Genomic DNA, 57,202 nt, shown 5'->3' on the forward strand with positions numbered 1-57,202 from the left:
ACCGTTCCCGGCGAGTGGGCTTGCGATACTGTTCAAACGTAACCTCGGCAAATGTCGATTGCTGCATGGGCGCGCCTCCCGTTCAGTGCTGCGCTACCCTTAGCACATCATGAACGGAGAATAAATCAGACCTTCCCTAAATAATAAATCATGCCCGGTTATTGTAATGGATTTTGACATAGCTATCAAAAAGAGCCTAAAGCTGCTCTTGGAGGAATGCAGTAATGTTGATGCGGGGCTTAGAGTGCTGTCGAATGTTCTGCCCTGGGAAGAGATTACTGCCGGCTTCTCTATTTTTAACCCGACAGACAAGGCTAAGCTCTTTTTGAGTACAGTGTCAGGATATCTGCTGAATACTCTTAGACTAGATGTACAGCAGTGGTGGATAGATCAAAATGCATTGGAGTGTGCGGCTAGATTCTCTAAAAAGAACGGGTTCGTCCATAAGAACATTTTTAAAACTCTTCCTCAGTATGCTGTGATCCCAACTGGCTCGTACGATTCAAAAATCGCGCAGCTGAAAGCTGCAATATAAGGCGAGCTGTGTCTCACTTTGAATGGCGCAATATTCCCCCATGGTTAAAACGTGCGAGTTGAGCGTATTTTCCCCAAGAGTTGCTTTTGCTTGGAGCGGGCAGATCAATCCCCACCCCTGGGCCTCTCACAACCTGAAGGTGGTGCTAATGCTGGCGACCAAAGACGTGCTCGTATGGTCTCAAATGCCTGGCACATGACGGCACTTAGAACAATATAAAGTTCCTCCTATGCTTACGAACAGTGCTTACAGATTTGCAAATAATAGATGCGAAAATTTCCCTGTTCAATGGCTTACGGTTCTGCCCTTACAAGGAATTGCTCTCCTACTATTTCTCGTGGCTGGCTTCATATTGCCGTCACAGGGTGCCGCACAGGAGATGTTGAGGCCTGATCAGGTTATTTATTTTTCATCTGGATGGAGGGTGAATGAGCCCTCACCCCAAAATGTGCTTCAACTCGGGACCGTATTTCATTGTGGTGTGGATTGGTGCATGGAGTATGAGGAGTTTCTTGGGAAGGACAATTTGCCTCGTGCGCCGTTGACCTTTAGGCATGAAATGGACGCGCCATACGGGGCGCACCGCTGCACGAACGAACAGATTACAACCATCCACGGTATCATCCATAGCGGAGTGCCGGCTTTGGTAATAGATGAGGAACGTGGGCTTGTTATACGGGCAGGTATTTACGAGTACACTTGGGACCGGGACACATCACCAGCTGGTGGATTTGTTCTTGTTAAAGCGCGCGACACAGGTAGCGATGTGCCGTTTAAACAGCCCGTCGGATTCGCCTATGAATCTGAGGACCACACGGGGCGACAGATTCGCCCCGGCGATTTGAGCACCTACTTCGATGGTGAGGTTGCCCACAAGAATATGCTCATGGGCGTCATGGATGAATGGTCGCAAAAACAGTCGAGCCTAAATCTTCAGAAGTTTAAAACTGCGTCTATTAGTTCAGTAATGGCACTTGACCTGCCAGCTCTTCCAGGCGTCGCGCTCAAGTACAGAAAGCCGATGATGTGGGTGCATCATAGCGTGTTGACTCCCCAGGCGAACTCGGGACGGCTCAATTATATTCTTCATGAGTATGGTCATGATTTTAATGCCAATGGCTGCTTTGACGAATTCGGGCACAACAAATTGTTATTGCCAGTGCTTCGTGGTGGTGTGATATCTGCACTTGTGTATATCGAGTACAGCCCCGACACACGTGACGGCGTGCCGATGATATCGGTTGGTAGGTATTTTAGGAATCGGTAATGGCTAAAATCATAAAGGCAATGTGACTAGGTAAGCCGAGGAGTTGATCGGATGTATCAATGTGTTGGCCTATATTCCATCCGGGCAGTTATTAGTTTCGATCATGAGCTTAAATGGGGGGATCGCTTACATATGGGAATACCCCCCCCCCCACCCCTCATGAAGTCGATGCGGATTGTTATGCAGCGATTTAGCAGTTGTCAGATTAATCTTCGATAAAGGAGATAGTTACGACCATGGAAGAGACAGTGCCTACTAGTCATGCCAATTGCTCGATCCAAAAGGTCGTTCTCAGGCACGAGCCGGGCGATATGCTGGTGGCAACCGTGGTGTCCAACGCATCAGAGGCTGGACAGTTCGCATTTTATCTGTATCGAAATGGAGAGCGGATTCATACTCAGTGGTATTCTCCAAACCCTGTCTTTCGTTTTGGGATAAATGGGAAGGCAGGTCTGTACTCGGTTCTTTCGTACCTTCGCACTCCAGATAGCACTCCGATTACAAAATACTCCAACCCACTGTTTCTATATCCTGTCGACTATAGACTAGGGCACGCATTGAAGAAGCCTCGGGCAGAAGAATGTACACTCATTTTGCATGGCCAATATTGGAAATTTCCGTCTCTGTACTATGTAGGTCAAGAGCAGCAGCCGCTTTTCGTCATGTTGAGTAACAGGATCAACAGAAGCCAGCACAGTTTGCCGGCTTTTAGCCGCTGGACATGGGCTCAGCAGAAGAAGTTCCCTGGGCATGTGCTCTGCGTGGCAGACCCAACTCTTGAACTTCACAAAGATCTAGGATTGGGGTGGTACCTCGGTACTGCAGAACACGATGCCACTGATGATCTGGCGATGCTCATTCGTCGCTTTGCAGAAGGGCTGGGTATACCGGAAGGCAAGATTATCTTTTGGGGATCATCGGGGGGAGGCTTCAGTGCCCTTGCGCTGGCTAGCCGCATAGAGAATACCACCGCCGTTGCGATCAATGCTCAGACCGATATTTTCGCGTATGAGAGCGCGACAGATATCGAGAAAGTTAGAAGACACTGTTTTGGAGACAAACCAATAAAGGAGATTCAGGAGCAGTACGGTTCGCGCATCAACATGGTCCAGGCGTGGAGGAATAATCGAAGTTCACGCGCGATACTTCTGCAGAATACGCTTGATGCCCATCACTATGCGTGCCATTTTACGTCCTTCTGGGAGTCGCTTGGCGGGAGGAGTGAAGGAGGGGCAACCGCTGGCGGTCGCCAATACGCCTGGCTTTATAGTGACTCTCGTGGTCATGCGCCTGAACCGGAGCAGATGATTCCTGAGATCGTGAATTTGATCAATCAAGAATCATTCACGGCATCAACCGTGATGCCTAGGACTCGCGCAGTCAACGAGTGAGCCGCCCAACCCCTAGGCAGAACCAGAGGGAAGACACTCCACATTTTCCGGTGAACTTCTCAGCTCTAGGCTTCACGGTAGTTATACTGTTGGATTAAGGTGTTTGTTCAAGTCAGAAGAACTCTGGCGCCTATTGGAGGCAGGTTGGTTGATTCTTGTGGACAAGCTTAGGCGTCTTGGTCGCCTTGATCGGCTACGAGTCAACGAGGTGTTCTGGGATTCGCGAGCTGAAAAGGGAGGTAAATTCGAGCCGCACTTTTCAAACAGTCAAATCGATTCAGCCAACCAGTTCCTTAGCCGGATGTATCAACGTATCAGCGTCGATGTCCCACCCGAGAAGTTCTTAAGATTCGATCAGGGATTAATGACGGGATCGATCGCGCACAAATGGGGAATCAGCCCCTTTCATTATATCGATGCATATTATCATGCAGCGATTCAGCAGCTATGCGCATGGTCCTCGTTTAAGAGAGGGATCACGACTTCAAAAGAGACGGTGCCTATCTTTCGTGCCGAGTATTCGATCGAAAAAGTCATTCTTGAGCGTGAAGGCGATGTGCTTGTGGCAAGTGTGGTATGTGAGGCTCCACAGACAGGCCAGTTCGCGTTTTACGTATTTCGAAGCAAAGAACGGATCCATACCCAGTGGTATTCCCCCAACTCTACACTTCGGATTGACATAAAGGCGGAGCCGGGTCTGTATCGAGTGTTGGCGTTTCTTCGCGCCCCAGATGGCAAGACTATAAAGAAATACTCCAATCCCGTGTCTCTATAGTCTGTCGTCTAGGCCAAGCCCGTGGGTTAGGCGTGGGAGGAGCAGCGGGACCGGCACCGCCGCAGACGACGGAGCCGGTCCCTCTCCCGAATAGAAAGGGCCAGCCCCCTTGCGAGGACTGGCCAGGACTGTAGATGAATAGCCTGAACCCCTTCAGCCTACCGTCCTTAGCCTAAACACCTTTCCATTCCTCCCGAACGAGTCACGCGGCTTTCCGATGCGCTGCCTTGGTTCGAACGAGAAGCTCGATATCGCAATCCAGCACATGCAGTAAGGATAAGAGTTGATCGATTGACTTCCGGGAGTTGGTCTGATCGAGCAGACGATAGAACTGCGTAGCGGAGGTTTGCAATGGCCGGTTCACTGCTACGACGACCCTCCGGCCGGCTGGCTCGATGCTCAGTCGGTCTCGTACCCTCTCCTTCTTGTGAATACTGCGAGCTAAGTGTTGAGAAATAATGGAAGTTCCCGTGTGATCCAAATGCAAAATCGCTCGACACCCGTCACTATGCATGCCATTTTAAGCCTTACTGGGATGTTCTTGGCGGGACTGCTGAAGGAGGAGCCAGTGCTGACGGTCGCCATTATAGACTTCCAAACGGCCTGTAGATGAAGCACATGCTTGAGACACTCGGCGCGTCTTTTGGTTTCCACCGGGTCACGCCGAGGGGGCCATTCCACAATTTGAAGATAGGGCTGATTGCCGATGAACTCACCCGGTCCTGCCTCGCCTTCGAATCCCAAGTTCGCGATATTACGCCGCTCAATTACATGTATGTCTTAAAGGTTTGGAAGCCCGACCTGTTGTTCGTGGAGTCGGCTTGGCATGGGCTGGGCAATGCCTGGAAGTATAAGATCGCCTCATTTCCTGATCACCCGGAACGGAACAATCACGCGCTCAGCAAGGTGGTTGCCTATGCGCGCGAACTCGATATTCCCTGTCTATTTTGGAATAGGGAAGACGGCGTTCATTTCGAGAGGTTTTTCCCCAGCGCAAAACTGTTCGACTACATTTTTACAGTAGACGGGAACTCCGTCCCGAGGTACCGGGCTCTCATCGGGCAGGCTGTGACTGTGGCGCCGCTGATGTTTGCCGTCCAGCCGGCGATTCATTTTCCATCTCACAGGGGCTATGTGCACCGGCGGGCTTGCTTCCTGGGGAGTTATAGTTGGCATACTCACAATCGACGACGGTCGTGGCAAGAGATTCTGTTTGCCGCCTCGTCCGAGCTGGGCTTGACCGTGTTCGACCGCAATTCGGATCGACGTTCCCCGAACTATCGGTATCCAGACCTGCCCTGGCTGGAGGTCCGCCCTGGCGTGCACCATACAGAGACAGCCCAAATCTACCGAGATTATATGGTCTCTTTGAACGTGAACACGGTGGAGGGGTCAGGCACGATGTTCTCTCGCCGTCTGATTGAAATCCTTGCCTGCGGGGCTTTGGCGGTGACGACGCCCGGCATATCGGTCGATCGCTACTTCAGGGACTATTGCCATGTCGTCACCAGTGAGGAAGAGGCGCGGGATCTGATGTCTGGCTTGAAGAATGGTCTCACCCCCCGGGACCGTGACATGGTCGCAGCCGGCGCAGAATATGCGCTCAAACAACATTCGTGGGCCCATCGCCTGGAAGAGATGATGAAGGTCATTTCACATCGGAAAACCGGCACCGGATCTCGGATGGCGCTTGGAGAGGTTCGGAGTTTATCCGCGTAATCCTTCGATGCCCGGAGTTTCTGGTTGCACGTTTCGGGTTTCAAGTTGCCAAATCGATCCTCAACATGAAACTAGAAACAAGGAACTCGCAACTCCCACACGAGAAATGTAATCCCGGCGCGAACAATGGTTCTTTATGAATCGCTATGGTGTGTTCAATCACGGACTCCGCAAGCTATCGACGCTGGGAGAATTCCTGGGCGAGACCATCGAACCTGTCTATTTGGCCACTCCGGCAGGGCTGACAGCGACGCTGGGATGGGGCCGCCGGAAATATGCGCGCCGGGCCAGGCGCGTGGCAAAGTCACGAAAAATTCCGTTTGTCTGCCTCGAAGACGGGTTTTTGCGCTCAGTCGGCCTGGGAAAGACTGAGCCACCACTCTCCATCGTTGTCGATGATCTTGGCATCTATTACGATGCGTCCCATCCTTCACGCCTCGACTCTCAGATTGCCCGGCCGCTGACCGGTGAAGAAACGGCCCGCGCTCGGGCGATGATCGCAGCCTGGCGCAACGGGCGAGTCTCCAAATACAATTATGCGCCGGACTATGCAGGGGATCTCCCGGAGCGTTACGTGTTGGTTGTGGATCAGACTTGGGGTGATGCGTCGATCAGCTTTGGGATGGCGGATGAATCCAGCTTCCAGCGCATGCTTGATCGCGCTCTCCTAGAGCACCCTGCATGCACGGTGCTGTTGAAGGTGCACCCGGAGGTCTTGGCCGGTCGCAAACGCGGGCACTTCGATCTGGAGAGGGCCGCGCGCCGTCCAAACGTGCAGGTCATCGGGGATGATGTCCACCCCGTGAATCTAATTGAGCATGCCGAGGCTGTCTATGTAGTGACGTCGCAGATGGGATTTGAGGGTCTTCTGTGGGGAAAGCCCGTACGGACGTTTGGTATGCCGTTTTATGCAGGATGGGGTCTGACACAGGATGAGCTTCCCGCTCCCGAGCGGCGCAGACCGGTCCCGCTGGAGAATCTTATCCATGCAGCCTTGATCGAGTACCCTCGCTATGTTGATCCGGAAACCGGTCGGAGGTGCGAGGCAGAGCGGGTAGTCGAATGGATGGGATTGCAGCGGAGGATGCGCACACGCTTCCCCAACGATATCTTTGCGCTATCGTTCTCACCCTGGAAAAAGCCGATCGTGCGGAGGTTTTTCCAAGGCAACAGGGTGCATTTCGTGGATGCGATCGATCAGATCCCGGAAGAAGCCACGTTGGCGATATGGGGCCAAGGTCATCAAGACGAGAAACGCTTGGTGATTCGCCTGGAGGACGCCTTTTTACGATCGGTTGGGCTGGGCGCCGATCTCATACGGCCTCTCTCATGGGTGATGGATAGCCGGGGCATGTACTACGATGCCACGGCTCCATCGGAATTAGAGCATGCACTCCTGACCACGGAATTTTCCGCTGATTTGTCGGCGCGCGCGAAACGGTTGCGAGATCGTATCGTCGAGGGAGGCCTGACCAAGTACAACGTAGGGGCTGGAACCTGGAGCCGACCCAAAGACGCGCTTCGAGTCGTGTTGGTGCCTGGTCAGGTCGAGTCGGACGCATCTATTCGGTATGGTGGCTCGTCGATCCGATCGAACATGGGGCTGCTCCAAGCAGTACGTGAAGCGAATCCATCAACTCATGTCATTTATAAGCCGCACCCGGATGTATTGGCCGGTCTTCGAACGAAGGGCGCAGGCGAAGACGAGGCATTGCGCTGGTGCGATGAAGTCGTGACCGATGTCGCCATGGGAACGTTGCTGTCCGCCGTAGATGAAGTCCACGTCCTGACGTCCCTGGCCGGGTTCGAGGCCCTCCTGCGCGGGAAGAAGGTTACCTGTTACGGACAGCCCTTTTACGCCGGCTGGGGACTGACCGATGACATCATGCCGCCGGCGCGTCGCACCAGCCGGTTGACTCTCGATGAGCTGGTCGCCGGCTCCCTTATTCTCTATCCCACGTATGTGAGCCGGGTCACCGGAAAATTCACCACGGCAGAACGGGCCCTGGATGAATTGTTGGAATGGCGACAGCAGAAGCCGACCGGTATGCCCCTGTGGCGAAAGGCTCTGCGGCTTGTGCTCCGGCTCGGGAAAAAACCTGATTAGGGTACTTGGTCTGTCTGGTCTGTCTCGTTTATTTGGTTGACGGAAATTTCAACGAAACAAACCAAACAAACCAAATAAACCAAATCAACCAGTCTCACACCCCTCATTCATTGACAGGTGAAAGAACCGGTTCCTATAATCCGTGTAACTTGCAAATCCTGTTGATGACACCCCTTCCGTCATAGTCGCTTCTTAACCATGTCATCCACCCATTCACCCATCCATCGTATAGGAGTGATTGGAGCCGGTGCCTGGGGCACCGCCCTGGCGAAACATCTGGCAGAGAAGGGCCTTGAGGTTCGTCTCTGGGCCTATGAACGGGAGGTAGTGGCTGCGATCAATGGGCAACACGAGAATCCGGTCTTTCTGCCTGGCGTCGCGCTCCCTCCGTCGCTCGTCGCCACCGGATCCTTGACGAATCTTGCCGCGGAGAGCGAGGGGCTGCTGTTGGTCGTGCCGTCCCATGTCGCACGTCCAGTGTTGCGAGAGCTGGTCCGGTCCCTGTCCACTCCTATCCCCTTTATCAGCGCGACAAAGGGAGTTGAAGAAGATACGCTGAATTTGATGACCCAGGTCATGACCGATGTCCTTCCCCCTGCCGTGCAACGTGACTTCATGGTGTTGTCCGGCCCGAGCTTTGCGACCGAAGTCAGCGCAGGGAAACCGGCGGTGCTCTGTTTAGCCGGAAGTAACGAGGAACTGACCAGGACATTCCAAGCTGCGCTGATGACACCGGCCTTTCGTGTGTACGTCGACAGCGATGTATTGGGCGTCCAGCTCGGCGGCGCGCTCAAGAATGTGATGGCGCTCGCGGCCGGCGTCGTGGATGGATTGGATCTCGGTCATAATGTGCGGGCGGCATTGATCACGAGAGGCTTAGCGGAAATGGTACGGTTGGGCGTTGCGATGGGCGCGGATCCACGAACATTCTACGGACTGTCCGGCGTCGGCGACTTGGTGTTGACCTGTACGGGGGGACTGAGCCGGAACCATACGGTCGGCGTACGACTGGGGAAGGGCGAGCGGTTGGAATCGATCCTCGGGACTATGCAGGCAGTGGCTGAAGGTGTCAGGACGGCGAAGGCGGCGTTAGGATTGGCGCGACGTCATCGTGTCGACATGCCGATCGTGCAAGAAATCAACGCGGTCTTGTTCGAGGGCAAGTCCTGTCGCAAGGCGGTGACAGATCTGATGGAGCGGGACGCAAAACCAGAGAAAGGACAGGCATGAATCCTCAGGCACTTGAACGATTGCTCACGAAGGTGCGAGCCGGCTCTCTGTCTGTGGAGGCAGCAATCCAACAGCTCCGCACGCTGCCTTTTGAAGATCTCGGGTTTGCCTCGGTCGATCACCACCGGTCGTTGCGGCAGGGGTTTCCCGAGGTCATTTTCTGCGAAGGGAAGACGCCGGCCCAGGTCCGCGCCATTTCGAAGGCTCTGTTGAAACATCATCGCCCCCTGTTGGCGACGCGCGCGACTCGCCAGGTCGCCACGATTATCAAACGGCTCGACCGTCGAGCGGTTTATCATGACGAGGCGCGCGTGGTGTCGATCCGCGATCCCAAGAGGCAACTGCTGGGACACGTGTTGGTCATTACAGCCGGCACCGTGGATATTCCCGTTGCGGAAGAAGCACGAGTGACGGCGGAGGTGATGGGGAGCAGGGTTGAGACGATCTATGACGTGGGTGTGGCCGGCATTCATCGGTTACTGGAACGTCAGAGCAGACTGATGCAAGCCCGTGTGGTCGTGGTCGTTGCAGGGATGGATGGAGTCTTACCGAGCGTGGTCGGCGGGTTGGTTCCCTGTCCCGTTGTCGCCGTGCCGACGAGTCAAGGCTACGGTGCGAGTTTCGGCGGCCTGGCTGCCTTGTTGACGATGCTGAATTCCTGTGCGGCGGGGGTCGGTGTGATGAACATCGACAACGGGTTTGGGGCCGGCTGTCTGGCCCACCGGATTAATTCGTTAGGCGTGAAACGTGAGGCGTGAGGCGTTCGCTGTTTCTCCGTTTCAGGTCGCCTGACGCCTAACCCCTCACCCCTCACGGTCTGCTATTTCACTTCGATCGTGCCCCGTTTCGGCCAGGCCACCATCTGTGTCCTGGGACCCTTCTCATCATTGGCTAGCAACTTGGCCCGTACTTCGAATTGATAGACCCCTGCGCCAGATGGGGCTTTCTTCTGATCCAACCCGTCCCACGTCAGGTGGACAGAAATTTGTGGAGGGGCGGTGCCGTCGGTCGAGGCGATGCGCGGCTCCAGTGCGGTACGCGTCGTCAAAAAACGGAGCGAGTTTTTCGAAGGTGAGGTGATGAACGAGGAGACTTCGAGCAGAGTTGCACCGTTCAGCTCCTTGGGGAGCCTGACGAGGGCAGTAAACTGCAACGAACCGGATGAGATTGTGTAGGGGTTAGGGGAGACTTGCACGTCAAGAATCTTGAGCTCCGGTTCCGGGCGCGGGGCACGTGGGGGTTTCGATTTTGCCGAAGCGGCAAGCGGCGCCCAGAGTAGGAGCGAGGCACAGAGCACTGCCCAGACGATCCGACCACTCCACCAGCCAAACACCTTTGAGCGGGACGTGACTGAGGACCGGCAGATTGTCATAGAGTATGTGAGAACCGGATAGTCTTTCTTGTCTATCTGGTCTATTCGGTCTGTCCAGTCTGTCTAGTTGGCAGAATCGGAGAACTAAAGACACCAGACAGACCAGATAGACAAGAGAGACCAGATAGACCCGCAGAGTTTGTCCACAAGCCGTTCGGGTGAGTGCAGTGGGATAACACAGCGTCGGTAGGCTGTCAATGCATCCGGTAAAGCGCGCGACAGGCGAGAGAGGCGTGACGGGCGGGACTGGCAAGACCGGTTGATCTGGTTCATTTAGTTTGTTTGGTTTGTTTCGTTGAAATTTCCGCCAACTAAACAAACAAGACAAACCAAATAGACAAGACAGACCTCCTGAGTCACGGTCGTTGCCGTTCGCTTCTGCCTTGGGTAAGATGGCCAGGTTTTAAAGAGACGAGAAAGGATGTGCATGGACACTCATCTCCATTTCGATTGTTATTCAGGCATTAGCGGCGACATGATCCTCGGCGCGCTTGTAGACGTGGGAGTCCCGTTTCCCGACTTGGTGAGCGGTTTGAAGCAACTACGGCTTTCCGGCTTCACGTTACGGAAACGGCGGGTGCATCGAGGGGCGATCCATGCCACGAAAGTGGACGTCGTGATCACGTCTGGATTGCGCAAGCCTCTCTCGCTTCGTCGGATCCATGCCATCCTCTCCGCGAGTCGGATACCCGACAAGATCAAGCAGCAAAGCCGGTCGGTGTTTGATCGGTTGGCCGAAGCGGAAGGGCAGGCTCATCGCGTGGCCAAGGATCACGTCCATTTTCATGAAGTGGGAGTCCTGGATTCATTTGTCGATATCGTCGGTGGCCTGATCTGCTGCGATCTGTTGGGCGTCACGCGTGTGACGGCCTCCCCTGTCAATGTTGGAGCTGGGGCGCTGCAATCGGCTCATGGGATTCTTCCTGTACCTGGTCCGGCGGTTGCCATTCTGGCGAAAGGGATTCCGGTTTACAGTGCGGGCCCTTCCCGTGAACTCACCACGCCGACCGGTCTGGCGCTGTTGCGTGCGCTGACATCGGAGTTCGGCCCCATGCCGGTGATGACGCCGACGGCCATCGGCTATGGGGCGGGCGATGCGGATCCAGACGGCTGGCCGAATGCCTTGCGCGTATTGCTCGCGCGGCCCTCATCCCGGGGAGTGCGCGAACAGGATACGGTCCTACAGGTTGAAGCGAATCTCGACGATGTCCATCCACAAACGTACGAGTATGTGATGGAACAGTTATTCTCGCGTGGGGCCCTCGATGTGACGCTTGCACCGGTCATTATGAAACGGGGACGACCCGGCATCGTGCTGACCTGCCTCGCAGCTCCGGCGCAGCGGGATCAGATTCTCGACGTCTTGTTTCAGGAGACGACGGCGCTGGGGGTCCGGGTTTGTGAAGTGACGCGGCAGGTTCTCCCCCGGCGTTTTGTCCCGGTGAAGGTGCCCGGGGGAGTCGTCCGCATGAAGATCGCCAATGTGAGCAGGACGACGACCAAAGCGGCTCCGGAATATCTCGATTGCAAGCGGATTGCCGAACAAACGGGTCACCCCCTCAAAGATGTGATGGAAGAAGCGCGTGACGCCTATCGGTGCGCACAAAGCAAAAGCAAAAATAAAAAACAAACAACGTGACAAACACCATGTACGCTTTCTCATTTCTCATTTGTCATTTTCCACTTGCAGAACGCGCGTGACGGTCTTCCTCTACAGCCTCCTGTTCCTCGTTTCCGTCGCGGTGACATTGGGCGCCTGTACGCTCTTCACGAACGCCATTGAGTGGGTGGGCAAGCGGTTCAATCTGTCCGAAGGCGCGGTCGGCGGGGTGTTGGCTGCCATCGGTACGACACTCCCTGAAACGTCGATTCCCGTCATCGCGATTTTCTTCGGGGCGAGCCGCGCAGAGGCCGAGGTGGGGTTGGGCGCGATCCTCGGCGCCCCCTTCATGCTGACCACGCTGGTCATACCCATCCTGGCCATCCTCCTGATGGTCTATGCCGGACTTGGCAAGCGAACCGCTTCCTTCCGACTGAACTATCGCGATGTGAAGGGCGATCTCTGTTTTTTTGTGGGAGCCTACAGTGCCGCGTTGGCCTGTGTCTTCGTCCCCTCTCGAGTGGTCCATGCCGTGGCCGCTGTCGGGTTGATCAGCCTCTATCTCTATTACGTCAAGCTGAAGTTCAGTGAGGCGAATGAGGAAGGGGAAGTCGGCGGAGTTGAGCCATTGTTGTTTGCCAGAAAAACTGCCGTTCCGCCGTTTGGGCTCATCAGTCTTCAAGCAGTTCTCGGCTTGGCCGGGCTCGCGCTCGGCGCGCATCTCTTCGTGCTCGCCGCAGAAACGATTGCGGGAGCCCTCTCGATTTCCCCATTGATCCTGGCCCTGCTTATCGCCCCGCTGGCGACTGAATTGCCCGAGATGTCGAACAGTTTCCTCTGGCTCTACCGAAAGAAAGATCGTTTGGCTGTTGGGAATGTCACGGGCGCGATCGTGTTCCAAGGAACCATTCCGGTCTCGATCGGGCTCCTGGGTACGGATTGGGTGTTGGCACCGACGGCGTTGATGACGATGGTGCTCGCCGTGGCGGCGGCCACCTTCTTCTTGGTGCAGGCTCTGTGGGGGGAGTTCTGGCGACCCTGGTTGCTGAGTGGGAGTGCCATCCTTTATATAGGGTATGCGGTGTATCTCTATGGTTGGTGAGCAGGTAAGAATGTTTGTTTGGTTTATTTCGTTCATTTGGTTGGTTTGGTTTTAACGGAGAGGGAGTCAATGAAGTCCCAACTAAACAAACCAAAAAAACAAAATAAACCAGACAAACCTCTTCTCGGAATCACCATGGGCGATCCGGCGGGGATCGGCCCGGAGGTGATTGCGAAGGCTCTGGCAGGAAGAGCATTGCGGCGCCTCTGTCGCCCGCTTGTCATCGGCTCCTTTCCGGTGATGCAGCAGGCGGTCAAGAGTCTGAAACTCAAGTTGAACGTCATTTGTGTGGAGGATCACGAACCGGTGCTCCCACGGTCGAATCATCTCGCCGTGCTGGACCCGCTCGATCACCCTCTCGGGCGGTTCACACGCGGAGTGGCGGCGATTGAAACCGGGGCAGCCTCCGTGCGGTTCATCCGGAAAGCCGTGGAACTGGCGCAGCTTGGCTGCATCGACGGCATGGTCACTGCACCGATCAACAAAGAAGCGATCAACATGGCCGGCTGTCATTTTCCTGGCCATACGGAACTGCTGGCAGACCTGACCGGGGCGCAAGAATCCGGCATGATGATTATCGGTGGACCGCTTCGAATCATGTTCGTGACGACCCATGTCGCGATCAAAGACTTGCCGTCGCTCCTCACCCGGGCCAAGATTGAGAAAGCCATCAGACTGGCTCATCTGGCGTTGAGGGATCTGTTCGGAATTAAGAAGCCGAGGATCGGTGTCGCTGCGTTAAATCCTCATGCCGGAGAACATGGACTGTTCGGAGACGAAGAGGCGCAAGTCATTCTCCCTGCGGCTCGTGCGGCGCAGGCCCAGGGCATTCGAGCCAGTGATCCCTTACCGGCCGATACGTTGTTCGGCAAGGCGGCGAGGGGTGAGTATGACGCGGTGGTGGCCCTGTACCACGACCAGGGGCTCATTCCCCTCAAGCTTGTCGCCTTCGGCACCTGTGTGAATCTGACGGTGGGGTTGCCGATCATTCGCACTTCGGTCGATCATGGGACAGCGTTTGATATCGTGGGAAAGGGTATTGCAGATCCCGGCAGTCTGATCGAAGCGATCAAGCTGGCCGCCAGGCTAGCCAAAAAACGATAAGACGTTGGTGAAAGGTTTGTTTGGTTTGTCTTGTTTGTTTGGTTGACGGAAATTTCAACGAAACAAACCAAATAAACCAAATAAACAAAACAAACCAGATAAACAGGAGCTTTTCGATGACCAACCAATCGGGTGCGGCAAGTGACATACTTCAGAAGCAACTGAAAGAATTGGACCAGATTTTCCAGGACACCATGCAAACGCTGAACGTCGCTTCTGGAACCGAGCGAGTGGCGAAGTGGAAAGTCAGAACCGTCTCGCTCATCGCTGAGTGCTTGGGCCAGAAGGAAGGGCAGAAGTTTGCCGCCCTTCAGCCGGGGCCCTCTTTTACCAACGACCTGACCGAAGAGTTTACCGACCTTATCGATTATTTCAAAACTCCGCTTACCGATTTGGCGAAACGGATAGCGCAAACAGCTCCTCCTTCTTCCCGCGGGAATTAATCTGTGCCGATTGCTAATCTCCCTCCTCCGAACAAGCGGCTCGGCCAGAATTTTCTGATCGATCCGAACATCGTGCGCAAAATCGTATCGTTGGCGCAACTGGACCCCAACGACCATGTGTTGGAAATCGGCCCAGGTCGCGGTTTCCTGACGGAAGCGCTGTGCCAGGCCGCCGGCCGTATCACGGCGGTCGAAGTAGACCCGCGGCTGCATGCCTATCTCGAAACCAGGCGGGCGGAGCTTCCGAACGTGGAGCTGGTCTGTGAGGACGCGCTGACCTATCCGGTCGAGAGTTTGCCGACTGGTACGGTTGTCGTGGCGAATCTGCCCTACTACATATCGACGCCCCTGCTCTTCCGACTGCTCGATCAACGAGACCGGTTTCCGCGTATGGTCCTCATGCTTCAAAATGAAGTGGTAGATCGATTGGTGGCAAAGCCCGGCGGCTCCGACTATGGGGTGCTCTCGGTCATGGCGCAGTACGCAGCTGTGATGACGAAGGCCTTCCGAGTCTCAGCCCAATGCTTTCGCCCCAGGCCGGATGTCGGCTCGGCAGTGGTCTTGCTGCGCGCGAAAGACCGCACGAGGCTCAACCACGAGGAAGAAGCCGCGTTTCGCGCACTCGTGAAGGCAGCTTTCGCGCATCGGAGAAAGACGCTCGTCAATTCCCTGCGAGACGAAGGGTACGCACCTCATCCTCTTGACGAGACATTGCAGCGACTCGATATTGTCCAGACTCGCCGTGCAGAGACGTTGTCGGTCGAAGAGTTCATTCAGCTTGCCCTTGCACTTTCCCTCCACCGTCTTTAGGAGGTGGTCTGGATTGTCCCCCACTGCGCGCGTCCAACGAGGTTCTTCCCGATTCTTCATACTTCTTTTAAGGGGAGTGGCCAAGGCGGCCCTTCACTGCGCGCATCGAACGAGCACATTCTTATCGTGCGCGTTCTGCGAGCAAGAAGGGCACCTGGCTGCTCCCCTCTCCTCCGCTTCGTTTGAATTGATCAATCCCCTGTGCTAGCATCGCGGATCATGGCTGTCACCACTTCGGCCAAGCGGGGCGAGGCCCGCGGTGCCGCTTCCCCCCCATCACACATCAAACGGGAAGTGATCGGAGTCGTCCTGATCGCGTTGGCGCTCTTGACGCTTCTCAGCCTGCTGTCCTTTGTGTCGAGTGAGGTCAAGGCCGGGACATCTGCGACGCCTCCATCCAGGAACCTCATCGGGGCGGTCGGCGCATTTTTCGCGTCCACCATCTTCTGGACGATCGGCGCGGCAGGCTACATGTTTCCGATACTCCTCGGCCTCATGGGTGTCCGTTGTTTTACGCAGGACAACCTGTCGATCCGTTTGCGGAACGCTGCCGCTTCGCTGGCCGCGTTGCTGTTTCTCGCGGGCTTTCTCCATCTCGAAGTCACGGGGGTGCCGACCGTCTCAAGCGGCCTGATTTATCGAGGGATGGCGGGGGGCATCTTCGGGCGGGTGTTGGCTGAGAGCTTGCGCATTTATTTTGCGAGCACCGGCGCTCATATCTTGATCATGGCAGGACTCCTGGTGTCGCTCCTCTTCACGACGTCTATCTCACTGGCGAAAGTTGCTCAGCGGATTCCCGGTCTGGGTAATTGGATGTTCAACAGGGCTCGTGCCTTGATTCCCGACCGCCCGGAGGAAGAAGCCGCTTCTGAACCCCTACGGAAAGCCAAACAGAGGTCGTCGAAATCTATCCGTGAGGTCATTGAAGAAGCGCTTCCTGAGGCGGCTGGGGAGCCGGAATTGGATTGGCCGGTCATTCAGCCATCGCGACAACCGACTTCCGAACCGGTTGAGCCGGTGGAATCAGAGCCGGAGCCGCAGATCGTTGCCGCTCAAGCCAGGGCGGGAGACTATATCTTGCCGGATCCGGCCCTGCTCTTGAGCGAACCTTCAGGCCCGCTCGGGCGTGTGACGGAAGATGAAATCAAGGCGCAATCGGATGTGCTGACCCGCGCCCTGCTCAGTTTCGGCATTGCGGGGAAGGTCACAGAGGTTCGCCCTGGACCGGTCGTGACGATGTATGAGTTCGAGCCGGCGTCGGGGACCAAAGTTGCGCGCATTGTGAATTTGGCTGATGATCTGGCGTTGGCGCTGAAGGCGATCAGCCTTCGAATTGTTGCGCCGATTCCAGGAAAATCGGTCGTAGGGATCGAGGTGCCGAATCTCTATCGCGAGACAGTATCGATGAGAGAGGTCGTCACGAGCGAGGTGTTTTCACGTGCCAGATCGAAGCTCAGCTTAGCCTTGGGGAAGGATATCTTCGGAGCCCCCATGATCGCCGATCTGAAAACGATGCCTCACTTGCTGGTTGCCGGCGCCACAGGAGCAGGGAAAAGTGTCAGCCTCAATACGATGTTGCTGAGCCTGTTGTTTTCGGCTCGACCCAATGAGGTCAAGCTACTCCTGATCGACCCCAAGATGCTCGAATTTCAAACGTACGACGGCATTCCTCATCTGCTGCGTCCGGTCATTACCGATCCAAAGTCGGCGGCGCGCGGGCTCAGTTGGGTTGTCGCGGAAATGGAGCGACGCTACAAATTGCTTGCTGAGGCAGGGGTGCGAAATATCGATGCCTATAATCGAAAGGTTTCCGGAGGACAGGGGATATCCGAGGTAGACTCAGCGGCCAAGTTGGAGCAGCCGGAATTGCCCATCCAGTTTCTACCTGAAGAGGAGCGGCTCTCTGCCGGAGAAACTACGCTTCCGGATGGCAGCCCCGGATCGTTCTTGCCGCCGCCGACTCCGCCTGAGCCCCTGCCCTATATCGTGGTGATGATCGATGAGTTGGCGGATCTGATGATGGTGGCGCCGAAGGAAGTGGAAGACAAGATTGCGCGTTTAGCGCAGATGGCCCGTGCGTCAGGCATCCATCTCGTGCTGGCGACGCAGCGCCCGTCGGTCGATGTGCTGACCGGTTTGATCAAGGCGAACTTCCCGGCCCGCATCGCCTTTCAGGTGTCGTCGAAGACCGATTCGCGCACCATCCTGGATGCGAACGGCGCGGAAGCGCTCCTTGGCCGAGGGGACATGCTCTATCTGGCTTCTGGAACCGGGCGCCTTATGCGGGGGCACGGGTCGTTTGTCTCGGATGACGATGTCCGCCGCGTGGTCGAGTTTGTGAAGGATCAAGCCAGGCCTGCCTATAATCAGGAGTTGCAGACCGCCCTGAAACAGGAAGAGGCGAAAGAGGAAGAGGCGTTGGACGAGGTGTATGAACAGGCCAAGGAACTCGTCCTGACGACCGGACAGGCTTCTGCCTCGCTGATTCAGCGTCGGCTGCGGGTGGGTTACCCTCGGGCGGCTCGGATGATCGAGCAGATGGAGGCAGACGGCCTCGTGGGCGCAGCTGGTCGCGATGGACGGAGAGAGATCGTCGGGCGGCGAGGGCCGGTGGGGGCAGAGGAACAGGCATGAGGTGGTATGGGGTCACTAAGGCGCTCTCCTTGCTCGCGCAACGCGCGGTCGCGGACTCCCCTCGTTGGACGCGCGCAGTGGAGAGCACCTCAGCGACTCCATCTGGCCTAATCAAAGTGGGACTGGCATTTGTGTGCATGTGGGCTCTCGTACCAGTGCCGTTCCTGAGCGCTGAGGAGAACGATGAGAAAGCGTTGGGAGAGGTGCGGGAGGTGGTCAAGCAGCTTCAGGCGCGGTATGAGAAAACGAAAGATCTTCAGGCGGACTTTACGCAAAAGACGATGATCGAGGGGTTCGAGCGGCCCATCACGTCCTCGGGCAAGGTCTATATCAAAAAGCCGGGCCGGTTACGATGGAACTATCTCGACCCGTCGGTCGAGGACATCTATGTCAATCGGGATGACATCAAAGTGTATGTGCCGGAGCATAAGCAGGTATTGGTGGGGAAGCTCACGCAAATGGCGGCCTCTAAGGCTCCGTTAGAGCTCTTGCAGGGGGCAGCCACCTTGGAGGAGTCGTTCGACATTGAGCCGACACCGGGGAAGGGACGCGGCGTGGGAGGAATCCGGTTACTCACCCTCCTGCCGAAGTCGCGTGAAGGTGAGGCGGGGAGATCGTTACAACGGATCGTGGTGGAAGTGTTTCCCAAGACCTATTTCATCCGGACCATCTCTCTCTACGAAGTCAGCGGCAATGTCGCAAGTTTTGAATTTTCTTCGCTCCAGTACAACGTCGGCCTCGCCAACGCACTCTTCGACCTGAAGTTGCCGGCCGATGTGGTCGTCGTGAAGGCTCCCGTGCTCAGTACTCCGCAGTGAGTGTAGACAGGATGCGGGGAGGTTGATCTGGTTCATTTTGTTTATTTGGTTCATCTGGTTAGTTTCGTCTAACCAAAAAACCAGACAAACCGAATGAACAAGACAAGCTGAGGGGCTTTTTCAGCAGCCTGGTGGGTGAGTGGGAAATGGTGACGATATGAATCAGTCGATGGTTAGTTCCCTCGGTGAAGCGGTCGATGAAGCAGTGAAGCGATTGGATCTCGATCGACTCTCGCGTGAGTATTGGGATCAAAACGAATTCCTCTTCGTTCCACAGTTTCTTTCCCGGTCGGTGGTGGAAGAGTATCTTGTTCCTCAAGCGCAGGGGGTGAAAGGCGAGCTGAATCGTAACTATATTCCCGGCCATAAAAAAGGTGGGAGCGTCAGCTACTATACGGTGATGGAGAAGGCCCCACGCTTTCTCGATCTCTATCGATCTGAAGCATTCATCGAATTCTTAAGCCGTCTGGTACGGGCCAAGCTCAGTCGATGTCCTGAGAGCGATCCCCATTCCTGCGCGCTCTACTACTATACGGAACCAGGGGACCATATCGGGTTTCACTATGACACGTCCTACTATAAGGGGGCTCGCTATACCATTCTGATGGGGATTGTCGATCGGTCTACGCAATGCAAACTGGTCTGCGAACTGTTCAAGGACGATCCTGTGAAAACCCCTAAACATCTTGAACTGATTACACAACCAGGGGACCTCGTCATTTTCAATGGAGATAAACTCTGGCATGCGGTTACTCCGCTCGGCGAGGGGGAAGAACGGATTGCCCTCACGATGGAATATGTCACCGACCCTGACATGGGAGCTTTCAAACGGCTCTATTCCAACCTCAAAGACTCCATCGCCTACTTCGGCCTCCGCACGGTCTTCAAGCAGGCGATCACGGGTTCCAATCGCCCTCGCTCCTAGTTGGTCTTTCTGGTCTATCTCGTCTGTCTGGTGTCTTTAGTTATCTGATTCTGGCAACCTGATAGACCAGACGGACCGAATAGACGAAATAGACCTTCTCCGTCTCTCCCATTTCATATGGTCGTCGTTGCTTTCATAGTCACTGCCGTCTATAGTTTGATGCACTGTGAATCGCCTTTTCCAGCATAGTGTGATCGGTTTGTTGGTCCTGTGCCTCGTTGTCATTTCTCCTCAGGTATTGGTCTCGGCGGCGGCTGAGCAACCGGATGTCGCCAAGCGCGAGTACGAGCGAGGTATCGCGCTGTTGCGAACAGGTGATCTTGCTGCGGCATCTGAGGCTGCCCGAAAAGCTGTCGAGCTCAATCCCTCCTCGGCCGAGGTGCACCATCTGCTCGGCATGATCGCGTTCAAAGAAAGGAAACCGGATCAGGCGATCGAGTCGTTCATCCACGCGCTCAAGCTGAAGCCGGCTTATCCTGAAGCTCTGAACGATCTGGCCGAGATCTATCTGATTCAAGGAAAATCGGCCCAAGCGGAGCAGGCTCTCAAACGGGCGATCGAGATCGATCAAAAACATGCGGATTCATTCTTCGATTTAGCCAGGCTGTACGAGCAACGTCGCGATGTCGCTGCAGCCACCAGAACCTATCGATCCTTGTTAGCCGCCCATCCGAGCCACCGTGGCGCCCTCTACAATCTTGCATTGCTCTACGAAGCACAGGGAGACAATCGCGGCGCACAAGAGACGGTGAGCCGCCTCCTCAAACTCGATCCTAAGCATGCTGACGGCTGGTACCTTGCCGGGCGGATCGCGGAAAAGAACAACGACCTTGTGGAAGCCGCCCATGCCTATAGACAGGCCATCGTAGTGAAGCCCGCGTTAGTGGATGCGCACTATAACCTCGCGTTTATTTACCGGAGCCAAGGCAAGCCCGTGGAGGCAGAGCGGGAATATCTCGAAGTCTTGCGGTATCGCCCGGAGTATGCCGAAGCGCATATGAACCTGGGTGTGACCTATACAGGTCTAAACAGGCTTGAAGAGGCAGAACGTTCCTACGAGCGAGCCGTTGCGTTGAAGCCGGACTACGCTGAAGCGCATTACAATTTGGGTGTCTTCTATGAGTTGCATCGGAAAGATCTTCCGAAAGCGCTGGCTCACTATCACGCGTACCTGAACCTCGGTGGGCGCGACGATCGTGTTGAGCGAATCGTCGGCTCCGGAGGTCGATGACAATTGTGTGATCAGAGCAGGATGCTCAAAAAGTCCGTTCAGCAAGGCCGCAGCGAGTGAAGGCCTGAGGCGTACCCTTGCGGTACGTTGAGGGTCTGAACGATGCGAGAACGAAGCTGGTGGACTTTTTGAGCATCCTGCTACCAATAGGGCCAAGGTCGCCAATAGGGGCTCCAGTAAGGACCCCAATATGGACCTGGCCCCGAATAATAATAGGGGTGGACACGGGGGGCCACGTCTTCCGATTTGGTCCAGACGCGTAGTTGTTTGATATTGATGACGGGATAGGTGTAGTCGGTCTCATCCAGCGGTAACGTGACGGAACCGGAGATCTCGCCGGTCACGGTAACTCTGGTCCCTGGGGGGAGAGTTGCAGGATCGAGGAATTCTCGCTGGAAGGCGATGAAGCGGCCTTGTGATTGGGTCAAATCATATCCGGGACGCGTCGATCGATCGAGCGGCAACTGTAAGATCTCGATCCTGGTGCCATCTTTCAGACGTCGGCCTGTCAACACGTTGCCGCCAAAGACTACCGCTTGCCCCTTCAGGGAGTCCGGTGCTGCCTTGACCTGGAGAAAAGGAAGGGCCTGTGTGTCCGGGCCGTCTCCTGCCTTTTGCATCGAAGTACAACCTGTGAGCGTGACGAGTACGGCGACGATAAAGAAGATGGTACGTGCTTGCATACGCATAGTCTAACATAGTGAGTAAGGAGTAAGTTCACGGCACATTCGCTATAATGAGCGATCAGTGTTGATCCAGCAGACCGTGGGAAACCATCTTGACAGAGGGGAACTGCGACGGCTGCCAGGGTTGGAATCAGAGGAGAACACAAATCGCAGGATGCTCAAAAAGGTCGCCCAGCAAGGCCGCAGCGAGTGAAGACCCGAATCGTACCCCAAGGGGTACGTTGAGGGTCTGAGCGATGCAAGAACGAAGCTGGCGGGCTTTTTCAGCATCCTGCCAGAAAGGGAGTGGATATGATGCGAGAGCGCTGTGCGCAATGGGTCTCAGTCGTCTGTGCGGCTGTATGGGGCGTTGTCGTCTTGTGGAGCGCACCAGCTGCTGCCTTGCCCCTTGATTTAAAGGGCAAGTTCGAAATTCTGACTGGCGAGGTGTCCACTCATACGCCTGGCAAGGTGAAGCTGATGGAGTTCGCCGACTTCTATTGCCCACATTGTCACCACTTCGAAGAGACAGGGTTGCCGTTGCTTGTGAAAGAGTTCGGGAATAAGTTGGAGATCACGATGGTGGGGTTCCCTGTGATTCGTGGAAAACTCCCGACCGCATTCGATATGTATGAGCAGGCGAGGGCGATGGGTAAAGGCAACGAAATGAGGACGGTCTTGTTTCGCACGATCCACAAAGACAAAATTGATGGCGTGCTGGATCGCTCGATTCGGGAGATTCTGATTAAGGAAGTTGGTCTCGATCCGAAAGCGTTCGAAGAAGGAATGGCCAGCGGGAAACCGGCTAGGGCCGTTGAAGACGGGCGCAGGTGGGGAGAGCGGATTCAGGTGTCGTCAACTCCATCGATCTTGTTGGATGGCAATATCAAAGTCGATGGTGCGAATATGACTCCTGACAATGTCCTCACGATCATTCGGAGTATCCTGGATGCAGATGCAAAGAAGTAATGGGTCAGGCGCGAGACGAGCGAGACTAGCGGGACAGGCGAGAAATGGTCTGGAATATTTGCGGTGACATGCGTGCGATGTTCATTCGAGCCAACGTATCGTTGCGTCACTTGGCTTGCCCGGTGCGCTTCACGCTTCACGTCTCACGCTTCACGGTATTGTGATGGCGATCGATCCAATCTGCGGGATGACGGTTGATCCCGCTTCGGCAGCCGGAAGTCACGAGCATAAAGGCCAGCGCTATTATTTTTGCGGTCTGTCCTGCCTGGAGCGATTCAAGGCCGATCCGGAGCGGGTGTTGCAGCCTCAGTTGGTGAGTGTTGCCAAGCCGACCACAAGAAAACCCCTTCCCATGATGCAGCCTGCCCCGGTCATGATGGGGCCTGTGGCGGTCGATCCCGTGTGCGGGATGACGGTGCAGCAGGCCACGGCAGCCGGCTCCTATGAATATCAAGGGAAGACCTACTACTTCTGTGCGGCGAGTTGCCTGACCAAGTTTCGGGCTGAGCCGAACTACTATTTGACTCCCCCTGAACAGCGCGCCCCACGAGTGACGCCGGTTCCATCCGGTGGAGTGGTTGAGTACATCTGTCCGATGGACCCGGAGGTGCTGGAAACCAAACCGGGCGCCTGCCGGATTTGCGGGATGGCACTGGAGCCAAAAGTCGTCTCGCTCAACGATGAGCGGAACCCCGAACTTGAGGACATGACCAGGAGATTTTGGGTCTGCCTCGGGCCTTCAATCTTGGTGATGCTCTCGGCGATGGTCGACATGGTCCCCGGCTTCTCCTTTCCCGAGGCCCTCACCGGTTCGACAAGGAACTGGGCGCAATGGCTGCTGGCGACGCCGGTGGTGCTCTGGGGCGGCTGGCCATTTTTCCAGCGAGGGTGGATCTCGGTGGTGAACCGGGCTCCCAACATGTTTACGCTCATCGCCATGGGAACGGGGGCGGCCTATGGCTACAGTACTGTGGCGACCGTTGCGCCGGCGCTGCTTCCCAGCTCATTCAAATTACATGACGGCTCGGTCGCAGTCTATTTTGAAGCAGCGGCCATCATTACTGTGCTGGTCCTGCTCGGCCAGGTTCTAGAACTGAAGGCTCGCAGTCAGACGAGTTCCGCGATTCGTTCCCTGCTTCGCCTTGCCCCGAAGACCGCCAGGCTGATCAAGCCTGGCGGACAAGAAGAAGATGTTCCACTTGAGCACATTCAGGTAGGCAATCGGCTACGTGTCAGGCCGGGGGAGAGAGTGCCGGTCGATGGGATGGTTCAAGAAGGTACAACATCTGTAGATGAATCCATGATCACTGGCGAGTCTATTCCAGTCCAAAAGACAGTGGGGATGAGGGTGACCGGTGGAACCATCAACGGCTCAGGCGGGATGGTGATGGTCGCTGAACAAGTCGGGCGAGACACGATGTTGGCTCGGATTGTGCAGATGGTCGGTGAAGCGCAACGGAGTCGGGCGCCGATCCAGCGTCTCGCCGACGTGACCGCTGCGTACTTTGTCCCATTGGTGGTGGCGACCGCGCTGATCACTGCCGTGGCCTGGGCGATCTGGGGCCCTGAGCCGAAATTGGCCTATGCGCTGGTCAACGCCGTGGCGGTCTTGATCATTGCCTGTCCCTGTGCATTGGGATTGGCGACGCCGATGTCGATCATGGTTGGGACCGGTCGTGGAGCGACGGTGGGTGTCTTGGTGAAGAAAGCTGAAGCGTTGGAGGTGTTCGGCAAGGTGGATACGCTCGTGATCGATAAGACCGGCACCCTCACGGAGGGCAAACCGAAACTGCTGTCGGTGCTGGCTGTGCCGCCCTGGTCCGAGGCCGACCTGTTGCGCCACGCTGCGAGTCTTGAACGGAGCAGTGAACATCCGCTGGCTGTCGCGGTGGTGGCGGGAGCGGAGGCGCGAGGGGTTGCCCCTGCCCCGGTTGAGAAATTCAGTTCGGTTACGGGGAAGGGTGTGACAGGGACGGTCGCGGGCCGTCGCATCGCGATCGGGACTGCTGCATTCTTGCAAGTCGACGTTGGGGTGGCCAGCCAAAGCCTCGCGCAGTTGGATGAGAAAGCGGCCTCTCTTCGTCGCGAAGGGCAGACGATGCTGTTCGTCGCAATCGATGAGCAAGCCGCTGGTATTCTCGGCGTGGCAGATCCGATCAAGGTGTCTACGCGGGACGCAGTGAAGGAACTCATGGCCGAAGGCATTCGCGTCGTCATGGTAACGGGAGATCACCGCGATACGGCCGACGCTGTGGCTCGCCAACTTGGCATTGAGGAGGTCATGGCTGGTGTGTTGCCGGACCAAAAGGGACAGATCGTTGCGCGCCTCAAGTCCCAAGGCCGCGTGGTGGCGATGGCCGGAGACGGTATCAACGATGCCCCGGCCCTTGCATCGGCCGATGTTGGAATTGCCATGGGAACTGGAACGGACACGGCCATTGAGAGTGCGGGGATTACGCTGATCAAAGGGGACCTGCGCGGGCTGCTCCGTGCGCGGAGGCTGAGCCAAGCCACGATGCGGAACATTCGGCAAAATCTCCTATTCGCGTTTCTCTATAATGTGATCGGCGTGCCGATCGCGGCGGGTGTGCTCTATCCGGTCTGGGGGTTACTCCTGAGCCCTATGATTGCCAGCGCCGCCATGACATTCAGTTCCGTGTCTGTCATCTCCAACGCCCTCCGCCTGCGTCAGGTGGATTTGTGAGTGCGCCTTCGACGCACGCATGCTAGGCTAGCGCCTAGTTCATGGTTTGTTTCGTTGATTTGGTTGATTTGGTTTATCTGATTAATTCCGTTCAACCAAAAAACCAAATAGACCAAACAAACCAAAAGAACGGTCTTTTTATGCTGTTTCGACCCACTCTCATATCGCGAATCGTGATCGGCCTCTGTCTCGGAGGCTCGATCGTCGGTGGATCAGCCCTGGCCGTGAGTCCTGTGATTCCTGTGGCTGGCGGAGCTGAACTCCAGGCGCAAGTCAAGGCGACTGCGACAAAAGTTATTCCCGCTGTCGTCAGCATTGCCTCCACGGTCATGGTCCGCGATCAAGGGTTCAGCGACGAAGCGCTGCCGTTCGGATTATTCAGGGATGCCCCGCCGCGGCGGCAATATGGTCAGGGCTCCGGTGTCATTGTGTCGCCGGACGGGTACATTCTTACCAACAACCATGTCATTGCCGATGCATTCGATGTGGATGTGATTCTCGCCGATCGGCGGCAATACAAAGGGAAAGTGGTGGCCACTGATCCAAGAACCGATGTGGCTGTGGTGAAAATTCACGCGGCCAATTTGCCGACGGTGACGTGGGGGGATTCGAGCAGTCTCGCAGTCGGCGAATTTGTACTGGCGATCGGAAATCCGCTTGGGCTGAGCCGGAGCGTGACGTTCGGCATTGTCAGTGCTGTCGGTCGAGCCGACGTCGGCGTTGCCGACTTCGAAGATTTCATTCAAACCGACGCCCCCATCAATCCCGGCAGTTCCGGCGGGGCATTGGTGACCATCAATGGAGAATTGGTGGGGATCAATACCGCCATCGCCAGCCCCACAGGGGGGAGTGTCGGTGTGGGCTTCGCCATTCCGAGCAATATGGCTCGGGCCGCGATGCAGAGCCTCATCAAGACCGGTCGTGTCGTCCGGGGGTTCCTCGGCGCCTCGACGCAGGATGTCACGCCTCTGTTAGGGAAGGTTTTTCGTCTCCCCGATGTGAAAGGCGCGATCGTCACCGATGTGCAGGCAAAGGGATCTGCCGAGAGAGCTGGACTCAAACGTGGCGACGTGGTCGTGCGCTTCGACGGACGTGACGTGATGGACAGCGGACACCTTCGGAACCTCGTGGCTGCGTCGACGATCGGAAGTAAACACCGCCTCGATCTCATGCGCGACAGTAAACAATATCAGGCTGACCTGGTAGTGCAGGAGGCGCCGCGTGAAAGGGCCAAAAAGAGCCAGTCTGCATCTGCTTCTGCCGCCACGGCTCATCCCCTTGCCGGAGTCGTCTTCGACGATGTAACTGTGCCCTTGGCCCGGCAGATGGATCTGGCTGTCACCAGCGGGGTGGTGGTGACGGATATTGAAGAAGGCAGTCTGGCAGAGTCCTCCGGTCTCCAGCCCGGCGACGTCGTGCTCGAACTCAATCGACAGCCAATTCTCAACTTCGCCATGTTTCAGCGACTGGCCGATCCGATTAAGCCCACCGATCTTGCCCTCCTGCTGGTCAACCGGCAGGGGAATGCCCTCTACATTCCGATTCAAAACGAATAGAGCGGGGGCAGGGGTGGCCAGGTGCCCTTTTTGCTCGCAGAACGCGCACGATGAAACTGTGCTCGTCCGATGCGCGCAGTAAAGGGCAGCCTCGGTCACCCCTGCTAGGAAAGGTATAGAAAATTGAAGATTCTTGTTGGGCACGCGCAGTGAAGGGAAGCCTCGGGTACTCCCTTTGGAGCTAAAGGGTGACGTACGCAGGCTGCGTTAACTCCGGCCCCAACCTGTTGCAGCCATAGATTCCAGTTGAGGTGTTCCCTGCTCCAGTGGAGTAACGAAGTATTGATTTCGCCGATCTGGGAATGCTACGTTTATTAAATTCGTGCTACTACCAATACTATTATGAAGAAGCTTATTCGGTTCGGTGTGTCGTTGGACCATCATCTCCTCGATGATTTTGATCGGCACATCAAGAAGCGCAAGTATACGAATCGATCTGAAGCATTGAGAGATCTGATCCGGGACAACCTGGTTGGGCAGGAGTGGGACGACAACAAAGAAACGGTCGGCACGATCACGTTTGTGTATGACCATCATGTGCGCGACCTGACAAGAAAACTGACTCATATACAACATGACTTCCAAGGTCACATCATGGCGGGCATGCATGTCCATCTCGACCATGACCATTGTCTTGAGGTCTTAGTGGTAAAGGGAAAAGGGTCAGAGGTCCAGAAGGTGGCGGATGCTCTGGTCTCGGTCAAGGGTGTGAAACACGGAAAGCTGACCATGACGACGACCGGCAAGGGTTTGGTGTAGGTCGTGCGTGTCTGCGTGATCGACGGCCGGGGCGGAGGTCTCGGATCTCGGCTGGTCGCAGGGCTCCAGTCGGAACTCGGCTCGGCCCATCACATTGTGGCGTTGGGAACCAACAACGTTGCGGCGGCGGCGATGAAACAAGCAGGGGCTGTACAGGTGGGTGTAGGGTCTCGGGCGATTGCCGGCACGCTGCCCTCAGTGGACGTGATTGTCGCCTCGTTGAATCTGGTATTGCCGGGCGCGATGCCGGGAGAGGTCACACCGGAGATCGTTCAAGCCATTCTCGGCGCGCGGGCCACGAAGGTCCTGCTGCCGCTCAATCGGGTTCGCCTTGAAATTGTCGGTGCTGGGACCTGTACCCTTGAGGCATTGATTACGGAGTCTTTGTCCCGAGTCCGTTCCTTGGTCAATTCGGTCAGGCCTGCCTAGGCTGGTTCTTCCAAGTCATAGTTGTCGCCAGGCCACGAGGGTCTGCGCCAGCCGGTGAGACGGCTGTCGATAGATCATCGTGGGCGCCTCATCCGTCCATGCATGTGACCGTGACGAGGTCTGACGATGCGACGCTTTCTGCTATTCCTGGCGGCTGTAACATTTGGACTGACCTTTGTGGAGTCGGCACAGCCCCACGATCCCGACGATACCGAATTGGAAATCCCGGAGGTCACGGTTAAGGGAGCACGCCCGGTCGCAGCCTCTTCTCAACAGTTCATCACGGACAAGGAAATTCTTCTCCAGCCGCAGGGCCGTCCGGCGCAGATACTGCGTCTGATTCCGGGTTTCATCATTGCTGAACATTCTGGCGGCGCCGGGAAGGCAGATCAATATTTCTTGAGAGGATTCGATGCCGATCATGGAACAGACGTGGCGTTCTTTATCGACAACATGCCGATCAATTTACGCACGCACGGGCACGGCCAAGGCTACACTGACCTCAATTTCATCATTCCGGAAACGATTCAGGGCATCGACGTAGTGAAGGGGACCTATCACGCCGAATTCGGCGACTTCAATACGGCCGGCGCCGTCCGGTTCAAAACTCGCGACGTGTTGCAAGAGAACGTGGTGCAGGGATCCGGCGGGCAGTTCGACACGCAGCGGTATCTCTTGATGCTGTCGCCCACCAAGGATAAAGTGCGGACGTTGTTTGCCGCGGAGGGCTATTACACGAATGGACCGTTTGAGAATGACAATCGCTATTTTCGTTTCAATCTTTTAGGCAAGGCGACCATGAACCCGACGGTTCGCTCGGAGTTCAGCATCACAGCGAGCTATAACAAAGCGAACTGGAACGGCTCAGGAGAAATTCCCCTCCGTGCTGTCACGGACGGCACAATTGATCGCTTCGGCGCGATTGATCCCTCTGAAGGAGGCAGGACGGAGCGTGCGACCGGCCGACTGCAATACCACTATGACACGCCTTCTAATGGGCGATTCTTCGCCGATGCCTACTTGATGTACTACAAGTTTGACCTTTGGACCAATTTCACGTTTTTTCTGGATGACCCGGTGAACGGCGACGGCATCCATCAATATGATCAGCGGTACATGTATGGCGGGAATCTGGGGTATCAGCAGGCAGGAGAACTCTTGGGCATTCCCAGTGCTGCGACGGCGGGGTTCCAGGTCCGCGCTGATAGTATCTCCAATATCCGACTCGGGACACAAACGACGCGTGTTCCTACTGGGACCATTGTGCAGAGTGCGGTTGAGGAAGCGTCCTACTCGCCTTATGTGAAGCTGGAGCTGCAGCCGCTGCCCTGGATGCGGTTAGTAGGCGGTATCCGTGCCGACTACTTCACGTTCGATGTCACAAATCTCTGCGACACCTGCCCTCAACAGCCGGCCGGCAGCAAGGCCTCGGGCCAGGTCAGTCCGAAGGCCAACTTGATCCTGGGTCCATGGTTCAATACCGAACTCTTTGTCAACTATGGCACCGGGTTCCACAGTAACGATGCGCGGTCCACAGTCGCGGGTGCGAGCACGCCTCTCGCTAGGGCGCAAGGCACAGAGGTAGGTGTGCGGTCGAGACCCTGGGGTCCGGAGCGGCTGGAATTGCTCGCAACGTTCTGGTGGTTGAATATCAACTCCGAACTCGTGTTCGTGGGAGATGCAGGCACCACCGAGGCTCGTGGGCCCACTAGACGTTACGGGGTGGAAGTAGGGGCGCGTGGACAGGTCTACGGACCATTTTATGTGAACGGCAGCTTCACCTGGACCCATGCCGAATTCAAAGACGGACTCGCCATTCCGTTGGCGCCTGACTTAACCGCGTTCACGGCATTGATCATGCGATGGCCGGAGGGTCTCTCCTCGCAGATACAAATGACCTATCTCGGAGTGAGGAACTTGACCGAGGATCGTTCGGTCAAAGCGCCATCGTGGACCGTCTTTGATTTGACCGAACGGTATCAGTTGCCGATCAAGCTCTCCCATGGGCGTCTTGAAGCCTTTATGTTTGTCCAGAACCTTTTCGATTCCACCTGGGAGGGGGCTACGTATGCATTCGCATCCCGTCTGTCCGGCGAGCCGGCGGGCGGAGTGCAGGACGTCCACTTCGTGCCGGGCAATCCACGCTTTTTTATGGGCGGCGTCGCATGGTACTTCTAGTAGACCGCTGAAAACGACTTCCAACTGCGTTCTCGTCTCGAAAGCATCCTCAACGTACCCGAGAGGGTACGCCTCCGGTGCTTTCTTTGCCTGCGGCCTTGTTGGAAGATCGTTTTGAGCGGTCTATAGTGAAGCCATATGAAGACCAAGCCAAGAATTCTTCCGCGCATCTATTTCAATCGTCCGACGCTTATGGTCGCACGGTCGTTGATCGGCAAGTATCTCGTTCGGGCGATCGATGGCCGTACACTCGCGGGTAAAATTGTCGAAGTGGAGGCCTATGTGGGACAGGAGGACAAAGCCTGCCATGCGTCGAAAGGGAGAACGCAGCGAACGGATGTCATGTTTGGTCCAGGAGGGGTTGCCTACGTCTACCTCATCTATGGGATGTACCATTGTCTGAATGTTGTGACTGAGCGGGATAAATTCCCCGCAGCCGTCTTGATCAGAGCGGTTGAAATAAATGGAGCATTGATCGATGGACCGGGACGGCTCTGTCGGGCGATGCAGATCGATCGAGGCCTCAACCGTGCGGATCTTACGACCGGAGAATTGATCTGGTTCGAGGATCGAGGGGAACTAATGAAGAGAGGTGATGTGGGGATCCATCCTCGAATCGGTGTCGACTATGCAGGCGAGTGGGCCAAGAAACCCTGGCGATTCCGGTTGCGTACGATGACCGCTCTCGCTCGGACCGGGCACAGAAATAAACAGGGAGGGGCCGGATAGGTCCGACACCTCCCTGTTGCAGCCAGTTGAGGGCTTGACTATTCGATCTTCCGATCGCCGGAAATCTTTGTGGCCGAGGTTACCGGAGGAGCAATCTTGATCTGTGGCCCCTGCACGGTCGGCAGCTGACCTGCTCCCTGGCCTTTGGTAATCCGCTCATTGTCTGTTTTCATCAGATTCTGCTGGACGTGGGTGTCGTCGTGCGCGGCGGCCTTGAGCTCGGCTTTTTCACCACTGGCGTTAGTCTGGCCAGGATCGTTGGCAGTCGGCTGGCCTGTCACAGGACTCCCGCTGTTCTTCATCGGGTAGCCTTCATGTTTGGGGAGGAGCGATGGATTCGCCGAGGCCATTGATAGGGCAAAGAGGACACCGGAGACAGTGGCAACAGTGCCGATGATGAGCTTCATACGCCTACTCCTTTGAATAGTTAAATGGTAGCAGGAGGACATACATTTTCAACGTCAAGGTCGAATCAAGTGGGGAAGATCATAGCCAGGATGGGGTGTGTCTGTCAAAGGGAGAATGGAAGGGGAGTGGCCAGGTGCCCTTCTTGCTCGCAGAGCCCCCACGATGAAACAGTGGTCGCTCGATGCGCGCAGTAAAGGGCAACCTAGGCCGCTCCCCTTGGGGGCACAGTGGGGGGGGGATGAAAAGGGTTGGATGGGTGGTCTGTTGGCCTCCTTTGCTCGCGCCACGCGCACGATAAGGGGATGGAGGGACACCCCTGTTGGTCCTGTGCTCCCGGAACGCGCGCCCCCTGAGAAGGGCCTCGTTCGACGGCCGCACGTAAACCAACAGGGGTGTCCTTCCACGAGACAAAAAGAGGCAAGCGTTGCGCGCAATCGAGGGTCGACCAGGCGACCCTTGAAAATGTCATGGGGAATTGAAAGAACACATGCAGTGGAAGATTAATCAGCCCCCATCCCTGAAGAGACGACGAGCGAGCTTGGAGGGAGTATTTAGACAAGCTACCTCAAAAAATTCGTTCTGAAATTGGGTACAGGTCGATTTTCTGCGTGATATCAATTATTCTCTGGCCTGTTCAAACATGAACTGCCTTGGACAGTGCAGCAAGAAGGCGGAGAGATGAAGCCCCAGAAATCCAAATTCGATGGCCTGGCGCGGCTGCTTAAGCGCATAGGGGGGAGCAGGGTACTGCCCGCGGCCTTGGAAGAGCGGCTGGCGTCCGCCGGCAATGCAGATGATCACCTCGCGGCGGCCATGCTGTATCAGGAGAAGGCGCGAGAGCTGGAGGCCGAGGCTGTCGAATTCGAGACTGCCGTCTCAAAGATCGGCCCCTATGAAGACACCAAGGGATTCCGGAAGAGCGCATTAAAGACCGCAGCGCAACAAAAGCGGTATCGTGCGAAGCAGATGCAAGAGCTCCATGCCGCACATCTGGAGAAAGCGCGCTTCCTGCACGGGACAGCGCAATCTGAATAATCAGCATCGAAAGCAATGGTCGTTCATCCTGAATCCGACTGAGGCTTTCGCCCTCCAGATCTCCTTGTAGCAACCTGCACAACCATCAGAATTGGGAGCTTTGGCCACAGATACGGAGCTGGCGCGGGCTAGGTGATGGTTGGGAAGAACGGTGTTCTTACGCTATCGCCGGGCGGGCCGCCGGCGGCCGCGTCCTCGATAGGATGGGCCATGGCTGAGACCGGGGAGGCGGATGGTCACGGTGGTGCCTTCATCAGGCGCGCTGCCGATGGTAATGGAGCCGCCATGTTCTTCGACGATCTTCTTGACCGTGGCGAGACCCAGACCGATCCCGGTTCGCTTCGTGGTGAAAAACGGCTCGAAGACCTTATCGACGATTTCTGCTGGAATGGGCGCCCCGTCATTCTTGATGAGGATCACATCTTCGACGCCCCGCCCCGCGCGATGTTGGGTGACTTGAATATGGAGATGCCCGCCTGGGCTCATGGCTTCACTCGCGTTCCTGAAAATACTGAGGAAGACCTGCTGGAGCTTGGCTTCGTCGCCGCGGACGGGCGCGATGACGGTCGCATAGTCTTTGGTCACCTGTATCCTGGTGACTTCGAAGTCAGTCGCAACAACCGTTAGGGCACTTTCGATCACTTCAGGGATACGGAGGAGCCGTCGAGTCAGTTTGAGTGGTTTGGCAAAATCCAAAATCTCGTTCAAGATAGCTTCGATACGAATCAGATTGCGCATGGCGTTCTCGACGCGCGTCTGCGGGTCGAAATCGAGGATGCCTTCACCCGTGACTTCTTCCAATTGGGCGCGGATGGAGGCGAGTGGCTCACGCACTTCAGTAGCCAGAAACATGCTGAACTCCCCGATCGCGGCCTGCCGTTCCTGTTTTCTGATCATGGGTTCAGATGGACCTGGAGCTGTTGGGGCTCCGGAGGTTCCGGCCGGCCCAGTGACAGGGGCTTGGCTGGCCGGCGCCGGCGCTTGGAGAAGATCCGCGATCTTCATAATCGTCGGCTCAAGCGAGCGGGCATCGGTCTGTTGGTAGCGACCGGCTTCTTTCGAGGCCAAGGTGATCGTCCCGCCGACCTGTCCGCGGACGAAGAATGGGACAACGAGGGAAGAAAGAAATCGGTCCTTGAACAGATATTTGTGATCGAGAAATCTCCCCTGTGTAGAGGCCAAATCATGATCCACTCGTGGCTTACGATGGCGGACTGCCCAGCCGGACGCTGAGCTGTCGAGCGCGAGGCGGTGGCCCGGTTTCAGATCTTTTTTCCCATCTTTCTGTTCGCTCTTCAGATCGCCGGCCATTCCCAGCACTTCGACATTGCCGGCAAGGGGATCGTAGTGACAGGTCCAGATGCGATCGTAATCGACGTATTGGCGGGCATCCGTCAAGGCGGCAATGATGGTGCTTTGGAGTTCCGGTGTGAGTTGTGACAGTGGAACCGGGAACATGTCTGCGGGAGTGGATGCTGCAGGGACCGGTTCATGCGCGACAAATGGCCGACTGAGCAGGAGATTCATATCGAACAGGTTTTCGCGATCGAGGGCTTTCGTGACCTCCTCGCCGGCCTGCTCCATCAAGGTTTTTTCTTTTTTCACGAACGCGGCGCTTTCTTTTCGTCCAATGACGAGGAAGCCGTACGTCCGGTTACGATGCAGAAGGGGGGCTGCGAGCAACGACTTCGCGCCCGGCGTGATCAAGCGGAGGCGAATGGTGCGCCCGCTTTCTTGCTCACTCGCGGGAGTTGCTGACGCGACGGCAGGGGCTGAAAGCGCGCGGAGGATGGCTTGGATATCGCGGGGCGTGAAGCCTCGTGCGGCATGGCCGACGAGTGGACCCTGGTCGCAATGGAACAGGGCGGCGAGGGCTGCCTCGACCGGCAGGTCGTTGAGCACAGACGTTAAGGTCCGCTGGAGCGTCGTCTCGGGAATCGGCTTGCTGTGCGGAGCTGTGGACGTCATTCGTGAGTCATTAGAGCCAGGCTGGCATTGTAACAATGACAAATGAGCAATTCAATGAGAACTGGTGCCTTGGTTGGTTTGGTTTATTTTGTTTATTTGGTTCGTTCGGTTGATCTGCTTCAACCAAACAAACGAGACAAACCAAATAAACTAAATAACGATCTTATTTCATTCGTCTGGATTGATGATTTTGGGCGGGCGTTGAGGGAACGTCTGACGTTCTGTGTGACGACCGTCAGAGGTCCATGCATTGAGGATCATGGTAACCAGACTAATCACGACCGCACCACCTACGGCAGGCCAGAATCCCGCTACCGAGAATCCGGTGACAAGGTATGAAGTTAATTCCAGCAAGAGCGCGTTGACGACGATGAGAAAGAGCCCCAGCGAGAGGACGATCAAGGGAAGGATCAAGACAAAGAGAAGCGGCCGGACCAAGAGGTTCAGAAATGTGAGCACGAGGACCGCTGCGAGTCCCGCGCTGAACGAATGAACCTCAAGGCCCGGCACAATCATGACGGCCAGAAATACCGCGATGCCCGTAATCAGGACTCGAATGAACGCGGTGCGAATCCCGCCACTCAAAAAATGGTTCTTCACCTCACCTGTAAACTGAAACGGTGGCATCGGGCACCCTACTCAACCGGAACCGGCTCGATGGAAATCGGTACGCGTCTGGCCGTGGAAAAATGAATTTCAGTAGCGAGCAACAGCGGATCGCCTTTTTTGGCCCCCTTTTTCTCGTTCTTTGTGGCAACGATAATCACGCGATCGCCCACCTCAGGCATGGTGGTGCCTTTCGGATTGTGCTGGTCTTTGAATTTGGTCTGCTTGTTGACCTGCAGGTCCACCAGGCCCTTGGATGTTTTGATCTCAATGTGTTTTGCATCAATGGCCATCACGGTGCCGAGCACATGCTGGTCGGCGCCGTGGACGAAACTGGGCGTGGACATGAAGAGGCCGACAACCGCCACCATCAGATATAACCACATGGTAGGTTCTTTCTCCTTCGGTGGTCGACGTATTTGTGACGATGACCGGTGCCGGCTTGCGCAATCGCCGCGTCGTTCTTAAAGCCCGGTCCGCGGATGAACCCGAGTCATTTCGTTCGCCTTGATCCCGCTCTCCACTATACAAAGTCTGTTTTATGATTGCCACCGGGTCAGCCAGACCGAGAGGTACTGTGTGGTCTTGTGAGACGAAACAGCAGTAGTGCAAGGACGGGGAGGTGCATCAGCAAACCGCTTATTCCTATGAGCAATTCGCTGATCCAAAACGCCACACTGAGATTGAAGGCCAGGATGCCATGGTAGAGGCCGACGCCCAGTAGGAGGTGAGGAGTGACCGATGGAGGCGTCGAAAGTGCGGAGAGTCGTCGCTCGATCGGAAAATAGATGGCGAGAGAGATGAGTCCGACGACAATCCACCCCGCATAGTTGGTGAGCGGCACGCCAAAGTGAATGCCTGGATCAGCGTAATGATAAATCTTCCCTAAAAACCAGCGCTCGCCGCGGAGGGCCACGGGATCGATGACCATATCGATTAATGCAAACAAGCAGGCAGTGATCAACAGCACGGGCCAACTGGTTCGTGCTGCGATATCGAAACGCAGTGGCTTGAGCAGCGGTTGAGTGGAAGGCGAGGACTGGTCGATTGGGAGGACGAGACAGAGCGCAACGCAGTAGGCGGCGTACAGCAGAAAACTGAACGAGATCGAAGCCATGATGGGGACGTTGAAGAAGTAGAGTTCCTGGCCCATGGTCGAACCGTTGTAGATGTACCATCCGAAGGGAATGCCGGTACGCGTGGACGAGAATTCACAGATAAGGGCCGTGGCCCAACTGATCAGCCAGAATCGCCAGGTTCTCGGCCAACCGATCAGCTGGATCGCAGCAAACAGGAACGCGGCCAGGAAGAGGAAGACGTAGGGGCGAAAGAGGATGGTTTTCAGGAAGAGGGTGAAAAAGTCCATCGATGGGTAATGGTAAATGGTCAAGGTTGAATTTAAGAGATTCTGAGGAGTCCACCATTAAACATAAACCATTCACCATTCGCAGTTACGCATAGTGATGATCCCGGAACCAACGCACGGCCTTTTCCAGCGCAACCTCCGGTGGTGTCTGGGGGATGCCAAGTTCCCTGATCGCTTTACTGCAGTCGTAGTGCATCTTGTACTTGGCCATCTTCACCCCTTCGAGCGGAATCCGCGGGGGCTGGCCAGTCATGTTAGCGACCCATAGATTCAGATAGGCCAAGGGAAGAATCGCGAGTCGTGGCAGTTTGATCGTGGGCGCCTTCACGCCGCTCAGGCGGCTCAAGATCTCAAGCACCTCACGCAACATCAAGTTCTTGCCGCCCAAAATGTAGCGCTCACCGGTCCGGCCCTTTTCCATCGCGAGCAGATGGCCGGCGGCCACGTCATCGACGTCGACAATATTCAATCCGGTTTCAATATAGGCCGGCATGCGGCCTTTCATGAAATCGACGACGATCTGTCCTGTCGGGGTTGGTTTCACATCGGCTGCGCCGACCGGGGCGCTCGGATTCACGATGACCACCGGCAGCCCGGCCTTCGCGAGCTTCAAGACCTCTTGCTCTGCCAGGTACTTCGATCGTTTGTAATGTCCCGCCATCTGTTCGAGCGAGACGGGCGTCTCCTCCGTACCGAGTCCTCCGCTCGGGGGGAGGCCAATCGCCCCGATGGTGCTGCAGTAGACGATCCGTTCGGTGCCAACGTCCCGGGCCGCCTCCAATAGATTTTTTGTACCGAGGACGTTGACGTCGTAAAAGATCGAAGGATCTTTGGCCCAGAGCGCATAGTGGGCTGCCACGTGGTAGAGCTGGCTGCAACCGGTGAGGGCGCTTCGCAACGAGGCCTGATCACGCAGATCACCCGTGACCAGCTCATGAGGCAATCCCTGTAGATTCTGGAGATCGGATCCGCCGCGGGCAATGACTCGGACGTCGATGCCGCGTCTGACCAGCGCACGTGCGACTGCCCCGCCGACAAATCCGGTTGCGCCGGTGACGAGAGCCTTCATCTTGAGGACGTGAAGCGTGAAGCATGAAGCGTGAAACGTAAGGTGTAGAGAGTTGGTACTGGAGCAGCAAAGAGCTTTCGTTTCACGCCTGACGCCTCACGCCTGACGATCAGTTCTTCCGAGAGGTGATATATCGGGCCAGTTCGCGGAGCGGGTCGGCGGCCGGGCCGAACGGGGAGAGGCGTGTGATCGCACGGGCCACACAGTCGTCCGCCAATTTTCTCGCTCCCTCTGTCCCGTAGAACGTCGGATAGGTTTTCTTCCCTCTTTCCGCGTCGGTATTGGGGTTCTTGCCCAGTTCCTCGCGGGTTCCTGTCACGTTGAGCACATCATCCGCGATCTGGAACGCCAGTCCAACATCTTCGGCATAGCTCGTAAGGTCATCCAGCGGTCGATCCTCTGCGCCGGCGGCAATGGCGCCCATCCGCACCGCCGCGCGGATCAACATGCCGGTTTTATGCTTGTGGATGTTCTGGAGTGTCGGAAGATCGATGTCTTTATTTTCAGCCTGGATATCGAACACCTGACCACCCACCATCCCCACGTTTCCCGAGCCATGCGCCAATTCTTGAATCAACCGCACTTGGCGTGCCGGGTCGCAGCCCTTCATCAGATCCGGACGGCTGCAGAGATCGAATGCCATCGTCAGCAACGCATCGCCTGCCAATATCGCCATCGCGTCGCCGAACACTTTGTGGTTCGTCGGATTCCCACGGCGGAAGTCGTCGTTATCCATTGCGGGCAAGTCGTCGTGAATCAAAGAATAGGTGTGAATCAATTCCAACGAGCAGGCAATCGGCATCAATCCCGGCGCCGGCTGTCCTACCGCTTCTGCCGCGGCGATAGCCAGGATAGGGCGGACGCGCTTTCCTCCCGCCATGAGACTGTATCGCATGCTCTCATGCAGCGTTGTCGGTGGTGTGGTGGAGGTGGGACTGACGGAGTCCAGAAATCGATCGACCTCAACCCTCTTCTGTTCGAGGTAGTCCTTGATATTCATAGGGGTAAGGCTGGGCTCGTCACAACAGGCCCTGAATCCGCTCGGAGCGTAACAAAAGGCCTGGAGGCTGTCAAACAAGAGGGGGAGGGGAACAGCCAGACCATCCTTCTTGCTCGCAGAACGCGCACGATCAGAATGTGCTCGTCCGATGCGCGCAGTGAAGGACAGTCTGGCTGTTCCCCTCAAGGCCAAAGTGGGAAAATTGGAAGGCCTTCGCCCGAGCTAATGGCACGTTCCGGTGTGCCAGTGAGCGGGCGGGTGAGAAAGCTGCGCGCACAGTGGGAGCCCTATGAGACCCCTCTCCTTTGAAAAGAAACGAGCAATCTCAAAGGGCAATAAGGGAGTTTCGACTGGCTCTGTCAAAGCAGGGCGGTGGCTACCTCAGTTGATGTGGTCACAATTTGTGACCACGGCCAGGAGACGGCCGGTGAAAGAATCAATTCATCGAGTTCATCGCAATCTGCGATGAACTCGATGCAGAGCCATGACAGTGCGGTAAATGTCCGGAACCGGTCGCAAATTGCGACCAGTTCACACGGTGGAAGACGGCATTGCCCTTGGGCCTTCACCAAGCACGGTGCTATCATGGCCGCCAACATACTCCCAGGGCATTAAAGTTCGATGGCTGATTCTGATCGCCGGTGGGAATATAAATGTTCCTTCCAAGAGTCCCCAATCTCTCATACAGCTCTTAAGGGGAGTGGCCAAGGCTGCCCTTTACTGCGCGCGTCCAACGAGGGCCTTCCGAGGCCGCGCGTTGCGCGAGCACAGAAGATCATCAGGCCCCATCCCCTCCTCCTCCTTGTTTTCCCGCCGGCTGCTTCGCTATACTTAACTCCATGAGCATCAGAAATCTCGCTGGGACATGGGAGCCGATGCTGCTGGGGATTGAACCCAGGAACTGCAAGGTCTGCAATGAAGGGCTCTATCGCAACAAAACATTTTTCAGCGGCGGGTGGTCTCGCTGTGCCCAGTGCGAAGAGTTCGTCCACTACAGCTGCCTAGCCACCGGCAAAGTCTCTTTCCTGAAAGCCCGCCCGCGCCTGTGCAAGACCTGCCGCGCTGCCCAAGGGGATACTCCTTCTTCTTCGACGAAGGTCACGACCCCGGTGGCCGTCGGGTCGTGAATTCCAGCTCACAAGCAAGTCCGGTCGAAGCCCGCTCGGGCAGACCAGCCCTTTTCCCCAACCTAGTCCGGTTCGCCCTGGCGCCGTTGATTCTGGCCGCCAGCGGTTTTTTTACGGCGAATTTCCTCATCAGCGGCCAATACACCTGGTCGCGGACAATTCGTACGCTGGCGCTGATGCTGACAGTGGTGATCCTTTCCTATGAATTCGTCTACAAGGAACAGCTGGCGCGCGACGAGCCGCCGGCCCTTGCCCGGTTTGCACTGCTCTATTCTTGTGCGCTCCCCTATGTCATCGGCGTGGGGGTGATGATAGCGTTGTGGGCACTTTAGTTGGTTTGTTTGGTTTATTTAGTTTGTTTGGTTGAACGAAATTAACCAAATGAACCAAACAAACAAAATGAACCGAGTTGGCAATCTGTTTCGATGTGAGAAAGGTCGATGGCAGAGATTATCCGCAGCGGCGCCTTCCTCCAACAATGTTGGTCGGTGCATCCGCTCTGCCTGACGGTCAAACGCATCGAAGCAGATCGCATTGTGGTGCTGACCTGCAGTTCATGCCGCATGGTGCACCGTGTGACGGCCGTCATGATCACCAAAAAGGTATGGACGGGAGACTCTTCCCTGCCTGAATTGCATCCTGCGCAGACGGATGGGCTCGCGGTCTTGAAAACCTGTTTGGGCGCCCATGCCCCTGCCCTGTCTGTTCGGGAGATGGACGTCTTTCAGGATGCGCTGTGGGTCCGCTGTGCTGAATGCCGGGCGCAGTTCGACCTCACAGTCTCTCAATTCGAGACACATCAGAAATAGTCGGCACCCTTCGAGCCGGCGTTCGGCCGATCAATGACCATGCCATACCGATTCACAGATGAAGAAGCGGCCTTGATGGCCGATCAGCACTTCTTTTGCGCCAAGGCGCAGATCATGGCCAAGGTGCGAGACATGCTCGATGCCACCCATGCGGCGTTGAAAGAAGAGGTGGACGTGGCCTCGCTCGTGACCCCGCCGGATTTTGATCCTATCAGCTGCCAGTTTGTCAAAGGCGAGCATCTCGAATTGTTTCCCTATCAATATCTGGATTTTCCGAAACACTTTCACGATTCGAATGCGTTTACTTTCCGTACGCTGTTCTGGTGGGGCTACCATGTGGCCTGCGCGCTTCTGCTCGAAGGCGCGGGGATCAAACAATACAAAAAGCACATCGTGGATCGCTTCCACCAATTGGCAGGAAGGGATCTGGAATTGTCACTGGCTCCCACGCTCTGGGAGTGGAAGCGGGGCGAAGGCTATACGCTGCCGATCACCCATGATCGCAAGGCGCAGATTGCTGCTGTCCTGGCTGAGCGGTCTTTTGTGAAGATTGTCCGCTTCCTTCCGTGTACCGACCCGAGGATTCGATCTGGGGAAGTACCGGCATTCAGCCGCGAGACGTTTCGCGCACTTCTCCCCGTCGTGACCAGCTAGAAAGTGGCAGCATCGGAAGAAGGTTGAGGTCGAGGTTAAGGTTAAGTGTCGATCAGGACCCCCTTTGCTCAGCCTCAACCTTAGCCTTAACCTTCCAAAGCCCTGGCGGGCTTTTTCAGCGGCCTGCCCCTCGGTATTTGTCTCTGATCGGTGACTTGGGTACACTGGGCCTGTTTCGACGGCAAGGCGACCAATGGCAAGGAGGATGGCATCGTGAAACAGACAAGAGAACGACTGGGCCTCGGTATCGTGCTAGTGGCTGGTCTCTTGATGGGAGCGGGCTGCGGGGGTACCGGGAAGACCTTCTATCTCGATCTTCAGCAGAAACAAGCGGTGGCGCAATATCAGGAGCCGGAACCGGTAAGCGTCGTCATCGAACCATTTGAAGATCGTCGACTGGAGAACAATTGGCTTGGTGTGCGAACCCATGTGTGGGGCGGGGTCACCTACTTCAACGTGGTGGGAGAGAGGCCGGGGGGCGTGGTCGCCCAGGCTCTCGCGGATCGCCTGAAGACGCGCGGCTGGAAGGGCCGCCCTTGGATGGTGCGAATGGCTTCCGGCGGGGCTCCGTCGAGTCTGAACGATACGGATATCGTGATCAGCGGGCAGTTGCTCGAATTTTCAGCCGGCGCCAAGAGTCGATTCTTTTCGACGGTGGTGAACACGAGCAGCAAGATGGTGATCACTGCGAGGAATCTTGGAGATCAGAGCACGACGATCAGAACGGTTGAGGGGGCAGAGCGCGATACCGTGTTTTGGTTTAACGAAGCCGACGTGCAACAGTTACTGGCGTCAACTCTGAAAGACTGCATCGATCGGTATATTGACGATACCACGATCGATCAGAAAGCTCTTCGTCCGACACGTTGATGGTCGGAGGGAAGGAATGACCCGCCGTGCGTGAACGTCGTTGGGAAACGACGACCTCACTGACCTTCAGTCAGGTGCTTACCGTGGGCGAACGTCTGGCTGCCTTGGGATTGAAGCCGGCGGTGCCTGCAAGAGACGTGATCTGTTACGTCGAAGAGTGGACGGTCAAGTCTCCAGAGGATTTCGACCAGTTGGACGCCTGGTCCACCGAAGACGTGACCTTGATCCACGTCCGAGAGGGTTGGCGCGGCGACTTTTTTCTCCTGGTTGGCGCGTACCACACTGTCTACCAGCGCTATCAGGATGTGGGCACCTACTGCTCAATCAGCCATCCCTGGCATATTCGCGATCCGTTACGACTCCATGATCCCCGCAGCATGCTTTGGCTGGGATTCCGCCACGCCCATTCGTTTATCCGCATACGGCTCCACACGAAAGATGTCATCACTCCGGGCGAGACGCGCGGCGATGACGAGCGGGTACAGTGGTTGGAGGAACGGCGCACGGCCTTTCTCGAAGCCATCACGCTATTAGAGCTTCCGGTCGAGACTTTGGTGGAAAAACAGCAACTGGTGATGCGTCCGGTCGATCCTTCCGTACCCTTCTTTTGCTCCTGGCCCGACGCCTTTGGGCCCTGCCAGTTTGAGTACAACACGGCAGACGCCTATGAGTTCCTGGTGCCGGCCAGTAAGTTGGCCGCGACGTCTGTGCCGGAACCAGTAGGTGTCCGGGCCTATCTGACGGGCTTTTCAGAGGACGCGCTCGTCGACTTTCTGAAGATTGACCCCCCTGCCCGGTCTGTTTATCGCTGCTCCGTGCATTGCCCGCTCGACGATTTGCCCGAGATTCGATCTGTGATTGAGCCAGACGGCCGCCTCTACACCACGCTCTGTGAATTCCAAACTCAGGAACTGCTTCCCGACGGCAGAGATGCTTCGGCTATCATCGGCGTGGTGGGCTCACGTGCGGGCTTTGGCATCGAGGTTCGTTTAAACAAGGCGCCGCTGAGCGAAGAGATGATGATCGGTTGGCTGGAGCAGCTCATCGCTCATCCAGTGGTGTATGCGCCTCTCCCCCCCTTCGTGTGACGGACGGCTGAGAATGATCCCCGGTATTCAGCTCAGGTTAAGGTCAACGCTGAGGCTAAGTTGAAATCGCCGATGCTCTCGCTCAACGTTGACCTTGCTCTCTGCAGGGATTCAGCCTTCTCGTGAATCCAATTTTTCGTTGATGAATTCGGTCGAATTGCACAGAGTGGGAGCATGAGCCCACTGTCCAGAGTGCAATCGTTCCTCGCGAAGCCCTTCATGCCGGCGTTGTTCTTTTTTTCAGGTGTCGGCTATGACACTTTAACCCTGACCCGCATCGATAGGCTCCAAGACAATCTCTTGCTGCTGCTCTATCTGGTACTGTTGGGTCTGCTCATTGTGCTGACAGGGCGGTTGGGCATTGAGCCGTTGCCGGGTCGGGAACAGTTAACCTCGCTCACACCCTTTACCAGCTGGGTGCTGCGGATGAGGCCCTACTTTCCAATGGCCGTGCAATTCCTCTTGGGCGGCCTCTTCAGCGCCTATGCCGTGTTCTACTCCCGCAGCGCAACACTCACGAGCACGGGGATTTTCTTTGCCCTGCTAGTCGCGCTGTTGGTCGGCAATGAATTTCTGCGCGATCGGCTTTCCAGTCTGCGTCTTTTAGTGAGTCTCTACGCGGTAGTCTGCTTCGCCTTTTTCACATTCTTTCTGCCGGTTATGACCGGTTTCATGAATGTTGCGATCTTTCTGGTTGGGGCGGGGCTCAGCGTTGCCGTGACCCTTCGGGTTGTCCAACTGATTTACCGAAACAACCCGGACCGCTCAAAGCGCGAGGCAATCGGAGTGACGGCTCCTGCCTGCGCCCTTATCGGCCTCCTCGTCTGCTTCTATTTTCTCAACTGGATCCCACCTGTGCCGCTCGCGTTGAAATTCGGCGGTATTTATCATGAGGTGAAGAAGACCGGCGACCAGTTCGAACTGACGTTTGATAAGAAGTGGTATCAAATTTGGAAACGGTCTGACGATACCTTTCCGGCCAACGAGCCCATCTACTGCTTCACCGCGGTCTTTGCCCCTGTTGCTCTGAATACCACGGTCTACCATCACTGGTACTTTCGCCCCAATGATAATACGCCCTTCACACACGCAGACAAAATCCCACTCAAGATTTCCGGCGGGCGCGAAGGTGGCTATAGGGCCTATACGTTCAAGCAACGACTCGATCCCGGCGACTGGCGCGTGGACGTTGAAGCTGAAGACGGACGCATCATCGGGCGTGTCTCAGTCAAGGTTGAAGATCAAGGAGCGGCACAACCGGCGTTGAGGGCATTCTCGTACTGAGTCCATACATAACAGGCATCAGCCTGCAAGTGGTCTACCGGGATAAGGGTATTCCGGATTTGACCCTATCTGACGGGCATCGGCTGTCGAGATCTGGTTGCGAGGGCTTGTTTAAGAGCGTAAAGTCCACGGGCCATGAGCATACGGACCCTCGCCCCTTGCCCCGCCAGTCCTAACTGCGTCTCGACGCAAGCGCAGGACGAGGGCCATGCCATTCTGCCGATTCGTTACCGCAAGTCTCGGGTTGAGGCCAAGGAGGGGTTGAAGGAATTTATCCGGGCTTTGCCCCGTACCAGACTCGTCGAGGAAGACGAGTCCTACCTGCATTACGAGTTCACCAGCCTGCTGCTCCGGTTCGTGGACGATGTGGAGTTTGTCTTCGACGACGAAGCGAAGACAATTCACTTTCGTTCTGCTTCACGGACCGGCTATGGCGATTTGGGCGTCAATCGCGCCCGCATGGAACAGGTACGCGCCCTTGCGGGAGAAAAGCTGTAGTATCTTTCAGTATTTTTCTTTGGAGAGGGTTGGGCTGTTGGTATGATTCTCCGAAGTAGGAGGGGCGCATGGGGTTCAAGCGAAAAGCATCACGCGTCGAGACCGGCCGGGATGGCCGGCTGCAGCGAGGATCACTCTCAGCGCCCTGTAAGGTATTGGATGTCAGCGAGACTGGTGTCCGGATTGAGAGCCGTTTGTTTGTGAAGACCGGTGATGCGCTTCAACTTGTCATCGAGCTTGAGAGGGGGAGAACGTTGACTTGTGGCTTGCAGGTTGTCCATGTGCGCACCCCTAAGTTCGGCACAAAGATCGTCTCGATCAGTCCAGAGGACAACGAGCGACTGGCCCATATCCTCGACGACAATGTGCAGACCAGTTTTTCTCGCCGGTAATCGGCCTTGTTCATTTAGTCTCTCAAGTCTATCCGGTCTATCTTGTCTGTCTGGTTCATCTGGTTAGGTTTGTTCAACCAAATAGACGAGACAGACCGAATAGACCAGATAGACCAAGTCAGTGCGCGGGGCTGGGTGGTTTCGGGCCGAGCCTGGTTGTGTGTTGGAAGACGCACTTCGGGCAGGTGTAGTGGACGAACTGCTTGCCGCCGACCAGGCGCTTTTTCATCGGGAGTCGGCACCAGGTGCAGAGGCGATCTGGGAGGTCGGCTGGGAGCGGAGGCTGGTTCGGTGTTGGGGAAGTGACATTGGTCATATGCGGCATTCTCTCCGACCGCCGAGAACCTTGTCAATCGATCGAGTGACATCCGACCGCTTCGGTGCGAAAAAAAAGTTTCTCCATCCTCTCTCATGTGAAAAGTTTCGTGGTATAGTCCGGACTACTAGTCGACCGTCACAGCTTTTTCACCCTCCAACAGAAAGGTGTCAGCCTTTATGAGTAGCTCGACTGATTCCGAGTCCGCAATCTTTCCATCTGAGTCCCCGGTAGCCGCTTCCCTCGCACCCCAGGAGATGGTGGGTGAGGGGAAGGCATGGGGACTCTGCACCGCAGTTGACCTTCAAGAGTGTCACCCCGACCTGATCCGCAATGCCGACCATATCCGTCGCTATGTCGTCGAACTGTGCGAGCTCATCGACATGAAGCGTTTTGGCGAGTGCCAGGTCGTCGATTTCGGCTCAGGCCGCGTGGCCGGCTATTCCATGGTGCAGCTGATCTCGACGTCGTTGATCAGCGGCCATTTCGCGAATGATACGAACAACGCCTACCTCGACATTTTCAGCTGCAAGGGTTATGACCCTGCCGTCGTCGAGGCGTTCTCCAAGGAATTTTTTGGCGCCCGTCGCAGCGCCGCGACCGTTACGCTTCGTTACTAGGAATGGACCGGGGGCCGCGGCAGTGCGGCTCCCGGCGCCGATCCGAGATACACGACCTTTCCGAGAACGATGAATCCCACCACTGTCAAAGAGATTTTCGAACGTCTTCCAGGCCAGCTCGATTCAGATGCCGCCGAGGATCTTGACGCGGTCTACCAGTTCGATCTGAGCGGCGCGCAGGGCGGGCAATACATTCTCACGATCCGGGAGGGAGCCTGTCAGGTCGCGGAAGGGATCCATGTGGACCCGCACGTCGTGTTCTCGATGGCTGGAGAGGACTGCATCAAGGTTCTGAACGGCCAGTTGAGCGGGACAGCCGCAGCGATGTCGGGCCGGCTCAAGATCAGCGGGGATATTGGCCTGGCGATGCAACTGAAGGCACTCTTTCCAACCCTCGGATAAGCAACCAGCTTCGCGCACTAAAACGCGGTCTATCTGGTCTATTCAGTCTGTCTCGTCTGTTTGGCGGAACAAAACTAACCAGATAAACCAGACAGACTAGATAGACCAGATGAACCAGACAGACCATCTGACTGGTTGAGCGTTCTGCCTATCGGCCAGCCGGCACCTGTCCCGGCTCTGGCGGTATCCAGTCGGCATCTTCCGGGGGGTTGTCTCTATGCCGCGGGAACCATTCCTCCAAGATCACATAGACCGTGGGGATCAGGAAGAGTGTGAGGATCGTGGAGACACTGAGTCCTCCGACGACTGCGCGCGCCAAGGGAGCGTTCGTCTCACCGCCGGTCCCCCATCCGATGGCCATGGGAAGCAGTCCAAGGACGGTGGCAAGGGAAGTCATCAGAATGGGCCGGAGCCTAGTCCGGGCAGCGGCGACTGCCGCGTCGTGTAGCTCCTGTCCCCGCCTCCGCAGCACGTTTGTATAATCCACCAGCAGGACGCCGTTTGAGACGACGATGCCCAGCATCATGATGATGCCCATCATCGAAGTGGTGGAGAGGGTTGTCTCGGTCAGAAAAAGGATCAGGATCACTCCGGGGAAACCCATCGGAACCGAAAACATGATCACGAAGGGGTCGATCAACGACTTGAACTGAGCGGCCATCACCATATACACAAGGGCCAGGGCCAGGACCGATGCAAACAGCAAGCCTTCAAACGTTTCTCTCTGCTGCTGGATCTGGCCGGCCAACCGGATGTTGAAGCCCGTGGGCAGCTGGATCTTGGCCAGGGCCTCCTCCAGGTCGGTGGCGATGGCACCGAGGTCCCGGTCCACGGGGTTAGCGGTTAGATGGATCACCCGCTGAAAGTACTTGCGGTCGATCTTCACCGGGCCGGCATTGAGCTTGAGCGAGGCGACGTTTTTGAGAAGGATCGGTTCTCCGGTTCGTGAGGTCAACACGATATTTTCGATTGCCGTCAGATCCTTTCGATGCTCCTCCGCGAGCCAGGCGCTGATGTAGTACTCGTTCCCGTTTTGGGGGTCGGTGTAGATGATGGGGTCGGTTTGGCCGTTGCCATTGAGTGAGAAGAGGACGGCGGTGGCGACGTCTGTTTCACTGATACCGAGGAGAGCAGCCTTCTCACGGTCCACCACCACGTTGACCTCGGGATAATTCTCCTCGCGGCTGACTTCGATGTCGGCGAGACCCGGTGTTTGCTGCATGACACTTTCGACCTGCCGGATGACCTCCCGCGCTTTCTCGAAATCGTACCCATAAATTTCGACGTCGACAGACTTCTGCGATCCAAAACTGGTGATCCGCTTGATGAGCCCGCCCGGGTCAAAAAACATCGCGACACCCGGAAAGAGTGCTAATACCTTGGGCCTCACGTCGTTCATAATTTGCACCTGGCTTCGCTTCCGTTTGTCCGGCGTGACGAGATGGACGGAGATGCCCGACGTATGGGGCCCGGTGTTCGGATTGAACAGGGAGGACCGGCCCTGGGCCAACACGCCGGTACTGGAGACGATGGTTTCCAGCTCCTCGGCAGGAATATGTGCCCGCAGCACCCGTTCGACCTCGGCCACCTGCTGCTCGGTTTTTTCCACTCGTTGACCGACCGGTCCGCGCAGTATGATCCGGAACTGACTTTCATCCGACACTGGCAAAAATTCCGTCCCGATCTTAGGCACCAGCGCGAGCGAGGAGGCGAAGAGGAGCAGGACGCTAGTGATGAAGAGCCGGCGGTGCGCCAAGACCCAGCGGAGTGATTCGTCGTAACTTCTGTCCAGGGACTCGTAGCGTTCGCGGCTCCAGTCGAACAGGCGGATGAACCATGGCGGCATCGACCGGTGAGAATCCTGTTCCGGCTTCAGGAATTTGTAGCAGAGTGCCGGGGTCACCGTGCGGGACACGAAGAAGGAAGTAAACAGTGAAATCGCGATCGTGATGGTCAAGGGAATCAGGAGCAGGCGGGCAATTCCCGCGACGAAGAAAATCGGGAGAAAGACGACGACCGTGGTGACTGTCGAAGCGAAAATAGGCATGGCCACCTCGCGGGCCGCTTCCAGGATCGCGTCCCAGCGGCGACGCGTGGTATTCAAATGGCGTTGAATGTTTTCGAGTTCCACGATGGAATCGTCGACGAGTCGGCCGATCCCGAGGGCCAGGCCTCCCAGGGTGAACACGTTCAGGGTTTGTCCTGAGAAGTACAGCACGATGAAGGTCACCATGATCGAGAGGGGAATGGCGACTGAGATGATCAGCGTGCTCGTAAGACTACGGAGGAAGATCAGGATGACTAATGCGGCCAGCAGCGATCCGTGCAGCGCCTGTTCGGCGAGGTTTCTGATCGACTGGCGGATATAGACCGATTGGTCGAAGGAGATGCCGACCTTCACACCTGGCGGAATGCCGACCATCTTCGGCAGGGCGGCACGCAGCGCATCCACCACCGCCACGGTGTTGGCGATGGGCTGTTTGTTCACCCGCAGATACACGGCCCTGGCCCCGTCCGTCCTCACGATGTTGGTCTGAATGTCCGACGAATCGGTCACGGTCCCGACATCCCGCACTCGCACGGGGCTGCCTTGCTGGTTGACCTTTACGATCACATCCTGGATCGGATCGACGGTACGGAACTGATTATTGGTGAAGACGTTGTAGTCCAAATTGCCGGCTTTGATGTCGCCCGAGGGGAGAATGAGGTTGGCGGCCTTTACAGATTTGACGACATCAAGGATTGAAAGGCTCCTGGCGTTCAACAGCGCCGGGTCGAGGTTGATGTTGATTTGACGGATCTTCCCGCCTTCCACGGTGGCAGCGGCGACGTTGGCAATCTGTTCGATCTGCGGTGCAATTGTATTATAGGCCAGGTCGTACAGGGCCCGTTCGTCGAGATCGTCGCTCGAGACCGTCACGAGGGAGACGGGGATATTCGAGACATCGAACTTGACGATGAAAGGTTGCAGAATGCCTGGCGGGAGGCTGTTAAGAATTTGGGTGACTCGCTGCATCACCTCCATCTGGCCGGCGTTAATGTCCGTGCCCCAGTTGAACCAGATCTGCACCGCACCGATGCCCTGCTTGGCGAACGACTCGACATGTTCGACGTTCGACGCGGAACTGACGGCTTTCTCGATGGGATAGACGACACTCTGTTCGATGTCGAGCGGCGGGGCACCTTTATAGATGACCCCGACGAACGCCACGGGCACTTGAATCTGTGGAAAGAGATCAACCGGTAGCCGTTGTACGGAGGTGCCGCCCAGGATCAGCATGGCCAAGGACAGCATCAGGACGCCGATGCGATTGCGAAGTGCGAGGAGGGTCAGCCACATAGCTGGTAGGGGGTGAGAGGTAAGGGGTGAGGCGTGAGGCGTAAGGCGTTAGGGGAAGGAAATAGAGGGCGGAATGATGTATTCGCAGCACCCCTCACGCCTCACCCCTCACGCTTCACGGGTTCAAGAGGCTGCACCTGTACGGGGCTGCCTTCATGCACGAGGTCTTTCCCGGAGACGATCACCTGCTCCGACCCGTCCAAGCCCTTGGTGATCTCCACCCGGTTTTCGTCGCGGAATCCGATTTCCACTGGTACCCGCTGGGCCTTTCCCTCACGTACAATGTAGACATATTGGGCGTCTTCCAACCGACTCACGGCGTCGATGGGGATCTGAAGGGCGTTTCGATGGGTGCCGACTAGGATCTCGACGCGGGCGAACATGCCGCCTTTCAAAACATGGTCCTTGTTGGGGAGGTCCACCTCGATCGTCATTGTGCGAGTGGCTCGGTTCAGGGCCTGGACCACACGGGTGACGGTACCCTCAAAGACGCGATCGGGGTAGGCCTCAGCGCGAATTTCCGCTTTTCGACCCGCCTGGATGAGCGGGACATCCTTTTCGACGACCTCGATCAGGATGCGGACCGTCTGGATCTCATGGAGGGTAAGAATCCCGCGTGACGTCGTGGAAGCGCCGGCAGTCGCCCCGCTGACGTAGGCTCCGAGATCCAGGTTGCGCTCGGCGACATAGCCCGCGAACGGCGCACGAATATAGGAATAGGCCAGGTTTGTCTCGGCCTGTGCCAGGGCGACTTCCATTTGCTGGACCTGGGCGCGGAGCGAGTCGAGCGCCGCCGCTGCCGCGTCGTAGGCAACTTGGGCGTTATCCAGGTCCTGTTGAGACACAAACTGGTCTTTGATAAGTGCCTGCATCCGATTGAGCGTGAGAGTGGCGTTGCGCATGCTCGCGTCCTGCTGTGCGACTCTCGCCCTGGCTGCGGACAGGTTGGCTTTGGCCTGGTTGACGGCATGCTGATAATCCGTGTGATCGATCTCGATCAGAAGCTGGTTTGCTTTGACCAGATCGCCTTTGTCGACGTGAAGTCTGGCAATGTAGCCGTTAACCCGTGAAAACAGATTGACGGTTTGATTGGGGGTGATGTCGGCGGTGTAGGTCAGTCGTATGTCCAGGTCCTGTTTCAGCGGTGCCACTGTGGCGACCGTGATGGATCTGGCCTTGCGGGCATCGCTCTTGGCCCCGCTGCTGAGGCGAAATACCACAAGGGCAGTGATCGCGAAGAACACGATAACCCCGAGTGTGACAATCGGATGTTGCTTCAGGGGATTCATCGCGTCTTTTCTCCCACCGTCTTCCGGTCGTCCGGCCTCTTGGTCAGTCCGGTGAGGAACAGGTCGACGTAGGCCGTGACTGTGTCCTCATGGGATTGATGCAGGGGCACTCCGAATATCTCGTGAAGGAGACGGTGATGGACGACCACACCGATGAATGCGCGGGCTGCCAGGAGTGGGTCGACCGGCCTGAATGCGCCGTCTTCAATTCTCGTGTGGATGTACGCAGCGAGGTGGTCATAGAAGACTTTTAGATGTTTGCCAAAGAACATCTCGGAAAGCTCGTGCCCTTCCAGGGCGCTGAACAGAAGGAGCCGTAAGAACGTCGAATCGACGCCGGGGCGAATGCGATAGCTTGCGATGATCGTAAACACCAGATGATCGTCGTGTTTCTTGGCGGCGTCTTCCAAGGGTTCGATGAGTTCGTTTACGGTCACTTTTTCTGCCAGGATTGCGGCGTAGAGTGTCCGTTTTGTCGGAAAATGTTTGAAGACTAAAGCCTCGCTCACGTGCGCCGCTTTGGCGATGGCTTTCGTGGTCGTACCGTTGAACCCTTTAGCGGCGAAGAGTGAAGCGGCAGCAGCAATGAGGCTGGCTTGACGATCGTATGCAGAGGCACGCTGCCCGTTCCCCTGTGTGGCCTGCTTGGGTCGTCTATTCATAGTAAGTAAGTACTCACTCACCAAGATCGTAGCATGCTTCATTTTTAGAGGGCAAGCATTGGAGTGGTACTGAAACTCTTGGGGGAGGTAACGGGAAGGTATAGGTATGCAGAGGCAGGATGCAGCCGCAGTGCCTATAAATACTCTGGGTTAGGGCACAGACTTAAGATGCGGCCCCTGTGGGCTCGGAGGCTCAACCAGAGTGAATAGGGGCGGCCCGCCTGTGAGGGTAGAGCGGTTCAAGTGTTTCCAGATGAACTGGCGTAGCCTGGTCAGTTCTCGTGTCGTGACGTCAGGAAATTCGATCCCGCATTCGTTTTCCGCAGCCCAGACCACTTGAACTTCTGAGATGAGAACCGGGCGGGACGTCTCTGAGACTGTCAGGTAGAGATTCCAGGAGCTCCCTACAGGCAACCGCTCCGTACTGGAGAGTTTGCAGCCGATCTCGGACAGGTCAAGGGTCATCCCATTGCCAAGTTGAAATCGGTCTGTTGCTGAGAACCGGGCTACAACTTGAACAGAAGCCCGCTGAGCTGTCCTCAGATCAGTGGTTTGAGCCTTTGTGTCTGTTGTCATTTTTTTGCCATTCCGTCGCTGTCCGCTCATGGGGTACTCTACGTGACAGAAGTCAATCTAATCAGAATACGCAAGGTTCGATCGCAGGAAGTACCGCAGTCGGTTTTGTTCTCGGAGATTCATCTTGAGGATCTCGACTCCGAACCGGCGTCCTGAGGTCCAAGCCACCCTCGTTTCCATCACGAAGAGCGGGTCTTGTCCTGGGAGGTACAGAAAGATCATGAGTTCCATCCCAGGCCTGACCGGGGTGTTGCCGCGAATACCTAAACCCGTAGGTGAGAGATCTGTGACCATGCCGTCGCCCATGAGGACCTCGCCGGAGCCGTTTTGGGCCGAGTACATCAACCCAAACTCTACCGGAGGCCGGTGGTTTTGCCTCCGATTGTGTGTTTCTGCTATGGACTGAAGCCCCTTCCCCAATGCAACCTGTACTCGTTTCATGAGGGCACCTCCTTGTGACAGTTTCAGATGCGATGGTCGTGGTCTAAGCGGGTGACGCGATCCCACAAGAAGACTCGGAGATGATTCTTTTCCTTCAACGTCAGAGGGCCCAATGTCACTCCAAAACGACGTCCAGCAACCCAGGAGACTCGGTTCTGGGCAATGCACAACGGCTTCTCCATTCCAGGAAGGCTGACAAAGAGGGCTATTCTCATGCCGGGTATGACCGAGCGATTCCCGTATATGGTAACCCCGCGTAGTGAGAGATTGGTGCCGATGCCGTCGGCGACCAGAAACTGGCCCTTGTCCATGCCGGAATAGAAAAGTGGGAAGACTGCGGGGGTACGATTGCCATGGCGACGATCGGCTTGATCGGGACGTTCAGCAACTGAGGTAGCGGGAGGGGCGATCTGAATAGGCATGGTTTCCTCCCTGACATTGGGTTGATGCTTAAACGATGCGAAACCCCGTTCGCCGATGGTCTACGGCTGACAAGCTGATATTTTTAAAGATCACTTCCTGCAGCCGTTGCCGTTGTTCCGGTGACAGCTTGGGAAACCTGACAGAAAAAGAGTCTTTGGCAACCCAGGAAACGAGAGTGTCGTCGAGTCGTACGGGGGATTGCGCATCCTCCAGATATAGGAGCAGGGTGAGGCGGCTACCCAGCGAGATCGTGGCTGTGCTCAATATCTTGCAGCCGCTTTTCGAGAGATTTTTCAGAATGCCTTCTCCTCTGACGATTCGTGCCCCTTCTGCTCCTGAATAGGCTACTCGGTACCGAATTGGAACTCGTTCGGCATAGCGTCGGTCCAAGAGAGAATGAGGTTTCTGATCGTTGAGCTTGAATAAGGGGTGGGACAGTTTCATCGGTATCTCCGCAGTGGTCTCGCCGGGTGTTCTTTGCCCCTCGCGACAGTCTGAGAATACCGCACCCAAGAAATTCGACCATCCCTCAGGAGGGGGGATTCCTGTCCCATCAGAAGGGGGGTGCGGCGGGCGGTGAGCGTTAATTCACAAGGGTTTTAGGGGAATAGAGCCTCGATAACTAGCAGTGTGTTGACAAACTACTTGAGCAGAACAGGCATGCAAGGTCTGGATACGCGCAGACCCGTTCAGAAGCCATCGCAGGCTGTTCAGAAAGGCCGCTTTCTCACCCGCCCAACCCCGGCAACTACTTCACCCGCCCGCCCTGAGTCTGCCAAGACAGCCTCTTTACCCATAGACGCGCCGTTGCCGCGGGCAAGGCCGCAGCAAGCAACTCAAGATAGCTCTTCCAAGCTTGCTTGGTTACTGTACTCCGGGATGGCTCGGATGAGTCCCCCACTGCGCGCGTCCAACGAGGGTCTTCTGAGACCGCACGTTGCGCGAGCACAGGGGATTCACCGGGCCATCCCACCCCACGCTGGCGGACTTTATCAACAGCCTGCTAGCGGAGTGCAGGAAGGTTGACTGTGAGAGGGAAGGGACCGAAGGGGAAGAGAATGCCAATAATCAATCGGTGATCTTTCGGCGAAGTTCTTGGCTCTCGAAAAAGATAATGCCGCGATCGGTTTCTGTCTCGTATCGGAGGGTCACATCTGTCTCAAATCCCGTCCATTTATAAAATTTGACGGGGCCGCTGGTGATCTGTCCTGGTGTGCGGTCGAGCGAGCCATAGAGGGATTGGAGATAGGCGAGGATCTGATCGTGGGAGCCCTTGCCTTGGTAACGGACTGTGACGCGCGCGAATTGGCCGTAGGAGGTGACGAATTTCATGGAATCAACCGGTACAGGACCAAGCGAGGGGGCCCCGGATTTGAGTTCATAGGTTTGAGCCCGCCCGGTGTCCTCAACTTTCTTGTGCCTGTCGGTTTCGGAAAATGGGGCACCCCAAGGGATTCCTTCGAATCCGTTAGGATCATTTTCCATGGGCACGGCGAACGCAAAGGTGCCTTGAAGGATGCACGAGAGGAAGAGTAGGAGGAGGAAGACGGGACGGAGAGGCATGCTACTCCGCAGAGTCTGTAATATGGTCGTTGAACCTGGGGGCAAGCGTGCGGCTGTCGATAAAAAGAAATCCACGTTCCGTGTTTGCATGGTAGGTCAAGCTGATCTCGGTATCAGTCCCGCGCCAAATATACTGTTGACTAAGACCCCGCATCATCTGCCCTGGGGTGCGCTCAAGTGAACCAAACTGTTGCTCCAGATGGCTGAGAATTTGTTTGTGCCGATCGTCGCCCTGATAGCGGATGGTTACACGGGCGAATTGTTCATCGACTGCTAAGAAGCGGAGGCTTTCGACCGGTATTCCCGCAAACAGAGGCTGACTGTCCCTCAATTGGTATTCGCTCACATGCGGGCCTGCTTTCGCGACTTGCAAGTCCGGCCTCGTGGTGAGAGTTGAACCCCAGATGAGACTCTGAAAACCATTCGGATCGTTTACCATCTGCACGGCCTGGGCAAGAAAGGGGTAGTTCATACAGAGGACTAGCCCCAGTGAGATAAGGTAGCGGCCCGCGCGATGTCTCTGTTGTCCGGTCATGTCAGAACGCTACCATGGACGATTGGATGGCGCAACTCCCTCAGTTTTGTTGAGAATGTCCTGAGGCGTAGCTATAATGCGCGGGTTTTCCCACATGTGTTGCGGCGAGGAACCGACCCCATGATTGACAGCGATGCGTTCGTTCAAGCGGTACAAGATATCGGAGTCGATTTCTTTACGGGGGTTCCGGATTCGATCTTAGGCGGCATCATTGCCGAGTTGATGGAACGGCGTCTCTACACCCCGGCTGTTCGGGAAGATGAAGCGGTCGCCATGGCTGCCGGGGCCTATATGTCCGGCAAGGTTCCCGCCGTGCTCATGCAGAATTCGGGGTTGGGCACGTCCCTCAACACCCTCATTTCGTTGAACATGATCTATTGCCAGCCCTGTATTTTGATTGTGTCCTGGCGTGGCTATCAAGGTAAAGATGCGCCGGAGCATCTCGTGATGGGTGAGGTGATGCCGCAGTTTCTGGACACGATGAAAATCCCGCATCGAACCCTCTCGGAAAAGACGGCGATTGACGATCTGAAATGGCTGGCGGAGACGTTCATGAAGCAGCGCATTCCCGTCGCCCTCTTGATAACGAAGGGTGTTGTGAGAGGGGTGCACCCATGAGACCGGAAGAAGGCACGATGCAGAGCCGGGCAATGGCCATGGCGGCACTGCTGGAACTACTGACCGACCAACCGGTGATTATTTGCAACGGGTTTCCCTCTCGCGAAGCCTATAAGATTGCCGATCGTCCGACTCATTTCTATATGATCGGGTCCATGGGGAATGCCCCGGCCATTGCGCTAGGTGTCGCGCTCGCCAAGCCGAACAAGCAGGTGGTGGTGTTCGATGGGGACGGCAACGTCTTGATGGGCCTGGGGACGCTCGCGACGGTGGGCGCGTTGAAACCAAAAAATTTCATCCATGTGGTGTTCGACAATGAAGTCTATGGCACGACAGGGAACCAGCCGACGATTTCCAATGTCGTTCCGCTGGAGAAGGTGGCCAAGGCGGCCGGGTATGTGAATGTCGAACGGGTACGGGAACGTGAGGACCTCGTCTACGAATTCAAAGACATGTTAAAGAAGGATGGGCCGAGCCTGTTGTTGGTCAAAGTCAATGAGATGGTGGAGGATGTCGGGCGCGTGATGCTCGATCCGCCGGACATTACCAAGCGGTTCATGAAAGCGATACAATAGCGTCTCGTGAGGGGTAAGGCGTAAGGGGTGAGTGGGGTAGAACCAATCTTCCCAGGCGATTTCGCCTAACGTCTCACACCTCACGCCTAACGAGGTTTATGATCTTATTGAATCCAGGGCCGGTGAATGTGTCGGAGCGGGTGCGGCAGGCGCTGTTGCGGCCGGATGTCTGCCACCGGGAGTCGGAATTTACTGAACTCCTGCACGGGATCCAAGCGAAGCTGCTGAAGCTCTTTGTGCCGGGGGCGGAAGCGGAGTACGCCGCTGTTGTGTTAACTGGATCAGGCACTGCGGCAGTGGAGTCGGCCGTCATGTCGGCGCTCCCGCACGGTAAACGGATGCTGGTACTCAACAACGGCGTCTATGGCGAGCGCATCTCCCAGATGGTCGGGCTGTCTCGCCTGGGCGTGTCTGAACTCAAATACGATTGGACGATGAGGCCGGATCCTGAACGGCTGCGGCTGGCGTTGCGACAACATCCGGAAGCCCAGGCAGTCGCCATGGTCCATCATGAGACGACCACCGGACTCATCAATCCAGTCAAAGAGATTGCGGACGTCGTCGACAGCCAGAATCGGGTGTTTATTCTGGACGCGGTCAGTGCGTTGGCAGGGGA

The 57,202-nt window shown here is 56.3% G+C and carries 58 protein-coding genes (1 of these 58 cut by a window edge); 39 read left to right on the forward strand and 19 right to left on the reverse strand.

Annotated features, from left to right (window positions below):
• Window positions 1-166 precede the first annotated feature (166 nt).
• The 8 genes from HZB34_06730 (at window position 167) to larB (ending at window position 9,782) form a co-directional block, all read left to right on the forward strand.
• Entirely contained in the window at window positions 167-535 is a 369-nt protein-coding gene (locus HZB34_06730) for a hypothetical protein (GenBank protein ID MBI5315647.1), read from the forward strand.
• A gap of 493 nt (window positions 536-1,028) precedes the next feature.
• Entirely contained in the window at window positions 1,029-1,802 is a 774-nt protein-coding gene (locus HZB34_06735; protein MBI5315648.1) for a hypothetical protein, read from the forward strand.
• A 311-nt stretch (window positions 1,803-2,113) separates the two neighbouring features.
• Window positions 2,114-3,193 (forward strand): hypothetical protein, encoded by a 1,080-nt coding sequence (locus tag HZB34_06740; GenBank protein MBI5315649.1) that lies wholly within the window; start codon window positions 2,114-2,116, stop codon window positions 3,191-3,193.
• Between the two features lie 103 nt (window positions 3,194-3,296).
• Complete coding sequence (locus HZB34_06745) at window positions 3,297-3,968, forward strand: hypothetical protein (GenBank protein ID MBI5315650.1); 672 nt, start codon at window positions 3,297-3,299, stop codon at window positions 3,966-3,968.
• Window positions 3,969-4,586: 618 nt separating this feature from the next.
• Entirely contained in the window at window positions 4,587-5,687 is a 1,101-nt protein-coding gene (locus HZB34_06750; GenBank protein ID MBI5315651.1) for a glycosyltransferase, read from the forward strand.
• 136 nt (window positions 5,688-5,823) lie between these two features.
• The gene (locus tag HZB34_06755; protein ID MBI5315652.1) at window positions 5,824-7,794 is read left to right on the forward strand and encodes a capsular polysaccharide biosynthesis protein; all 1,971 of its coding nucleotides are present in this window, start codon (window positions 5,824-5,826) and stop codon (window positions 7,792-7,794) included.
• A gap of 198 nt (window positions 7,795-7,992) precedes the next feature.
• A complete protein-coding gene (locus HZB34_06760; protein MBI5315653.1) occupies window positions 7,993-9,024 on the forward strand; it encodes an NAD(P)-dependent glycerol-3-phosphate dehydrogenase in 1,032 nt (343 codons plus the stop codon).
• Window positions 9,021-9,782 (forward strand): nickel pincer cofactor biosynthesis protein LarB, encoded by a 762-nt coding sequence (gene larB, locus HZB34_06765; protein MBI5315654.1) that lies wholly within the window; start codon window positions 9,021-9,023, stop codon window positions 9,780-9,782. The genes HZB34_06760 and larB overlap by 4 nt, the downstream gene beginning before the upstream one ends.
• Window positions 9,783-9,844: 62 nt before the next feature.
• Here larB and HZB34_06770 read toward each other — a convergent pair whose 3' ends face one another.
• Entirely contained in the window at window positions 9,845-10,396 is a 552-nt protein-coding gene (locus HZB34_06770; protein ID MBI5315655.1) for a hypothetical protein, read from the reverse strand.
• A 427-nt stretch (window positions 10,397-10,823) separates the two neighbouring features.
• Between HZB34_06770 and larC the strand changes: the two genes are divergently transcribed.
• The 9 genes from larC (at window position 10,824) to HZB34_06815 (ending at window position 21,063) form a co-directional block, all read left to right on the forward strand.
• A complete protein-coding gene (larC, locus tag HZB34_06775) occupies window positions 10,824-12,035 on the forward strand; it encodes a nickel pincer cofactor biosynthesis protein LarC (protein ID MBI5315656.1) in 1,212 nt (403 codons plus the stop codon).
• 58 nt (window positions 12,036-12,093) lie between these two features.
• Complete coding sequence (locus HZB34_06780; GenBank protein ID MBI5315657.1) at window positions 12,094-13,098, forward strand: sodium:calcium antiporter; 1,005 nt, start codon at window positions 12,094-12,096, stop codon at window positions 13,096-13,098.
• Between the two features lie 69 nt (window positions 13,099-13,167).
• The gene (gene pdxA, locus HZB34_06785) at window positions 13,168-14,202 is read left to right on the forward strand and encodes a 4-hydroxythreonine-4-phosphate dehydrogenase PdxA (GenBank protein ID MBI5315658.1); all 1,035 of its coding nucleotides are present in this window, start codon (window positions 13,168-13,170) and stop codon (window positions 14,200-14,202) included.
• Between the two features lie 116 nt (window positions 14,203-14,318).
• On the forward strand, window positions 14,319-14,645 hold the full coding sequence (locus HZB34_06790) for a hypothetical protein (protein ID MBI5315659.1): 327 nt from the start codon (window positions 14,319-14,321) through the stop codon (window positions 14,643-14,645).
• Between the two features lie 3 nt (window positions 14,646-14,648).
• Window positions 14,649-15,455: a ribosomal RNA small subunit methyltransferase A gene (gene rsmA / locus HZB34_06795; GenBank protein MBI5315660.1), complete on the forward strand. Its 807-nt coding sequence runs from the start codon at window positions 14,649-14,651 to the stop codon at window positions 15,453-15,455.
• A gap of 219 nt (window positions 15,456-15,674) precedes the next feature.
• A complete protein-coding gene (locus HZB34_06800) occupies window positions 15,675-18,089 on the forward strand; it encodes a DNA translocase FtsK 4TM domain-containing protein (protein ID MBI5315661.1) in 2,415 nt (804 codons plus the stop codon).
• A gap of 137 nt (window positions 18,090-18,226) precedes the next feature.
• On the forward strand, window positions 18,227-18,907 hold the full coding sequence (locus HZB34_06805; GenBank protein MBI5315662.1) for an outer membrane lipoprotein carrier protein LolA: 681 nt from the start codon (window positions 18,227-18,229) through the stop codon (window positions 18,905-18,907).
• 157 nt (window positions 18,908-19,064) lie between these two features.
• On the forward strand, window positions 19,065-19,832 hold the full coding sequence (locus HZB34_06810) for a 2OG-Fe(II) oxygenase (GenBank protein ID MBI5315663.1): 768 nt from the start codon (window positions 19,065-19,067) through the stop codon (window positions 19,830-19,832).
• Between the two features lie 166 nt (window positions 19,833-19,998).
• Complete coding sequence (locus HZB34_06815) at window positions 19,999-21,063, forward strand: tetratricopeptide repeat protein (GenBank protein MBI5315664.1); 1,065 nt, start codon at window positions 19,999-20,001, stop codon at window positions 21,061-21,063.
• Window positions 21,064-21,203: 140 nt separating this feature from the next.
• Here the strand turns inward: HZB34_06815 and HZB34_06820 are convergent, their stop codons facing one another.
• Window positions 21,204-21,752: a Slp family lipoprotein gene (locus tag HZB34_06820; protein MBI5315665.1), complete on the reverse strand. Its 549-nt coding sequence runs from the start codon at window positions 21,750-21,752 to the stop codon at window positions 21,204-21,206.
• 291 nt (window positions 21,753-22,043) lie between these two features.
• On the opposite strand from HZB34_06820, the gene HZB34_06825 reads away from it, so the two are divergent.
• The 7 genes from HZB34_06825 to HZB34_06855 all read left to right on the forward strand — a co-directional run bounded on the left by HZB34_06825 (window position 22,044) and on the right by HZB34_06855 (window position 31,052).
• Window positions 22,044-22,697: a thioredoxin domain-containing protein gene (locus tag HZB34_06825; GenBank protein ID MBI5315666.1), complete on the forward strand. Its 654-nt coding sequence runs from the start codon at window positions 22,044-22,046 to the stop codon at window positions 22,695-22,697.
• Window positions 22,698-22,860: 163 nt separating this feature from the next.
• Entirely contained in the window at window positions 22,861-25,401 is a 2,541-nt protein-coding gene (locus HZB34_06830; protein ID MBI5315667.1) for a heavy metal translocating P-type ATPase, read from the forward strand.
• Window positions 25,402-25,541: 140 nt separating this feature from the next.
• Complete coding sequence (locus HZB34_06835) at window positions 25,542-26,957, forward strand: Do family serine endopeptidase (GenBank protein ID MBI5315668.1); 1,416 nt, start codon at window positions 25,542-25,544, stop codon at window positions 26,955-26,957.
• 342 nt (window positions 26,958-27,299) lie between these two features.
• A complete protein-coding gene (gene nikR, locus HZB34_06840) occupies window positions 27,300-27,716 on the forward strand; it encodes a nickel-responsive transcriptional regulator NikR (protein MBI5315669.1) in 417 nt (138 codons plus the stop codon).
• A gap of 3 nt (window positions 27,717-27,719) precedes the next feature.
• Window positions 27,720-28,145, forward strand: a complete 426-nt coding sequence (locus tag HZB34_06845) for a DUF3842 family protein (protein MBI5315670.1) — start codon at window positions 27,720-27,722, stop codon at window positions 28,143-28,145.
• Between the two features lie 126 nt (window positions 28,146-28,271).
• Entirely contained in the window at window positions 28,272-30,323 is a 2,052-nt protein-coding gene (locus HZB34_06850; protein MBI5315671.1) for a TonB-dependent receptor plug domain-containing protein, read from the forward strand.
• 138 nt (window positions 30,324-30,461) lie between these two features.
• Window positions 30,462-31,052 carry a DNA-3-methyladenine glycosylase gene (locus HZB34_06855; protein ID MBI5315672.1) on the forward strand — a complete coding sequence of 197 codons (591 nt, stop codon included), beginning with the start codon at window positions 30,462-30,464 and terminating at the stop codon, window positions 31,050-31,052.
• Window positions 31,053-31,090: 38 nt separating this feature from the next.
• On the opposite strand, the gene HZB34_06860 is transcribed toward HZB34_06855, so the two are convergent.
• On the reverse strand, window positions 31,091-31,459 hold the full coding sequence (locus tag HZB34_06860; protein ID MBI5315673.1) for a hypothetical protein: 369 nt from the start codon (window positions 31,457-31,459) through the stop codon (window positions 31,091-31,093).
• A 679-nt stretch (window positions 31,460-32,138) separates the two neighbouring features.
• Here HZB34_06860 and HZB34_06865 point away from each other — a divergent pair.
• Entirely contained in the window at window positions 32,139-32,495 is a 357-nt protein-coding gene (locus HZB34_06865; GenBank protein MBI5315674.1) for a hypothetical protein, read from the forward strand.
• A 162-nt stretch (window positions 32,496-32,657) separates the two neighbouring features.
• Here HZB34_06865 and HZB34_06870 read toward each other — a convergent pair whose 3' ends face one another.
• The 6 genes from HZB34_06870 to HZB34_06895 all read right to left on the reverse strand — a co-directional run bounded on the left by HZB34_06870 (window position 32,658) and on the right by HZB34_06895 (window position 38,504).
• Window positions 32,658-34,463, reverse strand: a complete 1,806-nt coding sequence (locus HZB34_06870; protein ID MBI5315675.1) for a GAF domain-containing protein — start codon at window positions 34,461-34,463, stop codon at window positions 32,658-32,660.
• A gap of 168 nt (window positions 34,464-34,631) precedes the next feature.
• Window positions 34,632-35,090 carry a phage holin family protein gene (locus HZB34_06875; GenBank protein MBI5315676.1) on the reverse strand — a complete coding sequence of 153 codons (459 nt, stop codon included), beginning with the start codon at window positions 35,088-35,090 and terminating at the stop codon, window positions 34,632-34,634.
• 8 nt (window positions 35,091-35,098) lie between these two features.
• Window positions 35,099-35,455, reverse strand: coding sequence for a hypothetical protein (locus HZB34_06880; protein ID MBI5315677.1), 357 nt, complete (start codon window positions 35,453-35,455; stop codon window positions 35,099-35,101).
• 170 nt (window positions 35,456-35,625) lie between these two features.
• Complete coding sequence (locus HZB34_06885) at window positions 35,626-36,435, reverse strand: carotenoid biosynthesis protein (GenBank protein MBI5315678.1); 810 nt, start codon at window positions 36,433-36,435, stop codon at window positions 35,626-35,628.
• An 85-nt stretch (window positions 36,436-36,520) separates the two neighbouring features.
• Window positions 36,521-37,504 (reverse strand): NAD-dependent epimerase/dehydratase family protein, encoded by a 984-nt coding sequence (locus tag HZB34_06890; protein MBI5315679.1) that lies wholly within the window; start codon window positions 37,502-37,504, stop codon window positions 36,521-36,523.
• A gap of 109 nt (window positions 37,505-37,613) precedes the next feature.
• Window positions 37,614-38,504, reverse strand: a complete 891-nt coding sequence (locus tag HZB34_06895) for a polyprenyl synthetase family protein (protein MBI5315680.1) — start codon at window positions 38,502-38,504, stop codon at window positions 37,614-37,616.
• 839 nt (window positions 38,505-39,343) lie between these two features.
• Between HZB34_06895 and HZB34_06900 the strand changes: the two genes are divergently transcribed.
• The 9 genes from HZB34_06900 to HZB34_06940 all read left to right on the forward strand — a co-directional run bounded on the left by HZB34_06900 (window position 39,344) and on the right by HZB34_06940 (window position 45,226).
• Complete coding sequence (locus HZB34_06900) at window positions 39,344-39,631, forward strand: hypothetical protein (GenBank protein MBI5315681.1); 288 nt, start codon at window positions 39,344-39,346, stop codon at window positions 39,629-39,631.
• Window positions 39,628-39,963, forward strand: a complete 336-nt coding sequence (locus tag HZB34_06905) for a hypothetical protein (GenBank protein ID MBI5315682.1) — start codon at window positions 39,628-39,630, stop codon at window positions 39,961-39,963. Before HZB34_06900 ends, HZB34_06905 begins: the two co-directional genes overlap by 4 nt.
• 108 nt (window positions 39,964-40,071) lie before the next feature.
• Entirely contained in the window at window positions 40,072-40,440 is a 369-nt protein-coding gene (locus HZB34_06910) for a hypothetical protein (GenBank protein ID MBI5315683.1), read from the forward strand.
• Between the two features lie 39 nt (window positions 40,441-40,479).
• Window positions 40,480-41,094: a hypothetical protein gene (locus tag HZB34_06915; protein ID MBI5315684.1), complete on the forward strand. Its 615-nt coding sequence runs from the start codon at window positions 40,480-40,482 to the stop codon at window positions 41,092-41,094.
• 213 nt (window positions 41,095-41,307) lie between these two features.
• Complete coding sequence (locus HZB34_06920; protein MBI5315685.1) at window positions 41,308-41,964, forward strand: hypothetical protein; 657 nt, start codon at window positions 41,308-41,310, stop codon at window positions 41,962-41,964.
• A gap of 26 nt (window positions 41,965-41,990) precedes the next feature.
• A complete protein-coding gene (locus HZB34_06925) occupies window positions 41,991-43,052 on the forward strand; it encodes a hypothetical protein (protein MBI5315686.1) in 1,062 nt (353 codons plus the stop codon).
• Window positions 43,053-43,226: 174 nt separating this feature from the next.
• Window positions 43,227-44,336: a DUF2914 domain-containing protein gene (locus HZB34_06930; GenBank protein ID MBI5315687.1), complete on the forward strand. Its 1,110-nt coding sequence runs from the start codon at window positions 43,227-43,229 to the stop codon at window positions 44,334-44,336.
• 135 nt (window positions 44,337-44,471) lie between these two features.
• Window positions 44,472-44,834, forward strand: coding sequence for a DUF1499 domain-containing protein (locus HZB34_06935; GenBank protein ID MBI5315688.1), 363 nt, complete (start codon window positions 44,472-44,474; stop codon window positions 44,832-44,834).
• Between the two features lie 68 nt (window positions 44,835-44,902).
• Complete coding sequence (locus HZB34_06940) at window positions 44,903-45,226, forward strand: PilZ domain-containing protein (protein ID MBI5315689.1); 324 nt, start codon at window positions 44,903-44,905, stop codon at window positions 45,224-45,226.
• Between the two features lie 118 nt (window positions 45,227-45,344).
• Here the strand turns inward: HZB34_06940 and HZB34_06945 are convergent, their stop codons facing one another.
• On the reverse strand, window positions 45,345-45,542 hold the full coding sequence (locus HZB34_06945; protein ID MBI5315690.1) for a hypothetical protein: 198 nt from the start codon (window positions 45,540-45,542) through the stop codon (window positions 45,345-45,347).
• Between the two features lie 179 nt (window positions 45,543-45,721).
• Between HZB34_06945 and HZB34_06950 the strand changes: the two genes are divergently transcribed.
• Together HZB34_06950 and HZB34_06955 are read left to right on the forward strand one after the other, a co-directional pair.
• The gene (locus HZB34_06950; protein ID MBI5315691.1) at window positions 45,722-46,162 is read left to right on the forward strand and encodes an S-adenosylmethionine decarboxylase; all 441 of its coding nucleotides are present in this window, start codon (window positions 45,722-45,724) and stop codon (window positions 46,160-46,162) included.
• 69 nt (window positions 46,163-46,231) lie between these two features.
• Window positions 46,232-46,564, forward strand: a complete 333-nt coding sequence (locus HZB34_06955) for an SCP2 sterol-binding domain-containing protein (protein MBI5315692.1) — start codon at window positions 46,232-46,234, stop codon at window positions 46,562-46,564.
• Window positions 46,565-46,712: 148 nt separating this feature from the next.
• Here HZB34_06955 and HZB34_06960 read toward each other — a convergent pair whose 3' ends face one another.
• The 9 genes from HZB34_06960 to HZB34_07000 form a co-directional block, all read right to left on the reverse strand.
• On the reverse strand, window positions 46,713-49,904 hold the full coding sequence (locus HZB34_06960) for an efflux RND transporter permease subunit (protein ID MBI5315693.1): 3,192 nt from the start codon (window positions 49,902-49,904) through the stop codon (window positions 46,713-46,715).
• A 101-nt stretch (window positions 49,905-50,005) separates the two neighbouring features.
• Window positions 50,006-51,193 (reverse strand): efflux RND transporter periplasmic adaptor subunit, encoded by a 1,188-nt coding sequence (locus HZB34_06965; GenBank protein ID MBI5315694.1) that lies wholly within the window; start codon window positions 51,191-51,193, stop codon window positions 50,006-50,008.
• A complete protein-coding gene (locus tag HZB34_06970; GenBank protein MBI5315695.1) occupies window positions 51,190-51,855 on the reverse strand; it encodes a TetR/AcrR family transcriptional regulator in 666 nt (221 codons plus the stop codon). The genes HZB34_06965 and HZB34_06970 overlap by 4 nt, the downstream gene beginning before the upstream one ends.
• A gap of 150 nt (window positions 51,856-52,005) precedes the next feature.
• Window positions 52,006-52,431, reverse strand: a complete 426-nt coding sequence (locus HZB34_06975; GenBank protein ID MBI5315696.1) for a PilZ domain-containing protein — start codon at window positions 52,429-52,431, stop codon at window positions 52,006-52,008.
• Window positions 52,432-52,488: 57 nt separating this feature from the next.
• Window positions 52,489-52,872, reverse strand: a complete 384-nt coding sequence (locus HZB34_06980; GenBank protein MBI5315697.1) for a PilZ domain-containing protein — start codon at window positions 52,870-52,872, stop codon at window positions 52,489-52,491.
• 23 nt (window positions 52,873-52,895) lie between these two features.
• Window positions 52,896-53,294, reverse strand: coding sequence for a hypothetical protein (locus tag HZB34_06985; protein ID MBI5315698.1), 399 nt, complete (start codon window positions 53,292-53,294; stop codon window positions 52,896-52,898).
• Between the two features lie 28 nt (window positions 53,295-53,322).
• Complete coding sequence (locus HZB34_06990; GenBank protein ID MBI5315699.1) at window positions 53,323-53,739, reverse strand: PilZ domain-containing protein; 417 nt, start codon at window positions 53,737-53,739, stop codon at window positions 53,323-53,325.
• A gap of 624 nt (window positions 53,740-54,363) precedes the next feature.
• Complete coding sequence (locus HZB34_06995; GenBank protein ID MBI5315700.1) at window positions 54,364-54,858, reverse strand: hypothetical protein; 495 nt, start codon at window positions 54,856-54,858, stop codon at window positions 54,364-54,366.
• Window position 54,859: 1 nt separating this feature from the next.
• Entirely contained in the window at window positions 54,860-55,393 is a 534-nt protein-coding gene (locus HZB34_07000) for a hypothetical protein (protein MBI5315701.1), read from the reverse strand.
• A gap of 120 nt (window positions 55,394-55,513) precedes the next feature.
• Between HZB34_07000 and HZB34_07005 the strand changes: the two genes are divergently transcribed.
• The 3 genes from HZB34_07005 to HZB34_07015 all read left to right on the forward strand — a co-directional run.
• Complete coding sequence (locus HZB34_07005; protein MBI5315702.1) at window positions 55,514-56,011, forward strand: sulfopyruvate decarboxylase subunit alpha; 498 nt, start codon at window positions 55,514-55,516, stop codon at window positions 56,009-56,011.
• Window positions 56,008-56,586 (forward strand): sulfopyruvate decarboxylase subunit beta, encoded by a 579-nt coding sequence (locus HZB34_07010; protein MBI5315703.1) that lies wholly within the window; start codon window positions 56,008-56,010, stop codon window positions 56,584-56,586. The genes HZB34_07005 and HZB34_07010 overlap by 4 nt, the downstream gene beginning before the upstream one ends.
• A 98-nt stretch (window positions 56,587-56,684) precedes the next feature.
• Window positions 56,685-57,202: the 5' end (the start) of an alanine--glyoxylate aminotransferase family protein gene (locus tag HZB34_07015; GenBank protein ID MBI5315704.1), read on the forward strand. 565 nt of this gene lie beyond the right edge of the window; 518 of the gene's 1,083 nt are visible here — the first part of the coding sequence; the start codon lies at window positions 56,685-56,687; the stop codon falls past the right edge of the window.

It is taken from the genome of Nitrospirota bacterium (genome assembly GCA_016219645.1).
GTDB lineage: Bacteria > Nitrospirota > Nitrospiria > Nitrospirales > Nitrospiraceae > Palsa-1315.

Excerpts from the sequence above, each read along its gene's own strand:
- pdxA (MBI5315658.1), top strand. The coding sequence starts at position 13,168 with ATGAAGTCCCAACTAAACAAACCAAAAAAACAAAATAAACCAGACAAA.
- HZB34_06915 (MBI5315684.1), top strand. The coding sequence starts at position 40,480 with ATGCCATACCGATTCACAGATGAAGAAGCGGCCTTGATGGCCGATCAG.
- HZB34_06850 (MBI5315671.1), top strand. The coding sequence starts at position 28,272 with ATGCGACGCTTTCTGCTATTCCTGGCGGCTGTAACATTTGGACTGACC.
- HZB34_06730 (MBI5315647.1), top strand. The coding sequence starts at position 167 with ATGGATTTTGACATAGCTATCAAAAAGAGCCTAAAGCTGCTCTTGGAG.
- HZB34_06875 (MBI5315676.1), bottom strand. The coding sequence starts at position 35,090 with ATGCCACCGTTTCAGTTTACAGGTGAGGTGAAGAACCATTTTTTGAGT.
- HZB34_06860 (MBI5315673.1), bottom strand. The coding sequence starts at position 31,459 with ATGAAGCTCATCATCGGCACTGTTGCCACTGTCTCCGGTGTCCTCTTT.
- HZB34_06890 (MBI5315679.1), bottom strand. The coding sequence starts at position 37,504 with ATGAAGGCTCTCGTCACCGGCGCAACCGGATTTGTCGGCGGGGCAGTC.
- larB (MBI5315654.1), top strand. The coding sequence starts at position 9,021 with ATGAATCCTCAGGCACTTGAACGATTGCTCACGAAGGTGCGAGCCGGC.
- HZB34_06820 (MBI5315665.1), bottom strand. The coding sequence starts at position 21,752 with ATGCGTATGCAAGCACGTACCATCTTCTTTATCGTCGCCGTACTCGTC.
- HZB34_06800 (MBI5315661.1), top strand. The coding sequence starts at position 15,675 with ATGGCTGTCACCACTTCGGCCAAGCGGGGCGAGGCCCGCGGTGCCGCT.
- HZB34_06735 (MBI5315648.1), top strand. The coding sequence starts at position 1,029 with ATGGAGTATGAGGAGTTTCTTGGGAAGGACAATTTGCCTCGTGCGCCG.
- HZB34_07000 (MBI5315701.1), bottom strand. The coding sequence starts at position 55,393 with ATGACCGGACAACAGAGACATCGCGCGGGCCGCTACCTTATCTCACTG.
- HZB34_06755 (MBI5315652.1), top strand. The coding sequence starts at position 5,824 with ATGAATCGCTATGGTGTGTTCAATCACGGACTCCGCAAGCTATCGACG.
- HZB34_06740 (MBI5315649.1), top strand. The coding sequence starts at position 2,114 with ATGCTGGTGGCAACCGTGGTGTCCAACGCATCAGAGGCTGGACAGTTC.
- nikR (MBI5315669.1), top strand. The coding sequence starts at position 27,300 with ATGAAGAAGCTTATTCGGTTCGGTGTGTCGTTGGACCATCATCTCCTC.
- HZB34_06900 (MBI5315681.1), top strand. The coding sequence starts at position 39,344 with ATGAGCATCAGAAATCTCGCTGGGACATGGGAGCCGATGCTGCTGGGG.
- HZB34_06965 (MBI5315694.1), bottom strand. The coding sequence starts at position 51,193 with ATGAATCCCCTGAAGCAACATCCGATTGTCACACTCGGGGTTATCGTG.
- HZB34_06975 (MBI5315696.1), bottom strand. The coding sequence starts at position 52,431 with ATGACAACAGACACAAAGGCTCAAACCACTGATCTGAGGACAGCTCAG.
- HZB34_06760 (MBI5315653.1), top strand. The coding sequence starts at position 7,993 with ATGTCATCCACCCATTCACCCATCCATCGTATAGGAGTGATTGGAGCC.
- HZB34_06935 (MBI5315688.1), top strand. The coding sequence starts at position 44,472 with ATGAGCATACGGACCCTCGCCCCTTGCCCCGCCAGTCCTAACTGCGTC.
- larC (MBI5315656.1), top strand. The coding sequence starts at position 10,824 with ATGGACACTCATCTCCATTTCGATTGTTATTCAGGCATTAGCGGCGAC.
- HZB34_06855 (MBI5315672.1), top strand. The coding sequence starts at position 30,462 with ATGAAGACCAAGCCAAGAATTCTTCCGCGCATCTATTTCAATCGTCCG.
- HZB34_06805 (MBI5315662.1), top strand. The coding sequence starts at position 18,227 with ATGTGGGCTCTCGTACCAGTGCCGTTCCTGAGCGCTGAGGAGAACGAT.
- HZB34_07010 (MBI5315703.1), top strand. The coding sequence starts at position 56,008 with ATGAGACCGGAAGAAGGCACGATGCAGAGCCGGGCAATGGCCATGGCG.
- HZB34_06770 (MBI5315655.1), bottom strand. The coding sequence starts at position 10,396 with ATGACAATCTGCCGGTCCTCAGTCACGTCCCGCTCAAAGGTGTTTGGC.
- HZB34_06990 (MBI5315699.1), bottom strand. The coding sequence starts at position 53,739 with ATGAAACTGTCCCACCCCTTATTCAAGCTCAACGATCAGAAACCTCAT.
- HZB34_06910 (MBI5315683.1), top strand. The coding sequence starts at position 40,072 with ATGGCAGAGATTATCCGCAGCGGCGCCTTCCTCCAACAATGTTGGTCG.
- HZB34_06790 (MBI5315659.1), top strand. The coding sequence starts at position 14,319 with ATGACCAACCAATCGGGTGCGGCAAGTGACATACTTCAGAAGCAACTG.
- HZB34_06930 (MBI5315687.1), top strand. The coding sequence starts at position 43,227 with ATGAGCCCACTGTCCAGAGTGCAATCGTTCCTCGCGAAGCCCTTCATG.
- HZB34_06830 (MBI5315667.1), top strand. The coding sequence starts at position 22,861 with ATGGCGATCGATCCAATCTGCGGGATGACGGTTGATCCCGCTTCGGCA.
- HZB34_06960 (MBI5315693.1), bottom strand. The coding sequence starts at position 49,904 with ATGTGGCTGACCCTCCTCGCACTTCGCAATCGCATCGGCGTCCTGATG.
- HZB34_06880 (MBI5315677.1), bottom strand. The coding sequence starts at position 35,455 with ATGTGGTTATATCTGATGGTGGCGGTTGTCGGCCTCTTCATGTCCACG.
- HZB34_06940 (MBI5315689.1), top strand. The coding sequence starts at position 44,903 with ATGGGGTTCAAGCGAAAAGCATCACGCGTCGAGACCGGCCGGGATGGC.
- HZB34_06885 (MBI5315678.1), bottom strand. The coding sequence starts at position 36,435 with ATGGACTTTTTCACCCTCTTCCTGAAAACCATCCTCTTTCGCCCCTAC.
- HZB34_06865 (MBI5315674.1), top strand. The coding sequence starts at position 32,139 with ATGAAGCCCCAGAAATCCAAATTCGATGGCCTGGCGCGGCTGCTTAAG.
- HZB34_06835 (MBI5315668.1), top strand. The coding sequence starts at position 25,542 with ATGCTGTTTCGACCCACTCTCATATCGCGAATCGTGATCGGCCTCTGT.
- HZB34_06895 (MBI5315680.1), bottom strand. The coding sequence starts at position 38,504 with ATGAATATCAAGGACTACCTCGAACAGAAGAGGGTTGAGGTCGATCGA.
- HZB34_06810 (MBI5315663.1), top strand. The coding sequence starts at position 19,065 with ATGAATCAGTCGATGGTTAGTTCCCTCGGTGAAGCGGTCGATGAAGCA.
- HZB34_06955 (MBI5315692.1), top strand. The coding sequence starts at position 46,232 with ATGAATCCCACCACTGTCAAAGAGATTTTCGAACGTCTTCCAGGCCAG.
- HZB34_06750 (MBI5315651.1), top strand. The coding sequence starts at position 4,587 with ATGCTTGAGACACTCGGCGCGTCTTTTGGTTTCCACCGGGTCACGCCG.
- HZB34_06825 (MBI5315666.1), top strand. The coding sequence starts at position 22,044 with ATGCGAGAGCGCTGTGCGCAATGGGTCTCAGTCGTCTGTGCGGCTGTA.
- HZB34_07005 (MBI5315702.1), top strand. The coding sequence starts at position 55,514 with ATGATTGACAGCGATGCGTTCGTTCAAGCGGTACAAGATATCGGAGTC.
- HZB34_06870 (MBI5315675.1), bottom strand. The coding sequence starts at position 34,463 with ATGACGTCCACAGCTCCGCACAGCAAGCCGATTCCCGAGACGACGCTC.
- HZB34_06945 (MBI5315690.1), bottom strand. The coding sequence starts at position 45,542 with ATGACCAATGTCACTTCCCCAACACCGAACCAGCCTCCGCTCCCAGCC.
- HZB34_06980 (MBI5315697.1), bottom strand. The coding sequence starts at position 52,872 with ATGAAACGAGTACAGGTTGCATTGGGGAAGGGGCTTCAGTCCATAGCA.
- HZB34_06985 (MBI5315698.1), bottom strand. The coding sequence starts at position 53,294 with ATGCCTATTCAGATCGCCCCTCCCGCTACCTCAGTTGCTGAACGTCCC.
- HZB34_06970 (MBI5315695.1), bottom strand. The coding sequence starts at position 51,855 with ATGAATAGACGACCCAAGCAGGCCACACAGGGGAACGGGCAGCGTGCC.
- HZB34_06995 (MBI5315700.1), bottom strand. The coding sequence starts at position 54,858 with ATGCCTCTCCGTCCCGTCTTCCTCCTCCTACTCTTCCTCTCGTGCATC.
- HZB34_06950 (MBI5315691.1), top strand. The coding sequence starts at position 45,722 with ATGAGTAGCTCGACTGATTCCGAGTCCGCAATCTTTCCATCTGAGTCC.